This is a genomic window from Aeromonas sp. A600620, assembly GCF_029479985.1.
GTDB lineage: Bacteria > Pseudomonadota > Gammaproteobacteria > Enterobacterales > Aeromonadaceae > Aeromonas > Aeromonas veronii_A.
This window is the reverse complement of the sequence record NZ_JAAKXB010000020.1, coordinates 1-57,671: the sequence shown is the minus strand read 5'-3', so window position 1 is coordinate 57,671 and position 57,671 is coordinate 1. Positions and strand designations below refer to the sequence as shown.

Genomic DNA, 57,671 nt, shown 5'->3' with positions numbered 1-57,671 from the left:
GCAGGACAACCTGCTGCCCAGCATGGCGGAAGGGATGGCGACGCCGACCAATATGCGGCAGGCGATCCTCGATGTGCTGAGCAACTTCTTCAACGATCCCAAGGCCAACCCGGAGCAGACGGCGCTGCATCTGGAGCGGGCGATGCGATCGACCCGCTGATCCGGGCACATAGCCAAACGGCAGAAATGACAAAGGCGGAATTGCTCCGCCTTTGTTGTTGAATCGTCATCCGATTCAGGATTGATCGTTCTCGTCCTCATCCTCGTCATAGTAATCGCTGAGCTCGATCCAGAGCCCCAACCCGACCATCACCATGGAGCCGAACCAGGTACCGGTATTCCCGATCGGGCTGCCCATCACTATCATGGCGAAGGACAAGAACCCCATGCCTGCATAGGCTTGTAATCTGCCGTAGGAGACCTGCATATTCACCTCCTTGTTGAATATGGTTCAATTTTTATATTACTCGTCCGGCGCAAGCTGGATAGGGTCGAATAACATTTCGGTTACATATGCTGGTTGATGGGGCGTTTGTTTGATTATTTTTTAGCCCTGAGTATCATTGGCAGCCGAATAGGTTGAAGGTTGATAATAGATGAGTGATTTATTCTGCGATGCGACCCACGAGTTGGACGCAATCGGGCTTCGTTGCCCGGAACCCGTTATGATGGTTCGCAAGAAAGTGCGGCTGATGGCGGATGGCGAGACCCTGCTGGTCAGCGCCGACGATCCTTCAACCACCCGCGACATCCCCAGTTTCTGCCGCTTTATGGATCACACCCTGGTCGCCAGCGAGACAGAGCAGGCCCCCTACCGCTATCTGATCCGCAAGGGTCACTAAGCCCCCGTACCGGAGCACTCCATGACAACCATTACCCGAATCGGCACCACCCAGCGTTGGTCAGACGTCGTCATCCACAATGGCACCCTCTACGTGGTGGAAGTGCCCGTCAGCGAAGAAGCCGACATCCACCAGCAGACCCGCGAAGTGCTGGCGAGCCTGCAACGCCTGCTGGAAGCCAACGGCTCCGGCGTCGACAAGATCCTGATGGCCAATATCTATCTCAAAGACATTCAGGACATCGCTGCCTTCAACGAGCAGTGGGATGCCTGGATCCCGGCTGGCACCGCACCCGTGCGCGCCTGCGTACAAGCCCGCCTCGCCCACGAAGGCTACAAGGTGGAAGTGCAGCTGACAGCGGCGGTCTAAGAGGCGCTTATCCCCCTCATCCCCGTCCCTTCTCCCACGAGGTGAGAAGGGAGCAAACAACAAGGCGCCATTGCTCGCAACTGCGCCAATAGAAAGGCCCCGCCATCACTGGCGGGGCCTTTTCGTTACCGAAACCTGAACGACTTAGGCGGTCGGGGTCAGGGTAATGGTCACGCGGCGGTTCTGGGCTTTGCCAGCGGCGGTGCTGTTGGTAGCAACCGGCTGATCCGGGCCCACGCCAGTGGTGGAGATGCGGCTACCTGCTACGCCCTGACCAATCAGCTGGGCGGCAACGGCATCGGCACGATCGCGGGAGAGCTTCATGTTCAGATCGCGGGAACCGGTGCTGTCGGTGTGACCGACCACGTTCAGGCGGGTCTTGTCGAACTCGGCAACGACCATGGCCACGCCGGAGAGGGTGTTGGCACCGGCCGCTTTCAGCTGGGAGCTGGAGCTGTCGAAGGTGACGTTGTTCGGCATGTTGAGGATCAGCTCATTGCCATTGCGGGTCACGCTGACGCCAGTGCCTTGCAGCTTCTCGCGCAGCTTGGCTTCCTGCACGTCCATGTAGTAGCCGATACCGCCGCCCAGCGCCGCGCCGGCAGCAACGCCGGTCAGGATGCCCTTCTTGCGGTCACCCTTGCTGGAGGAGAGCGCACCTACGGCCGCACCGGCAGCGGCGCCAGCCAGCGCGCCCCAGGCACCTTTGGAGGTCTGGGATTCACCTGTGTAGGGGTTGGTGGTACAGCCGCTCAGGGCAACGGTCAGTGCCAGAGCAGGCACCAGGATCTTGGCTCGCATGAAAAAACCTCTGTGAAAACAATCCGGCACCATGCCGGGGGCCGGATTGTAACGCGCTGGCACGCCATTGTCTGACGCAAGCCTGAACAGATGGCGAGAGTGGTGTTTTTTTGGCCAATCGGCGGGCTGTCAGCGCGGTAACTGACACTCGGCATGGCAAGGGCAGCTGACCAGATGATCGTTCACCATGCCCACCGCCTGCATGAAGGCGTAGCAGATAGTGCTGCCGACGAAGGTGAAGCCGCGCTTCTTGAGCGCCTTGGACATGGCATCCGACTCCGGTGAGGTCGCCGGAATGTCGCCGTTGCCCTGGCGCTGGTGGACGATGGGGGCGCCGCCGACAAAGCCCCACAGATAATCGACGAAGTCGATGCCCTCGGCCTCCAGCGCCAGATAGGCGCGGGCGTTTTTGATGATCGACTGCACCTTGAGCCGGTTGCGGATGATGCCGCTGTCCTGCATCAGCCGCTCCACATCCTGCTCGTCGAACTGCACGATACGCTGTGGATCAAAGTCGGCATAGGCGCGGTAATAGCTCTCGGTGCGCTTGAGGATGGTGATCCACGACAGCCCCGCCTGCTGGCCGTCTAGGCAGAGCTTGGCAAACAGCTCGCGGGCGTCATAGACCGGCCTGCCCCACTGTTTGTCATGGTATTCAATGTATTCCGGGTCTTTGGTCACCCAGGCGCAGCGCAGTTCCATTTCCTCTCCCTCGTTATTTCAGCGGTTTCCCCGACCCTGCCCACTCTACAGGCGGCACTGCTCACATCATATACCGGACAACCCGCCCGACCAGCCAGAGCGCAGCACCATCCCGCGAATCCGCTGCAATTTCGCCTATTATCCGACCATGCCAGACGGTATACTCCCTCGGTTCACATTCAGCAAATCTTGCTCTGATTTTCATTTCGCGCGAAAAAAATTATGCAAAAATTCGATGTCAAAACCTTTCAGGGCCTGATCCTGCAGCTGCAGGACTATTGGTCCCGCCAGGGCTGTACCATCATTCAGCCGCTGGATATGGAAGTGGGTGCCGGTACTTCCCACCCCATGACCTGTCTGCGTGCCCTGGGCCCGGAGCCCATCGCCTGCGCTTACGTGCAACCGTCCCGCCGTCCGACTGACGGCCGCTACGGTGAAAACCCGAACCGCCTGCAGCACTACTACCAGTTCCAGGTGATCATCAAGCCTTCCCCCGACAACATTCAGGAACTCTATCTGGGCTCTCTGAAAGAGCTGGGTATGGATCCTGAGATCCACGACATCCGCTTCGTGGAAGACAACTGGGAAAACCCGACTCTGGGTGCCTGGGGTCTGGGTTGGGAAGTGTGGCTGAACGGCATGGAAGTGACCCAGTTCACCTACTTCCAGCAAGTTGGCGGCCTCGAGTGCAAGCCGGTCACCGGCGAGATCACCTACGGTCTCGAGCGTCTGGCCATGTACATTCAGGGCGTCGACAGCGTCTACGATCTGGTCTGGTCTGACGGCCCGCTGGGCAAGACCACCTACGGCGACGTGTTCCACCAGAACGAAGTGGAGCAATCCACCTACAACTTCGAGCACGCCGACGTGGAGTTCCTGTTCCACTGCTTCGAGCAGTACGAGAAGGAAGCCCAGAATCTGCTGGCACTGGAAAAACCGCTGCCGCTGCCTGCCTACGAGCGCATCCTCAAAGCCGCTCACTCCTTCAACCTGCTGGATGCCCGCAAGGCCATCTCGGTCACCGAGCGTCAGCGCTACATCCTGCGCATTCGCACCCTGACCAAGGCCGTGGCAGAGGCATACTACGCCTCCCGCGAAGCGCTGGGCTTCCCTATGTGTCAGCGCAGTGAGAACAAGCAAGGTTAAGGAACGGACATGGCACAACATACATTTCTGGTAGAGATCGGTACTGCTGAGCTGCCGCCCAAAGCCCTGCGCTCCCTGGCCGAAGCCTTTGCCGACAACTTCAAAGCCGAACTGACCAAGGCCGATCTGGCCTTCGGCGACGTCGAGTGGTTTGCCTCACCGCGCCGTCTGGCGCTGAAAGTGAGCGAGCTGGCCGGCGAACAGCCGAGCAAGAGCGTCGAGAAGCGCGGCCCGGCCGTGGCTCAGGCGTTCGATGCCGAAGGCAAACCGACCAAGGCTGCCGAAGGCTGGGCCCGTGGCAACGGCATCACCGTTGAGCAGGCCGAGCGTCTGGTCACCGACAAGGGCGAGTGGCTGGTTCACACCGCCAAGGTCGAAGGCCGTCCGGCCAAAGAGTTGCTGGGCGAACTGGTTGCCTCCGCACTGGCCAAACTGCCGATCCCGAAAATGATGCGCTGGGGCGACAAGACCATCCAGTTTGTGCGTCCGGTCTTCACCGTGACCCTGCTGCTGGATGGCGAGCTGGTTCCTGCTCACATTCTGGGTATCGACTCTGCCCGCACCATCCGCGGTCACCGCTTTATGGGCGAGAGCGAATTCACCATCGACAACGCCAGCCAGTACCCGCAGATCCTGCAGGAGCGCGGCATGGTGATTGCCGACTTTATGGCGCGCAAGGCCAAGATTAAGGCTGACGTCGAAGCGGCCGCTGCCGCCTTCGGTGGCGTGGCCGATCTGGACGACGCCCTGCTGGAAGAAGTGACCGCACTGGTCGAGTGGCCGGTGGTGCTGACCGCCAACTTCGAAGAGAAGTTCCTGGCCGTTCCGGCCGAGGCACTGGTTCACACCATGAAGGGTGACCAGAAGTACTTCCCGGTCTACAACAAGAACGGCAAGCTGCTGCCGAAGTTCATCTTCGTCACCAACATCGAGTCCAAAGACCCGAGCCAGATCATCAGCGGCAACGAGAAGGTGGTTCGCCCCCGTCTCTCTGACGCCGAGTTCTTCTTCAAGACCGACCTCAAGCAGACTCTGGCCTCCCGCCTGCCGCGCCTTGAAACCGTGCTGTTCCAGCAACAGCTGGGCACCGTCAAGGCCAAGGTCGAGCGCATTGAGACCGTTGCCGGCTTTATCGCCGAGCGTATCGGCGCCGACGTGGCTCAGGCCAAGCGTGCCGGTCTGCTCTCCAAGTGTGACCTGATGACCAACATGGTCGGCGAGTTCACCGACACCCAGGGTGTCATGGGGATGCACTACGCCCGTCACGATGGCGAAGACGAAGCGGTGGCCGTGGCCCTCAACGAGCAGTACATGCCGCGCTTTGCCGGTGATGCCCTGCCGTCCGGTCTGGTTGCCTGCGCCGTCGCGCTGGCCGACAAGTTCGACACCCTGGCCGGTATCTTCGGCATCGGCATGCTGCCGAAGGGTGACAAGGACCCGTTCGCCCTGCGTCGCGCTGCCATCGGTGCCCTGCGCATCATGACCGAGAAGCAGCTGGATCTGGATCTGGTTGAACTGGTTGAAGAAGCGGTACGCGTCTACGGCGACAAGCTGACCAACAAAACCGTCGTTACCGACGTGGTCGACTTTATGCTGGGCCGCTTCCGCGCCGCCTATCAGGACGAAGGCATCGGTGCCGACGTGGTGCTGGCCGTACTGGCCCGCCGCCCGACCCGTCCGCTCGACTTCGATCGCCGCGTCAAGGCCGTCAGCCACTTCCGCACGCTGGATGCCGCACTGGCACTGGCTGCCGCCAACAAGCGCGTGAGCAACATTCTGGCCAAGGTCGAAGGCGAACTGCCGACTGCCGTCAAACCGGAACTGCTGGTCGATGCCGCCGAGAAGGCGCTGGCCACCCAGGTTGCCGAACTGCAAGCCGAACTGGCCCCGCTGTTCGCTGCCGGTGACTATCAGGCTGCCCTCACCCGTCTGGCCGCCCTGCGCGAGCCGGTCGATACCTTCTTTAACGAAGTGATGGTGATGGCCGACGACGAAGCCCTCAAGGCCAACCGTCTGGCACTGCTGAACAACCTGCGCAACCTGTTCCTGCAAGTCGCGGATATCTCCCTGCTGCAGTGATTCTGGTTGAGTCAGTGATATTAAAAACGGCGCCGCGAGGCGCCGTTTTTTATAAAAATAACTTTTAAATAGAAGATGAATAATCTTTAAAATTATTACCTACGAGGACATTCTCTAATACAATAAAATCAACATGATCATTAATTAATGGCGCATTGAGCAATCCAACTACATTCAACCAACAAATTAACGCTGAATACTTGCCTTCATAAAAACCAACAAGCTCATGATCACCATCACTATTTTTATATATAGATAACAAATGGCCATAGCTATTTAACTCAACGTTTATTAATGAGGCACTTTGTTGTAAAAAGCCAGATATAAAACCATCTGGTACATTTGAGTCAGGCACATTAAACGTTTTGTTATACTTCTTGCTCAGTGATAACGTACCCAACGCTGCCAATATGCTAATAAAGCTACCTTCTATATAAGCTTTCATTTTGGGGTCAAGCTCATTTAGTTCTATATATTGATGAGGGTATAACTGTGGACTAGTATAAATTAACACATCTAATCGTTCAGAATGCCTAGAAAGCAAACTAAGAATTTCTTCTAATTTCATTGTGGCTTTCTGTACATCTAATTGCTTCTTTTGATAGTAAACTGCAAACGCAGCGCCAAGGAATGTCAAAAAAGAAAAAATAGTTCCTATTGTGCCGCCAATAAAACTACCAAAATTCGACCACGCTTGATCAGATGTAGATAATGAATAATGTGAGATTGGTGCAAATATATAGATGTAGAGAAGTAACGGAGCACTAACCAAAACCAACACACAAAACATCACAATAATAAAATTTCGCTTTCCCATAGACTTCGCTCCATATTTTAGCAATGCTAATAATAAAGCTACAGGCTTAATTAGCGAAGAATTATCACCTCGGTAGGTTCGATTAGCCGTCAGGCGTAATCGGACGTTCGCGTAAATAGGCTCTCCCGCCATAACCGCCAGCCGAATTTCCAACTCCGGCTGGCCGCCCCGGCTTCACGGCAACAACCGCAACCAAAGCCTCTCGTTCGTCCGATTACGCTGCGCTAATCGAACCTACAGGGGGCAATGAGCTGTTATCATTTGAGACAGTGCCCAGCGCCGCCACGGCCAATCAGAGGAACGTCATGAACATACCTGCCGCCCCCGCCCCGTCAATCTGCCAGCAGTGTCAGGAGCAGGTGGATCTAGACTTCGACTTCACCATGGCTTTTCAGCCCATCGTCGATTGCAGCAAGCGCACTATTTTCGGCTACGAGGCGCTGGTGCGAGGGCTCAACAACGAGCCGGCGCAGAGCGTGATTGCCCGGGTCAACGACGACAACCGCTACCGCTTCGATCAACTGTGCCGCATCAAGGCCATCGCGCTGGCCGCCCGGCTCGATATGCGGGGCATGCTGAGCATCAACTTTCTGCCCAATGCGGTCTACCGTCCGGAACGCTGCATCCGCACCACCCTGCAGGCAGCCCGCGAGCACCTCTTCCCCATCGAGCAGATCATGTTCGAGCTGACCGAGGTGGAGCAGGTGCAGGATAGCCAGCATCTTCGCGGCATCGTCGATCACTATCAGGCGCTCGGCTTCAAAACGGCGATCGATGACTTTGGCGCCGGTTACTCGGGCCTCAACCTGCTGGCCGATTTTCACCCCAACATCGTCAAGCTCGATATGCACCTGCTGCGCGGCATCGACCATGACCCGACCCGGCAAGCCATAGTGCGCCACTGTCTGGCACTGTTTGCGGAGCTGAAGATCACCCCGCTGGCGGAGGGGATCGAGACCCGCGAAGAGATGGCCTGCCTGCGGGAGATGGGCATCAGCCTGATGCAGGGCTATCTGTTTGCCCGCCCCGGCTTTGAAACCCTGCCCGAGATGGATTTCGCCAGCCTGTAAGCCAGTCGGTCTGCACTGCCTCCCCCTCAGCCCACTCCCACCCGAATAAGAAAACGGACACCCGAGGGTGTCCATGTGCATACCCTGTGACCTTGCGCCATGGTTACACAGTCACCCTCCCCGGTTAATGGGTCAGCTGTGGCAACAGTTGCAACAGGTGAGCCCGTATCGCCAGCGGCGTCTGGCTGACCCAGATCTCCAGCAGGCCATACGCGAGCAACGGCAGCACCAGCAGCAACAGGCAGAGCAGCCCCAGCAAACGGCTCGGTGCAAGCCGCTTCACCTTGCTGCCAAGGTGCAGGGCCTCGACCCGCTTGGGGCAGGCGGCCACGCAGCTCAGGCAGCCGGTGCACTCCAGGTTGCGTACCGCAATAAGCTGGTGCACCGCAATGCGCGATGGACAGGCCCGGCTGCACTTGTCGCAGTCATGACCCTGGCTTCGCAGGCAGCGGGCCGAGTCACGGCGAATGCGCAGCGGCGTCAGTAGCCCCAGCAGGGCGAGCCAGGCGCCATAGGGGCAAAGGTAGCGGCAGAATCCCTGACGAAAGGTCGCGGTAAGCAGCAACACCCAGCCGAGGCACAGACCCGAGATCAGGGTCAGGTTGAAGAAGAAAGCACCCATCTTCATATCCGCCGCCTGATGGTAGGGGCTGGTGAAGTAGCCGGGCAGGGCAGCAGCCGGCACCGCCAGCAGAATGATGAAGAGCAGAAAGCCGAGCACCAGAAACTTCTGGGTGCGCAGGGCAAGATCCAACCAGCGCGGCGGGCTCCACTCCCCCGGCAGCAACCGGTGGCGCAGGCCATGCAGCCATTCCCCCACCAGCCCGAGCGGACAGAACCAGGCACAGAACGCCCGCCCCAGCAGCAGGGCCGACAGGGAGAGTACCAGTACGGTGACGGTGGCCGCCGGATGGTGGGGATCCACCAACCCCTGCGCGAACCAGGCCCGCAGCCCGAGGCCACCGGCGATGGGCAGGAAGGCATCCACCACGTCCGGGCGCACCAGCCAGGGGCTCATCCCCTGTCCCAACTGCCAGATATGCAGGCTGTATTGCACTGTGACCAGCCCCCAGCAGAGCAGCAGCAGATGGCGAGTGCCTGCCCGCAACTGCTGACTGTCGATCGCCCCGAACACGGGCAGCGGCCGCCTCTGATGCCGGAGGGCAAGCACGGCGGTGACCGTCCCCAATGCGAGCCAGAGCAGGCTGTCGGCCGCCAGCAACCAGACCAGCCCCAGCAGGCCGAGCGCAAGACGCCCCGGCCAGCCGGTGCGCACCTGCCACGCCAACAACACCAGATAAACCATACCGGCCACCATGGTTATCGCTTCAATCACGCTCATGCATCCCCCACTGCCTACATCCGGATCCGGCAGCAAGGATAACTAACATTTGAGTTGATTATTTTGATCTGCATGGGCCGAGGGAGGAGTTATGGCCAATGCCTCCCTCGCAGGCTCTCCCCTCTTTCAACGACACGCTGCCTCATCAGCCAGGCACTAACCGCGGGCACGGTGGAGGTGGTAGTCAACGTGATAGTCGTTGGCATTACGGAACATGATGGAGTAGTTGAGGAACTCTCCGCTCTCGCTGTATGAGAGTGAGGTGAGCCGCAGGATAGGGGCCCCCTGCTCGATATGGAGCAGCTCGGCAGTAGCCCGATCCGCCAGCACGGCACTGAAGCACTCATAGTTGCCCGCAATCGCGATGCCGCACTCCCGTTCGATGTAGTCGAATTTGGACCCTTCCAGATGGGCGACCGACAGATTGCGAAACAGTCTGACCGGCATATAGCTCTCTTCCAGCAGCAGAGCCCGACCATCCACCGAGCGGATCCGGCTGGAGTAATAGACGGGTTCATTCACCTTCACCCTCAGCTGACTGGCGATGGCCGGTGGCGCAGGCATGGTGCGAAATTCCAACACCTGGCTGGTCAAAGTGCGCCCCTGCTCGCGCATCAGTTCGGTAAACCCGCTCAGCCCTTTGGTCTCATGCTGGACATCCTTTTTTGTCACATAGGTGCCGCTGCCGTGGCGCCGCTCGACCAATCCCCACTCGATCAACATGTCTACCGCTTTGCGAATGGTCATGCGGGAGACGCCATACTGTTCTGCCAGCGCTTTTTCGCCGGGCAACACATCTCCCACCCGGCACTCGGCACCGTTTACCCTGATCCTGAGTCGATCAGCCACCGATTTATAGATCACTGCTAGACATCTCCTGTGGTCACAACGCCAACCATCTTATTCTTAATCAAGTGACTAAATTGCTTAAAAACAATAACTTAACTTTCAACTAAAGCTGCAAGAACATCACGAAACCAAGAGGTACAACAATATCGCAAAAGTTAGACATCTTTGTCTAAATAACTGCATGCGTCAGATCACATTATTCCAAGATATTTCATGAGGTCTCTTTTTATCGTTGCTAATTTGCATCTGGCAACACCGGCAAGGATTCGATTAGCTATTTCAACCAAGGGACAATATATGCTCAGTCAAATTCAACGTTTTGGCGGAGCAATGTTCACTCCTGTACTGCTTTTTCCTTTTGCAGGTATGGTAGTAGGCATTGCAATTATGCTGAAAAACCCGATGTTTGTCGGTGAATCACTGGCAAACCCACAAGGATTATTCTTCCAGATCATCCATATTATTGAAGAAGGTGGCTGGACAGTATTCAGGAATATGCCGCTTATATTTGCGATTGGCCTGCCAATCGGTCTGGCAAATAAGGCACAAGCCAGAGCCTGTCTGGCTGTATTGGTCAGTTTCATGACCTGGAACTATTTTATCAACGCCATGGGCATGACCTGGGGCAGTTATTTCGGGGTCGACTTCAGTCAGGATGTAGGGGGTGAAAGTGGCCTCGCCATGGTAGCGGGGATCAAGACCCTGGATACCAGCATCATAGGGGCCATCGTCATCTCCGGCATCGTGACGGCACTGCACAACCGCCTGTTTGATCGCCAACTGCCGGTCTTTCTCGGCATATTTCAGGGCAGCTCCTTTGTCACCATTGTCGCCTTCTTCGTGATGATCCCCTGTGCCTGGCTGACCCTGCTTGGCTGGCCAAAAGTACAGATGGGCATCGCCTCCCTGCAGAATTTCATGCTGATCTCGGGTCCGGTCGGGGTGTGGGTATACACCTTCCTCGAGCGGATTTTGATCCCGACCGGCCTGCATCACTTTATCTACGGCCCCTTCATCTTCGGCCCAGCGGCAGTAGAGGGGGGCATTCAACTCTACTGGGCGCAGCACATGCTGGAGTTCAGCCAGAGCACTCGCCCGCTGATTGAACAGTTCCCTCAGGGTGGCTTTGCCCTGCATGGCAACTCGAAGATTTTCGGTGCCATGGGGATTGCCCTGGCCATCTATGCCACGGCAGCCAAAGAGAACAAGGCCAAGGTTGCAGGCCTGCTGATCCCGGCCACCCTGACCGCCATTCTGGTCGGCATCACCGAGCCGCTGGAGTTCACCTTCCTCTTCATCTCGCCGCTGCTGTTTGCCATCCACGCCCTGCTGGCAGCCACCATGTCGACTGTGATGTACCTGTTTGGTGTGGTCGGCAACATGGGTGGAGGTCTGCTCGACCAGTTCCTGCCGCAGAACTGGATACCCATGTTCCACAACCATGCGGGAATGATGTTCACCCAGATCGCTATCGGATTGGTCTTTACCGGCATCTGGTTCCTGATATTCCGCGCGCTGATTATCAGGCTCAATCTTAAAACACCGGGCCGGGAAGACAGTGAAATAAAGCTTTATTCCAAGTCAGATTATCAGGCAGCCAAAAACCAGCGTAGCAGTGATAGTGCAACACAAATTATCGAAGCGCTTGGTGGAGTCAAAAATATACGCAGTCTGAATAATTGTGCCACGCGCTTAAGAATATCGCTGGTTAACAGCAAGCTAGCAGATGCAGATGAGGAGTTTATTAAATTGGGAGCCCATGGTGTCGTCCGCCATGGCGATAGTATCCAGGTAATTATCGGTCTGCATGTACCTCAGGTACGTGAAAATATGGAATCGATTATGAACAACAGTCATCAACAATCGTCTTTAGTAATGGAGTCATGATCATGAAAAAATTCTCTGTAGTCATTGCCGGTGGTGGTAGCACTTTTACTCCAGGTATCGTTCTGATGTTGCTGGAAAATCAGCATCGCTTCCCGCTCAAGGAGATCAAATTCTACGACAACGATGGTGCCCGTCAGGAGATCATCGCCGAAGCCTGCAAAATCTTGCTGAAAGAGAAGGCTCCCGAGATCGCCTTCAGCTATGGCACCGACCCCAAAGCAGCGTTTAGCGATGTAGATTTCGTCATGGCCCATATCCGGGTTGGCAAATATCCGATGCGCGAGCTGGACGAGAAGATCCCGCTGCGTCATGGCGTGGTCGGCCAGGAGACCTGCGGCCCGGGCGGTATCGCCTATGGCATGCGCTCCATCGGCGGAGTGCTGGAGCTGGTCGACTATATGGAGCAGTACTCACCCAATGCCTGGATGCTCAACTACTCCAACCCGGCCGCCATTGTGGCCGAAGCGACCCGTCGCCTGCGTCCCAACGCCAAAATCCTCAACATCTGCGACATGCCGATCGGGATCGAGGGGCGCATGGCCCAGATTGCCGGTCTCAAATCCCGCAAAGAGATGCGGGTACGCTACTACGGCCTCAACCACTTTGGCTGGTGGACCCGCATCGAGGATCTGGAAGGCAACGACCTGATGCCGAAGATCAAGGAGCACGTCGCCCGCCACGGCTATGTGCCCAATAGCGCCAGCCATGCCGAAGCAAGCTGGAACGATACCTTCGCCAAGGCAAAGGATGTATGGGCGCTCGACCCGGATACCCTGCCCAACACCTATCTGAAGTACTACCTCTACCCGGACTATGTGGTGGCCCACTCCAACCCGGAACACACACGCGCCAACGAGGTGATGGAGCACCGCGAGAAGCAGGTCTTCACCGCCTGTACCGACATCGTCAAGGCAGGTAATTCAGCAGCGGGCGAGCTGGAGATCGATGAGCACGCCTCCTATATCGTTGACCTGGCAACCGCCATCGCCTTCAATACCCAGGAGCGGATGCTGCTGATCGTTCCCAATCGCGGCGCCATCCCCAACTTTGACCCGGAAGCCATGGTCGAGATCCCCTGCCTGGTCGGCAGTAGCGGGCCAGAGCCGTTGCAGGTGGGCAGCATCCCGCTGTTCCAGCAGGGCATGATGGGCCAGCAGGTCGCGGTCGAGAAACTGGTGGTCGAAGCCTGGGTCGAGCACTCTTACCAGAAGCTGTGGCAAGCCATCACCCTCTCCAAGACAGTACCTAGCGCCTCGGTGGCCAAGTCCATTCTCGATGACTTGATAGAGGCCAACAAAGCCTACTGGCCGGAACTGAAATAAACCGCCCATAAACAAAAACCCCCTCGTGACAGAGGGGGTTTTTCGTTTTGGCAACGGGTGCGGATTAACGCAGCGGTTTGACCGAGCGACGGACGATCAGCTCGGGCTGTACCGTCATCGACTCCACTTCCAGCTCCTTGTTGCGGATCCGGCTGACCAGATGCTTCACCGCCAGCTGGCCCAGTTCGGCCTTCGGGTGGCGGATGGTGGTCAGCGGCGGGCTGGAGAAGCGCGCCATCTCCACATCGTCGTAGCCGATGATGGAGATATCGTCCGGCACCTTGACTCCCGCTTCCCAGGCTGCGCAAATCGCGCCGATCGCCATGGGATCGTCGAAGGCAAAGACCGCAGTCGGGCGAGGCTGCAGGGCCAGGATGCGCTGCATGGCATCGAAGCCGCTCTGGCTCTCGTAGTCCCCTTCAAAGACCTGTTCATCTTTAAGGGTCAGACCGTGCTCGCCCAGCGCATCACGCACCCCGTCCAGTCGCTGCTGGGTGGTCGGCTTGGAGAGCTGGCCAGTGATGCAGACGATGTCACGGTGCCCCAGCTCCAGCAGATGGCGTACGGCCATGCGGGCGCCGATGCGGGCGTTGTCGTTGATGACGTTGGCGAAATCGCACTCCGTGCCCCAATCCAGTACCACCTGCGGCACGTTCTTGTGGATGCGCAGCATGTCGCGCAACGGGGTGTCGATATCGGTCCCCAATACCAGCAGACCATCCACCCGTTTTTCCATCAGCATTCTCAGGTAATGCTGTTGGCGAGGCGGCTGGTTTTCGGTGTTGCAGAGGATCAGGCTGTAGCCCTGTTCGAAGCAGTACGCTTCAACCCCTTGCACCACTTCCGCGAAGAAGGGGTTTACGCTGGTGGTGACCAGCATGCCAATGGTCTTGGTCGAATTTATCTTAAGACTGCGCGCTACCGAGTTGGGCGCGTAGTTGAGTTCTGCCACCGCCTCAATCACTTTCTGGGTCGCGTCTTCGCTGACCCGCCGAGTGTGGTTGAGCACATGTGAGACGGTGGAGATGGATACGCCTGCGCGCGAGGCGACATCCTTGATAGTGGCCATCTCTGTCTCCTGACTGTCAAAGGCGGAACATTAGCAGATTTCCCGAATAAAGGCTTGGTTTTAACGGGCTCTGCCACGGAATTGTCAATGCCGGCTAATTTAGGCGCTCATTTCTGTTTGCGCAAACGATTAATGGTCAAAATGGGAGCACCATCAGAGTAAAATATCACCAGACTAATCCTCTGTGCTTCATCATAATCACCTCTGGTTACCAAGATGTTAAGGCGAAGAATCGATACTAAATTCCAATTAAAAACAAATGACAGGTCATTTATTTCAAAATAAGCCCACCCCACCCCCTCTGGTTAGTATCTTTAACAGCTTGTTATTGCCCCGTGAGGAATGATAGAACCATACCTATAGCCGGATGCACGGGATGTCGATCCGGAATGGCACTCGTAAATGAAACAATCCACTGATTAAGGGACGAATCAATGCATAAGTTGAGCAAAATTACAGTAAGCGCAGCGGTTTCTTTGGCTCTGTTTGGATCGATCTCCATCGCACACGCGGCAGACACCATCAAGATAGGTATCGCAGGCCCGCTCACCGGCCCGGTTGCCCAGTACGGGGACATGCAGTTCACCGGCGGCAAGATGGCGGTCGAGCAGATCAACAAGGCTGGCGGCATCAATGGCAAGCAGATCGAAGCCGTCATCTATGACGATGCCTGTGATCCCAAGCAGGCGGTAGCCATCGCCAACAAGGTGGTGAATGATGGCGTCAAGTTCGTGGTCGGCCACCTCTGCTCCGACAATACCCTGCCCGCCTCCGACATCTATGAAGACGAGGGGATCCTGATGGTCACCCCCGCCTCCACCAACCCCAAGATCACCGAGCGCGGTTACCAGCTGACTCTGCGCACCATCGGTCTGGATAGCGATCAGGGCCCGACTGCCGCCAAGTACATCATCGAGCAGGTCAAACCCCAGCGCGTCGCCGTTATCCACGACAAGAAGCAGTACGGTGAAGGGATCGCCTCCAGCGTCAAAGCAGCACTGGACAAGGCTGGCGTGAAGGTGGTGGCCTATGAAGGGATCACCGCCGGTGACAAGGACTTCTCCGCCCTGATCGCCAAGCTGCAGAAAGAGAACGTCGATTTCGTCTACTACGGCGGCTATCACCCTGAGCTGGGCCTGATCCTGCGTCAGGCTGGCGAGAAGGGGCTGAAAGCCAAGTTCATGGGCCCGGAAGGGGTCGGTAACAAGGATATCTCCGCCATCGGCGGCCCGGCTTCCGAAGGCCTGCTGGTGACCCTGCCGAACAAATACGATCTGGTGCCTGCCAACGCCCCGCTGGTGGCGGCGTTCAAGGCCAAGGGTCAGGACTCCTCCGGCCCGTTCGTCTGGACCACCTATGCCGCGGTGCAGAGCCTGGCTGCCGGTATCGCCAAGGCGGGTGAAGATGACCCGGCCGCCGTTGCCGCCGCCATCAAGGCCGCACCGATCGATACCGTGATGGGCCCCCTGACCTGGGCACCTAACGGTGACCTGAAAGGCTTCGAATTTGGTGTGTTCCAGTGGCACGCTGACGGTACTTCCAGCCAAGTCAAATAATCTGCCGATCGGGGGTGAGTACGCTCACCCCCTCCTCTCTTTGCGGGCAAGTACAGGGAACGCAGTATGTCCGAACACCTCCTTTATCTCGTTCAGCAACTGCTGAACGGATTAACCATAGGCAGCACCTATGCGTTGATCGCCATTGGCTACACCATGGTCTATGGCATCATCGGCATGATCAACTTCGCCCACGGCGAGGTTTACATGATCGGCTCCTATGTCGCTTTCATGGTGATGGCGGGGCTCATGATGATGGGCATCGACAGCACCTTTCTACTGCTGGGAGGCGCCTTCCTGGTCAGTATCATCATCACCGGCACCTATGGCTGGAGCATCGAGCGAGTCGCCTACCGGCCACTGCGCGGTGGCAACCGGCTGATCCCCCTCATCTCCGCCATCGGCATGTCGATCTTCTTGCAGAACATGATGCGCATGGCTCAGGGCTCGCGGGATATCGCCATGCCCAGCCTGATCTCAGGTGGCTGGACCCTGGGGGGTGAGGATGGTTTTCAGGCCAGCCTCTCCTATATGCAGCTGATCATTTTCGTGGTGACTTTCATCACCATGCTGGCGCTGACCCAGTTCATCGGCCGCTCCCGCATGGGCCGCGCCTGCCGCGCCTGTTCGGAAGATATCAAGATGGCCAATCTGCTGGGCATCGACACCCACGTGGTCATCTCCATCACCTTCGTGCTGGGGGCTGCACTGGCCGCCGTGGCCGGGGTGCTGCTCGGCATGTATTACGGCGTCATCAACCCCTACCTCGGCTTTATGGCCGGTCTGAAGGCCTTCACTGCCGCAGTATTGGGCGGTATCGGCAGCATTCCGGGCGCCGTACTGGGCGGCCTGCTGCTGGGGGTGGTTGAAGCGCTCACCGCCGGTTATCTCAGCACCGAGTACAAAGATGTGATGGCGTTTGCCCTGCTCATCTTTGTGCTGCTCTTTATGCCTACTGGCATCTTGGGTCGTCCGGAAGTGGAGAAAGTGTGATGAAACATCAATTGATCCACGCCAGTATCGCCAGCCTGGTGCTGCTGGTGCTCTCCTTCTGGCTGCTCGGCTTCAAGCTGGAGACCGATGGCTCCAGCCTGCAGGTAGTGAGCCGCCTCGATGTGTCGCTGGCCTGGCTACTGGGGGGCGCCACCATTGTTTTCTGGTTCCAGATGCTGCGCGGCCAGATTGCCAAGCTGTTTCAGGCCTCCATCAGCGGCTTCTCGGTCGGCTTCACCAAGCTGGTGCTGCCGAGCCCGGAAGAGGCGCCCAAGCTCTATAACCTCACCGCCGTGCTGGTGCTGCTGTTTGCGGTGAGCTGGCCCTTTATGGCTTCTCGCGGCGCCATCGATCTCGCCACCCTCACCCTGATTTACATCATGCTGGGGCTGGGGCTGAACGTGGTGGTCGGCCTCGCCGGTCTGCTCGATCTCGGCTATGTCGGCTTCTACGCGGTCGGTGCCTACAGCTATGCCCTACTCAACACCTACTTCGGACTGAGCTTCTGGGAGTGCCTGCCCATCGCCGGGCTGATGGCCGCTACCTTCGGCTTCCTGCTCGGTTTCCCGGTGCTGCGGCTCCGGGGGGACTATCTGGCCATCGTCACCCTGGGTTTTGGCGAGATCATCCGCATCCTGCTCAACAACATGACTACCCTGACCGGCGGCCCGAACGGGATCTCCGGCATCCCCAAGCCGACGCTGGGGGGTCTGGAGTTCAACCGCACCGTCAAGGATGGGGGCTTTGATACCTTCCACAACTTCTTCGGCATTACCTACAACGCCAACCACAAGGTGATCTTCCTCTACCTGATGGCGCTGGTGTTGGTGGTGGTGACCCTGTTTGTCATCAACCGCCTGCTGCGCATGCCCCTTGGCCGAGCCTGGGAAGCGCTGCGGGAAGACGAGATCGCCTGCAAATCGCTGGGGCTCAACCCCACCATCATCAAGCTGACCGCCTTCACCATAGGCGCCACCTTCGCGGGCTTTGCCGGCAGCTTCTTTGCCTCCCGGCAGGGCTTTATCAGCCCGGAATCCTTCGTCTTTATCGAGTCGGCCATCGTGCTCGCCATTGTGGTGCTGGGGGGCATGGGCTCCCAGATCGGGGTGGTGCTGGCTGCCATCGTGATGACGGTGCTGCCGGAGCTGGCCCGCGAATTCAACGAGTACCGCATGCTGATGTTCGGCCTCTTGATGGTGTTCATGATGATCTGGCGGCCACAAGGATTGTTGCCGATGACCCGTCCGCATCTGGAGTTGAAGAAATGAGTACTCATCAGAAGTTAATGGAAGTCTCTGATCTGTCGATGCGCTTCGGGGGCCTGCTGGCCGTCAACGGGGTAAAACTGGATATCGACAAGGGCGAGGTGATCTCCATCATCGGCCCCAACGGCGCGGGCAAGACCACCATCTTCAACTGCCTGACCGGTTTCTACTGCCCGAGCGGCGGCACCATCCGCTACAAGGGTGAGGAGATCCAGGGGCTGCCCGGCCACCTCATTGCCCGCAAGGGGATTGTGCGTACCTTCCAGCATGTGCGGCTGTTCAAGGAAATGACAGCGGTGGAGAACCTGCTTGTTGCCCAGCACCAGCACCTCAACACCAGCTTTATCGCCGGCCTGTTCAAGACCCCGGCCTTCCGCCGTGCCGAGCAGGAGGGGCTGGAGCGGGCCGCCTTCTGGCTGGATAAAGTGGGCCTCAAGGATCTCGCCAACCGCGCTGCCGGTAATCTGGCCTACGGTCAGCAGCGCCGCCTCGAGATCGCCCGCTGCATGGCGACCCGTCCCGAGCTGCTGATGCTGGATGAACCGGCTGCCGGCCTCAACCCGAAGGAGACCGACGAACTGGACGAGCTCATCATGAGCCTGCGGGACGAATTCGGTGTCTCGGTGCTGCTGATCGAACACGATATGAAGCTGGTGATGGGCATCTCCAACCGCATCTTCGTGGTCAGCCAGGGCACCCCGCTGGCCCACGGCAAGCCGGATGAAATCCGCAACAACCCGGCAGTGATCAAGGCCTATCTGGGCGAGTCGTAAGGACAAAAAGATGTTAGAACTTCGCAACGTATCGACCCACTACGGCAAAATTCAGGCACTGCACGATGTCAGCGTCGAGGTGAAAGAGGGGGAAATCGTCACCCTGATCGGCGCCAACGGCGCTGGCAAAACCACCCTGCTGATGACCCTCTGCGGTGAACCCAAGCCCAGCAGCGGCTCCATCTGGTTTGAGGGGGAACAGATCAGCACCCTCACCACCGCCCGCATCATGCGCAAGGATATCGCCGTGGTGCCGGAGGGACGCCGCATCTTCGCCCGCCTGACGGTGGAGGAGAACCTGCTGATGGGCGCCTTCTTCGTCGACAAGGCAGAGCAGCATGGCCTGCTGGATCAGGTGTTCACCCTGTTTCCGCGCCTGCACGAACGGCTGGAACAGCGGGCAGGCACCATGTCCGGCGGCGAGCAACAGATGCTGGCCATCGGCCGCGCCCTGATGAGCAAACCGCGTTTGCTGCTGCTGGATGAACCCTCGCTGGGGCTGGCCCCCATCGTCATCCAGCAGATCTTCGACACCATAGAGCAGTTGCGCCAGAAGGGGATGACCATCTTTCTGGTGGAGCAGAACGCCAACCAGGCGCTCAAGCTGGCCGACCGCGGCTATGTGCTGGAGAACGGCCACGTGGTGCTGCAAGACACGGGCGCCGCCCTGCTGGCCAACCCGGCAGTGCGGCAGGCCTATCTGGGCGGTTAACCCACTGACCCGCATGCCATATCAACAAGGGAGCCGCTGGCTCCCTTATCTTTTGTGGGGTTAGTTTGCGCCCAAGCTTGCGGTACACTGGCCCGTAATCAACCTATTCGCAGGACATCCCGATGGACCAGTTTGCCCATATCAATGCCCATGATGCCCACCAGAAACTGAGCGCGGGTGAAGCCCGTCTGGTGGATATTCGCGACCCGCAATCCTTTGAAGCGGCCCACGCGGTCGGCGCCTTCCACCTCACCAATGGCACCCTGGCGCGCTTTATGAATGAAGTGGATTTCGATACCCCGGTCATCGTGATGTGCTATCACGGCAACAGCAGTCAAGGGGCGGCCCAATACCTGCTGCAACAGGGTTATGACGAGGTCTACAGTCTGGATGGCGGCTTCGAGGCGTGGCGCAGGGAGTTTCCCATCGAGGCAGGCGAGGCATGATCCAGCTGCTGGTGCTCGACAACGCCCGCATGGCGCAGGCGCTGGTGGACTATCTGGCGACGCTAGGGATCTCCTGCGAGCTGACCCAGTCCGAGCTGGGGGTCACCATCTGGCTGGCGGACGAGCAACGCCTCGCTCAGGCCCAGCTGGAGGTGAAGCGCTTTCTGGCCGAGCCGGGCCACCCGCGCTATATGGAAGCCTCCTGGCAATCCGGCCGCGCCGATGCCCGCATCGACTACAGCAAGGGGATGACGGACCCCATCACCGATTTCCTCCATCAGGCGGGGCCACTGACGCTGGTGGTTATCATCGCCTGTCTCGCCATCTACGGGATCGAGGCCATCGGCCTGCCCATCTACGATGAACTGGCATTCCACCCGACGCTGGCCCAGTTCACCGACTGGCAGGCATGGCGTTATTTCACCCCCGCCCTGATCCACTTCTCGGTGCTCCATCTGGTGTTCAACTTGCTCTGGTGGTGGTATCTCGGCGGCCAGATCGAACAGCGCCTCGGCAGCGGCAAGCTGCTGATCCTGCTGCTGGTGGGCGCCGCCCTGCCCAATATCGCCGAGTTTTTTGCCAGCGGCCCGCTGTTTGGCGGCCTCTCCGGCGTGGTCTATGCCCTGCTCGGCTACTGCTGGCTGCGCAGCAAGCTGCAACCGGCCTGCGGCCTCACTCTGCCACCGGCGCTGATGGGCTTTATGCTGTTCTGGATGGTGCTCGGCTTCTTCGACATGCTCGGCACCAGCACCGCCAACATCGCCCACCTGACCGGCCTGCTGGTCGGCCTGCTGCAAGGCTGGCTGGATCGCAACCACCAGCCGGGCTGATTTTTCAGCAACTGCAGAAACGAGAACGCCGCCCCGAAGGGCGGCGTTTTTTTACGCGATAGGCAGTTACTGCTTGATCAGGGTGTCATCGGTTACCTTGACCGCCGCACCGCTACTCATAAAGAAGCTGGCGAACTGGGTCTGGATCTCGGTGGTGACCGCGCCAGCCGGATCGAAGTTCTCGTCAGGAGCCAGCAGCGAGCTATGGCCCCCTTTCAGGAAGCGCGCAGCATGGTGACCCGCCGGGAGCACGCCGGAACCCTTCAGCTCTTGCAAACCCAGCACCCGGAACAGCGGCTCGGTGCCACCCAACGGTGCAGAGGCGATGCTGTTGGGGATCACCTGATCCGGCAGATTGAGGGCGCCATCACCCACAATTTCGGTGGCGAACAGCGGGAAGCTCTTGGCGACGCCACTGCCCAGATTGATCGGGTCCGCAGAGTCCAGCACTGACTGGGCGGCAAAGGTATAGCTCTGCAAGGTGCTCGCCGCACCCGCCTGCGTGGCCGCATCCAGACTGGGCAGGAACTCGTTGACGAAGCAAGTGGCGGCAGCCGTTTTGCAATTCGGTGCATAGGCGGTAAAGCCCGCTTTCAGCGCCGGACTACCCGAGGTAAGCACGCTCATCTTGATGGTCGGCCCGAAGCTCGGCGAGTTGAGCAACAGCGGCGCGATGCCGCCACCCGGCATCGCCAGACCACCGGTATCGAACTTGAACAGGGCATCAGCCTGAGCACTGCCGGTGGTCTGGTTGGCGACAGCCAGCAGATTGGCCCCGGTAATGGCACCGAGTGAGTGACCGAGGAAATGCACCTTCAGACCGGCACCACCCAATTGGCCACCCAGCCCCTTGGCATTGGCCAGACCGACAGCCAGGCGAAGGCCAAGCAGATCGGCCACGCTCTGTTTCAGGTTGTCCCGCGCCACCGTCAGATAGCCCAGATTCAGATAGGGAGTCGGATTCTCGGAGGTGGTGACGGTATCCATGCTGCCGCTCAGGGCATAGCCACGCTCACCGTGCAGCGGATGATCGATCACTACCACAGCGACATTTTTGGCTGTTGGTGTGACTTGCAGACCAGCACCAATCTGGCCCAGCGCCAGCGCATAGGCGTTCTCCTTGATGGAGGTAACCCCGTGCTGATAGATGATCACATCAGTAATTGTATTGAGCGGTGCAGCAGCGAAGATCCGCAGCGGTACCGATTGTACTTCGGTCAGAGTCGGCAACGGGTTGAAACGACCGATATTGCGCTCGGTATCCAGCGGCTTGCCACCGGAGGTGAGGGTCACCCCGATCAGCTTGCTCGCCTCGGTCAGCAGTTCACTCTGACGGCTCGGGTCGGCGATCAGCTCACCCAGCAATGCCGGGTCCACGCCCGCTCCGACCAGTCCACCGATCACCTCGGTATCGCCCGCTTTCAGCGCGTTGGCGATGGCATAGAGGCTGGGAATGGCGCCGTGCCAGGATTGGGTCTTGGCCTTGTCCCAGGAGCCGGCTATCGCAGGAGTAGAGAGGAAGTAAGGGAGCTTGACGGTGCCGGTATAAACCTTGGTCAGCTGGGCAACCCCGTTAAGCGGCGTACCAACACCAAAGGCGGCAGTCAGTGCATCTTTCTGTTCCTGCGGCAAGAATGGCTCATTCGCCAGCTGGGTCAGAAAATCCACCCCGCCATTAAGACCGTTGATGGTATAGGTTGCTGGCAGGCTGGTGCTGCCCTTGGCATCCTGTTTCCACAGCGCCGCGGCGTCCAGGCTCGGGCTCTTCAGCACCGAAGCGGCGGCACTTTTCACTGCCAGCAGCACATCGGCACCAGATTGGGTGGCAAACCAGTCGGAGAAGATCACCCGATCGCTGGTGATCCCGGTGGCCGCTTTGAACAGACCTTCCTGCAGCGAGATCAGGCCGTTGATGGTCTGCTCCTGAGTAGTTGCGCCAGCTGTCGATTTGAAGCTGCTGTAATCGCCTCCCGCCTTGAGCGGCGTACCACGACTGTCCTTGAGGGAGTCGGTCGCCACGATCATGTAGTAAGAAGAGGGATTGAGCGGCTTGAGCGGAACCAGATTGAGCTTGCCGTCCCCGCCAGTGACCACAAAGTCGGTCCCATAAACCAGTGGCTTGCCGCCCTTGACTCCGTTGGGTTGCAGAGTGACCGGATCCAGCGTGAGCTCGAGCAGGTAGAGGGGCGCAACGGCAGAAGCATACTCGCTGGCTGCCGGTGCCGGCACTGAGACACCGGTCACGGTCGCCGGTACCAGCTGGACGGGTTGGGTGGTTGACCAGCCATCCAGGGTGGAGAGGGCAGATACCGGGTTCGACAGATCAGCAGTTTCTGTCGAAAACTTCAGGGTACCGTCGCTGGCACGGGGGGCCAGCACGCTCGGGCGAAGTCCATTGGCTCCACTCAGGGCATAGTCCAGGGAGCTGGTAGTATCTCCCTTGTTGTCATCTCCACCACATCCGCTCAGCAGAGCGCTGACAACAGCTGCATAAATTAGCTTCTTCTTCATTTTTTATTCTCTTTTTATAGGGTTGTTATCCATCACCAGCCAACGAGGCCATCACGACCGCGACTGCAAGACGTTAACATAAAACCAACAACCAACGAGACTCATGTTGGTCATCTTCTGCTCAGGTTTGTGGCGAGAATCAAGGTTTTACGTCAACAAAGGGGCGCAAGGGTAACAACAGTGAGTGATTAACCAGACCCGACCAGCCAGCGGGCACCATCACGACTAAAAAGCCGCCGCGATCTCGGCAAAGTGAGGGAATTGTCGGTAGAATGTCCGCCAACGCTTAAGGAGGACATCATGATCGACCCGAAGAAACTGGAAGAGATCGCCAAGCAGGTGCACAACTCCCTGCCACCCGGCATTCGCAGCATGGGTGAAGAGGCCGAGAAGAAGATGCGTCAGGTACTGCAAGCGCAGCTGGGCAAGCTGGATCTGGTCAGCCGTGAAGAGTTCGACGTGCAGACCAAGGTGCTGCTGCGTACCCGGGAAAAACTGGCCGCCCTCGAAAGCAAGCTGGCTCAGCTCGAGCAGCAGCTCGGCGCCAAAGGCGAATAACGAAAACCCCAGCTCAGCTGGGGTTTTTGCTTTGTATTGAACCTGTAAAAAGCATCACACCTGAAGCAGATACCAGGCCCGCTTGCCGCGCGCCTTGGCCTCGTACATGGCCCGGTCGGCCACCTCCAATGCCTGTCGGAAGCTCAATGGTTGCTCCTCCCACAGGGCGATGCCGATACTCAGCCCCACCCGCTGCGGGCAACCGGGTTTGGGCACGTAACCATGCATCCGGCAGATCAGGGCATCGGCCAGATGAGCCAGAGCATGGTTTGATACATCACGATGCAGATAAACCACAAACTCGTCACCGCCGTAACGGCCGCACAGGGCAGAGCCCGGCATAATGAGACGCAACCACTCCGCCATCTGCTGCAGTACCTGATCACCACAAGCGTGGCCCAACTGGTCATTGATCCCCTTGAAGTCATCCAGATCGATAAAGAGCAGTGCCCCCGTCCCTTGTGGCGGCTGTAGAGCGAACGCCTTGCCAAATCCCTGCCGGTTGAGCAGGCCGGTGAGCGCATCGCAGTTGGCACGCTCTGCCAGCCGCTGCTCATAAGCCTTGCGCTGGGTGATATCGATATGGGAGCCCATGATCCGCAATGGCCTGCCCTCATCATCCCACTCCACTACGCGACCACGATCCCACAGCCAGGTGATCTCCCCGGCCGGGCTGATGGTGCGGTATTCAGCTTCGTAGAAGGGCGTTTTCCTCTCAAGGTGGGCAAAGTAGCTGCCCATGGCATGGGCGCGATCGTCGGGATGGAGCTTGGCGCTCCACTGATCGAAATGAGGGGCCATATCGCCAGCCTGAAAGTTCTGCAGATTGAAGACCCGCAGTTCGCCGGTGGGAATGGTGCCCTGCCAGAGACAGATGCCGGTGCCATCGAGGGCGGCATTGAGCTTCTCCTGCAACAGGCCGTTTTCATGCTGCAAAGCGGCGATCTCTGCCTGCAAACGGGCAAACGCATCACCACCGGAGGAGGGTTCCGGCATGGCGGCCAGCTCAGTCGCGCAGGGTGCCTCCCGATCATACCCGGGTTGCCCCCTTGCCTCTTTGCTTAACACTGCGCCTCCTTGTGCTTGCTCTATGGATACTCTTGTCAATCCAAACAAAGATGCCACCAGCCAAGCCAGATTAGTAGCCATTCATAGCCAATATATTGAAAAATAATGGGATAACGCCGCGATAATCCAACCATTCGGTACGATCAGGTACTGCGGCAGCCACAAAAACAAAAGCCCCCGGCAAAACCGGGGGCTGCGTCATCCAAGCGGGGATCCCGTCAGATAAATTCGTAGGCGTCACCGAAGATGCGCTCCGGCTCGGCGCCGAGGATCTTGAACTCCTCACGCGCGGCCCCCGCCATCTCGAAGCGACCGGCGACATAGATGTCGTAGTCGTGGAGGCTGACGAAGTCATCCATGATCGCCTTGTGCACCAGTCCGCTCTTGCCGGTCCAGTCAGCATCCGGCTCCTGCACCACCGGGATAAAGGTGAGCGGCGCATAGTCACGCTCCCACTGCTGCATCTGCTCCAGTTCGTAGAGCCAGTGAGCCTGACGCACCCCCCAGTAGAAGAACACCGGGCGCTTGCTGCCTGTGTCGATCAGATATTCCAGAATGGAGCGGGCGTAAGAGAAGCCGGTGCCGCCCGCCATCAGGATCAGCGGACGGGGAGACTCATCGCGCAGGAACGCCTTGCCAGCCGGCAATTCGACCTCGATCTCCCCCTGCTCGCGCATGCGGGCCAGCACCTGACCGGCATAGGCGTTCTCGGGAGTGGCACCAATTTGCAGCTCCAGCACGCCCGGGCGGGTCGGCGAGTTGGCGATGGAGAAGGGGCGCTTGTCCGAATCGCTCATCACCACCAGCAGATACTGGCCCGGCTTGAAGCTGATCGCTTGCTGCGGCGTCAGAGCCACATGCCAGATGGTGTCGACATATTCGCGCAGTTCCTCTACGCGGCATTTGATACGTTGCATTCTTGTCCTTGTGGCGGGCTCGCTCGGCCCGCTTCGCTCATTGTTTCACTATGGAGTGACGACCAGCAGCCCTGGCCCCGCCAGTCGAGAATACTCAAATCAATGCGGATCGCATCACTTTTTGCAGCAAAGCTGTCATGTTTGCCTCATCCGAGGATATTGAGCTCATCCCAGATGGCATCGACCTTCTGCTTCACCGCCTCATCCTGAACTATGGGCTGACCCCACTCCCGATTGGTCTCGCCCGGCCACTTGTTGGTGGCATCCAGCCCCATTTTGGAGCCGAGGCCGGAGACCGGCGAGGCGAAGTCCAGATAGTCGATCGGCGTATGCTCGATCAAGGTGGTGTCCCGTGCCGGGTCCATCCGGGTGGTGATGGCCCAGATCACATCCTTCCAGTCGCGGGCGTTGACGTCATCGTCACACACCACCACGAACTTGGTGTACATAAACTGGCGCAGGAAGGACCAGACTCCCAGCATCACCCTCTTGGCGTGGCCCGGGTAACGCTTCTTGATGGTCACCACCGCCATCCGGTAGGAGCACCCCTCCGGCGGCAGATAGAAGTCCACAATCTCGGGGAACTGCTTCTGCAGCAGCGGCACGAACACCTCGTTCAGCGCCAGACCCAGTACCGCCGGTTCATCGGGCGGACGGCCGGTGTAGGTGCTGTGATAGATGGCATCGCGCCGCTTGGTGATGTGGGTGATGGTAAAGACCGGGAACTCGTCCACCTCGTTGTAGTAACCGGTGTGGTCGCCATAGGGCCCTTCCGGCGCCATCTCACCCGGCTCCAGATAGCCTTCCAGCACGATCTCGGCGCTGGCGGGCACCTCCAGATCGCAGCTGATGGCCTTGATCACCTCGGTACGGCTGCCGCGCAGCAGACCGGCAAAGGCATATTCGGAGAGAGTATCCGGCACCGGCGTCACCGCGCCGAGAATGGTCGCCGGATCGGCACCGAGTGCCACCACCACCGGGAATCGCTCGCCCGGGTGGGCCTCCTGCCACTCGCGAAAATCGATGGCACCGCCACGATGATCCAGCCAGCGCATGATCAGCTTGTTTTTGGCGATCTTCTGCTGGCGATAGATGCCGAGGTTCTGGCGCTTCTTGTAGGGGCCGCGGGTGATGGTGAGGCCCCAGGTGACCAGCGGCGCCACATCGCCGGGCCAGCAGTGCTGGATCGGGATCTGGTCGAGATCGACCGCATCTCCCTCCTGCACCACCTGCTGGCAGGGGGCGGAAGAGAGGCGCTTGGTCGGCATGTTGAGCACCTGCTTGAAGATCGGCAGCTTCTCCATCAGCTCCTTGAATCCCTTGGGCGGCTCGGGCTCCTTGAGATAGGAGAGCCAGACCCCGACCTGACGCAGAGCGCCCACATCGGGCTGCCCCATGCCCATGGCAACCCGATCCGGGGTGCCGAACAAATTGGTCAGCACCGGCATGGTGTAGCCTTTGGGATTTTCGAACAGCAGAGCCGGGCCACCCGCACGCAGGGTGCGATCGCTGATCTCGGTCATCTCCAGATAGGGGTCTATCTCGCGGGTGATGCGCTTGAGTTGTCCGTTTTGTTCCAGCTGCGCGATGAAATCACGCAAATCCTTGTATTTCATGCAAGTTCCCAACCGGGTTCAGGAGGTCACGCATTATAACCCTGGCTGCCCATCGGGTGTACCCGAATCAGGCAGCAGACTCGGTGCTGCGGGGGGGAGATCACGCTGGCCGAGGCGTCTGGCAAGGCCGGAGAGCAACTGGGGTTCATCCACCTCCATCAATAGACCGGCCACCAGCGCCCCGTATTGGCGGTTGGAGAGCTCGGCCAGCAGGTATTTCTGGGCTTGTGGCGGCAAAGGAGAGAGGGCGCTCAGCTGGCGCAGGGCCGGCTCTCTCAAACCGGGATTGCCGCTGGCGGCAATCAGCAGGGAGCTGGCCGTATTGCCATGATGGAAGCGGTTGATGGTGGCGAGTGCGCGCAGCGCATCCTGATCTGCCGGCCGCCGCCACAACATGCCATAGAGCGCCGGTTCACCTGTGCGCAGCAGCAGATGGAGCAACAGCTGATTGTCGGGCAGATAGATATTCCGGCTGGCCAGCGCTTGCGCCTCCCGCATCCAGATCGATTGCGGCAAGGCGTCGAGGGCCAGCAACAGAGCTTGCTGCTGCATGGCAATATCGGGGTTACTGCTGTAGTAGATGGACTTTAGCTGGAAGTTGCCCTGGGCAAGTTGCTGCTGATAACGCTGCACCAATGAGTGCAGTTGCCATTCGCCCAGCAACTGACGGGCCTGCGCGGCAAAATCGTAGACAGGTTGCTGCACCAGAAAACCGTCTACCTGCTGCTCCTGCAGCCACTCTGGAGCCTTGTCGGCCTGTGCCTCGACCCAGCGTTGCAACGCGGGGGACGCAGGAGCGGTAACCGGAATATCCCGCAGCAGCTGCAACAGCAGGAACTCCCGCTGCTCGCGGCTCAGGGTCGCCAGCAGAGAGTCGATGGCGGCAAATTGTCCTTGCTGCAGACGGCTCGCCAGATAGTGCCGATGCGTCTGCAGCGTCTCGGCTGTCACCGTAGCCGGAGCACTCTGCGCACAGACTGGCATTGCACTCAGCAATCCCAGCAATAACCAGACAACAGGCTTCATGACGTCTCCATCCATGCGACATCGGGATCTCATACTACTAGGGCAACCGGAAAACAGATAAACAAAAACCGCGACCAGGGCCGCGGTTTCGTCATTTTCTGACCGGACTTACTTCTGCTGGCGCCGCATGGCGTCGAAGAACTCGTCGTTGGTCTTGGTCATCGCCAGCTTGTCGATGAGGAACTCGATACCGTCGATCTCGCCCATCGGGTGGACAATCTTGCGCAGGATCCACATCTTCTGCAGCTCGTCACCAGTGGTCAGCAGCTCTTCCTTGCGGGTGCCGGAGCGGGTGATGTCGATGGCCGGGTAGACACGCTTCTCGGCAATCTTGCGCGAGAGGTGCAGTTCCATGTTGCCGGTACCCTTGAACTCTTCGTAGATGACTTCATCCATCTTGGAGCCGGTATCGATCAGCGCGGTGGCGATGATGGTCAGGCTGCCGCCCTCTTCAACATTACGCGCGGCGCCGAAGAAGCGCTTGGGACGGTGCAGGGCGTTGGCGTCCACACCACCGGTCAGTACCTTGCCGGATGACGGGATAACGGTGTTGTAGGCGCGAGCCAGACGGGTGATGGAGTCCAGCAGGATCACCACATCTTTCTTGTGCTCGACCAGACGCTTGGCCTTCTCGATCACCATTTCGGCAACCTGAACGTGACGGGAAGCAGGCTCGTCAAAGGTGGAAGCGATCACTTCACCTTTCACCATCCGCTGCATCTCGGTCACCTCTTCCGGACGCTCGTCGATCAGCAGAACGATCAGTTCACAGTCCGGGTGGTTGTAGGCGATGCTCTGGGCGATGTTCTGCAGCAGCATGGTCTTACCGGCCTTGGGCGGCGCCACGATCAGGCCACGCTGGCCTTTACCGATGGGGGAAGCCAGGTCCAGTACACGGGCGGTGATATCTTCGGTAGAGCCATTACCCCGTTCCATGCGCAGACGTTCGTTGGCATGCAGGGGGGTAAGGTTTTCAAACAGGATCTTGTTGCGGGAGTTTTCCGGACGGTCGTAGTTGACCTCATTGACCTTGAGCAGTGCGAAGTAGCGTTCGCCCTCTTTCGGTGGCCGGATCTTGCCGGAGATGGTATCGCCGGTACGCAGGTTGAAGCGGCGGATCTGGCTCGGGGAGACGTAGATATCGTCAGGGCCTGCCAGATAGGAGCCGTCTGCACTGCGCAGGAAGCCGAAACCATCGGTCAGGATTTCCAGCACACCGTCGCCAAAGATATCTTCACCACCCTTGGCGTGCGCCTTGAGGATTGCAAAAATAATATCTTTCTTGTGCGCCCGAGCCAGATTTTCCAACCCCATGGATTCGCCAAGCTTGACCAGCTCGGACACAGGAGTGTTCTTTAATTCAGTCAGATTCATAGTGGTGAAAGTCTGTAAGCAAGGATTGAAATGAGGAGACAGTCTGCTGGATTGATGCTGATCGGATTTGATTGCCAGGCTGTGGTTAGCAAAGAGTCAGGCAAAAAGGTTAGCAAACGAGCGATAAACTAGCACCAATCGGGATGAGCGTCTAGGTGATAAAACACAAGGAGCGCATTATTGCAATGCGCTCCTCTTTAATTATTACAGGTTGCCGTCCAGGAACTCTTTCAGCTGAGTCTTGGACAGTGCACCGACCTTGGTCGCTGCCACTTCGCCATTCTTGAACAGCAAGAGGGTCGGGATACCACGAATGCCGTACTTGGGCGGAGTATCAGAGTTATGGTCGATGTTCAGTTTGGCTACGGTCACGCGACCTTCGTACTCTTGGGCAACTTCTTCCAGGATCGGGGCAATCATCTTGCACGGACCACACCACTCGGCCCAGAAGTCGACCAGAACGGCGCCATCGGCTTTGATTACATCTGCCTCGAAGCTGGCATCGCTCAGCTGAACAATCTTGTCACTCATCTCCAACTCCAGTCAGTAAATAAGGCTTTATTGACTCGTCAATAAAGGCAATAGTTGCCCTATTTGAAATGATCCTGTTTATTATTGCAAGCCTAACCTGATAACCTACCGCCATGAGCAAAACACACTTAACGACCGACAAATTCGCCCAAATGGGCCTCGAACCCGAAGTTCTGGCTGGTCTGGAATCAAAGGGATTTCACTATTGCACCCCCATCCAGGCACTCTCCCTGCCACTGCTGGTAGAGGGCCATGACCTCGCCGGTCAGGCCCAGACAGGAACCGGCAAGACCATTGCCTTCCTGGCCGCGACATTCAACTATTTGCTGACTCACCCGCTGACCAAGCCCCGTCTGGTTAACCAACCCAGAGCCATCATCATGGCACCCACCCGGGAACTGGCAGTACAGATCTATAACGATGCCGACAGCATCGCCGCTTCTACCGGCCTGAAACTCGGCCTCGCCTACGGCGGCGAAGGTTACGACAAGCAGCTGGCCGTGCTGGAGCAGGGCGTCGACATCCTGATCGGCACCACAGGCCGCATCATCGACTACTTCAAGTCCAAGGTCATCGATCTGAGCAACATTCAGGTCGTGGTACTGGACGAAGCAGATCGCATGTTCGATCTGGGCTTCATCAAGGACATCCGCTTCCTGTTCCGCCGCATGCCGCCCGCGACCGAGCGTCTGAGCATGCTGTTCTCCGCCACCCTCTCCCTGCGTGTGCAGGAGTTGGCATACGAACACATGAACCACCCGGAACATGTGCAGGTCGAGCCGGAGCAGATGACCGGCGTGCGGATCAAGGAGGAGCTGTTCTACCCCTCCAATGAAGACAAGATGTTGCTGCTGCTCTCCCTGATGGAAGAGGAGTGGCCGGAAAAAGCCATCGTCTTCGCCAACACCAAGCATGTCTGTGAAGACGTCCATGCCTGGCTGGAGAATGACGGCCACCGCGTCGGTCTGCTGACCGGTGATGTGCCGCAGAAGAAACGGATGAAGATCCTCGAGGATTTCACCAAGGGTGCGCTCGATATTCTGGTCGCCACCGACGTGGCCGCCCGTGGTCTGCACATCCCTGACGTGACCCACGTCTTCAACTATGACCTGCCCGACGACGCTGAAGACTATGTACACCGCATCGGTCGTACCGGTCGTGCCGGCAAGAGCGGTCACTCAATCAGCCTGGCCTGTGAAGACTATGCCTTCAACCTGCCGGCCATCGAGGAGTACATCCACCACGCAATTCCGGTCAGCAAATATGATCGCGAAGCGCTGCTGGATGACGTGACCCCGCCGAAACGGGTGTTCCGCAACCGTCAGCCGGTGAACCGCAACATGCGGGATCGTCAGGGCGGTGGCAACAGCAACAACCGTCGTCGTCCGCCGCGCAAGAGCTAAGGACAGGCCCGTTGCACAACTCGCCTCTCTATGCCGCCATCGACCTCGGCTCCAACAGCTTTCATATGCTGGTGGTGCGCGAGGTCGCCGGTGCCCTGCGCACCGTCGCCAAGGTAAAGCGCAAGGTTCGCCTCGCAGCAGGGCTTGATCCGGAATTTCGTCTCAGCCGTGCCGCCATGGAGCGGGGCTGGGACTGTTTGCGTCTCTTCTCCGAACAATTGCAGGACATTCCGGCCGACAATATCCGGGTGGTGGGCACCGCCACCCTGCGGCTGGCCACCAACGTCGACGAGTTCCTCAGCGAAGCGGAACGGGTGCTCAACCACAGCATCGAGATCATCTCGGGCGAGGAAGAGGCCAAGACCATCTATGAAGGGGTCTCCTGGACCTCTGCCGGGGAAGGCAACCGGCTGGTGATCGACATCGGCGGCGCCAGTACCGAACTGGTGATCGGCGAACATAGCGAAGCAAAACTGCTCAACAGCCTGCACATGGGCTGCGTCACCTGGCTCAACAATCACTTCGGTGATGGCGAGCTCTCCGAAGCCCGTTTCGAGCAGGCGATTGCCGCCGCCAAGACGGTGCTGGAGAAGGTGGCGGAAGATTACCGCGCCCTCGGCTGGCGCACCTGCGTCGGCGCCTCCGGCACGGTACAGGCGCTGCAAGAGATCATGCTGGCGCAAGGGAAGAGCGAGCGGGTCACCCTGCCGAAGTTGCAGGAGCTGATGGGTCAGGCCATCGCCTGCGGCAAGCTCGACCGGCTGCAACTGGAAGGGCTGGCGGCCGAACGGCTGACCGTGTTCCCCTCCGGCCTTGCCATCCTGATCGCCATCTTCGAAACCCTCGATATCGAGAGCATGACGCTGGCGGGTGGCGCCCTGCGCGAAGGACTGATCTACGGTCTGCTTGGCAACAATCACGACTGTGATGCCCGGGATCGCACCGCCGACAGCCTGATCAGCCGCTATCAGCTGGATAAAGAGCACGCCGAACGGGTGCGCGATACCGCCGTCGAGGCGTTCAACCAGCTGCAACCGGCCTGGCGACTCTCCAAACGCTACGGTCGCCCGATTTTGCGTTATGCCGCCCTGCTGCATGAGATCGGCCTCTGTATCGAATACAAGAAGGCGCCGCAACACGCCGCCTACATCATCGACAACATCGACATGCCGGGCTTTACTCCCGCGCAAAAGAAGCTGTTGTCGGCCCTGCTGTTCAACCAGCGGGACGAATTCAAGCTGGAACCACTGGAGAAACAGGGTGCCGTCACCGGTCGTCAGGCGATCCGGCTGGCCCGTATCCTGCGCATCGCGCTGATCCTCTGCATGCGCCGTACCCAGGGCACAGTGCCCAGCTTCACCCTGCAGGCAGAAGAGGAGTCACTGACCCTGACCCTGCCCAAGGGGTGGCTGGACGAGCACTACCTGCGCGCCAGCGAGCTGCGCCTCGAGGTAGAGCGCCAGCAGAAGATGGGCTGGCCCACCCGCCTGCTGGAAGCCTGATTGGGCCACGCCCAATCAGTGCCCCGGCGTTCCGAAAATCTCTTTCGCTGCCAACACTGGTGCTACTCAGGCCTGCACCTTGATGTTATTGGGCTGACGGGCAGATCCCGCCCTTGCGTCTGGGCCCAGCCTCCCCTTCATGACCAACGTTCGACTAGAGTTGGGGTGTCTTCATAACCAACCGGAATGGACGCCATGAAATCCTTGACTCTGATCGGACTGACCACCCTGCTCACCGCCTGCGGCGGTGGTGGCGACAGCAATAGCCAACCACAACCAGCCCAGCTCTCGCTGGCCTTCTCCGACGCCCCGGTGGATGCGGTCAGCAAGGTCTGCATCGCCGTCGCCAACATCAGCATCCACCCCGTCGCCGGCAACGAACAGATCTGGACCACCGCCAGTTTTCTCACCTCGGCCCAGGACGATGGCTGCACCCCGAGCGGCGAGACGATACCGCTCGACAGTGCAGACCGGCCGCAGTTCACCTACATCGACCTGCTGAGTTATCAAGGATCCGCCAGTCGCCCCCTGCTGTCCGGTCAGAGCGTGATGCCCGGTGACTACAGCCAGATGAGGTTGCGGATACTGGATGGACGGGAGGTCAGCAACCAATTTCTGAATGGCACCCCCTACTCCTACGTCAAACGGGATGATGGGGGGATCAAGCCGCTGGAAGTGCCAAGCAGCGAGCTCAAGCTGGATGCCTTCACCATCGCAGCAAACGGCCTCAGCGCCTTCACCACCGAGTTCGACCTGCGCCAGGCCATGGTGCTGCCCGGCCACGAGCAGTACTACAAGCTCAAGCCCAGAGGGGTGCGGCTGGTGAATAACACCCAGGTCACCATCGTCAGGGGCACGGTAGCAGCTGGCTTGTGTGGCGGCCTGCTGACCGACAAGGCTTTCGTCTACTTCTACCAACCCAGAAGTGACGATAACTACCCCGACATGGCGGACAGCGACAACGGTTTCTATGCCAGCGCGCCCGTGTTGCCGCAAAGCGGTGGCGGCTTTGGTTACGAGTTGGGATTTGTTAATCTCGGTAGCTACGATCTGGCGCTGGTCTGCAATGGCCACGAGGACGATCCGGCGCTGGCTGGCGACCCGCTGCAACTGGAACAGGTGCAGAAAGCCCAGGCGGTGGTGGCGCCCGCCACCATCATCAATTTCCAGTAACCGGCGACAAGAGGGCAACCCGCACATGAACACCTACCAACCCATCAGTTGCGATCTCTACGACTGGCTGGAGATCGCCGCCAGCTGGCAGTTGCCAGTCACCCTCACCGACCGGGATGGCCGCCAGTGGGCGGACAAGATCCGCACCATCGAGGCCAGAGAAGGGATCGAGTACCTGCTGCTGCACAGTGGCGAACGGCTCAGTCTGGCGGAGCTGGTCACCATGGTGCTCAGCTGGCAGGGGGAGGAAAAACTGATCCGCTTTACCCCGCCGGCCCCAGCCGACGGCCAATAGATGGCAAGAGGGCCAACCCCATCGGGTTGGCCCTCTTCTTTTACCCCTCGCGTGCGGCGTTATCCCGCCAGCGCCGCCATCACATAGACGTCAAAGCGGTTGCTCTTGGTCTCGATAGCCATGCTGGGTTTGTGCTCATTGAGCCAGCCAGCATAGTCCGGTCGCTTCACCACTACCCGCTTTTGTGCCATCTTCAGCGCCGCCGGCAGCAGGGCATCGGCATCAAGATCCGGTCCCACCAGCGACTGGAATACCCGCATCTCTTTTTTCACCAACGCCGACTTCTGCTTGTGAGGGAACATGGGGTCGAGGTAGATCACCTCGGGCCGCTCCGGCAGCGCCAGCAGATTGTCCACGGCAGGCCCGTGCAGCAGTTGCATCCGCTCGCGCACCCAGGGGCCAATCTCGGGATCTTGCGCCGCCCGTGCCAGCCCGTCCTGCAACAGAGCTGCCACCACAGGGCTGCGCTCGATCAGGGTCACCTTGCAACCGAGGGACGCGAGCACGAAGGCATCGCGCCCCAGACCGGCAGTGGCATCCACCACGGTCGGTGTGGCACCGGCCTTGAGCCCCACTGCCTTGGCGATGGACTGGCCACGACCTCCACCAAATTTGCGGCGATGCGCCACCGTCCCCGCCACGAAATCCACATAGACGGCACCCAGCTTGGGTTCATCCAGCTTGCGCAACTCCAGCCGCTCCGGAGTAAACACCAGAGCAAACAGGGGAAGGTCGATTTGGCCAAGCTGGCTGGCCAGCGCGTCTGCCTGCGCGGCCTTGGCGGGGTCTTCGAGGAGGATTTGCATGGTCTCTGGATGCGTTCTAAGTTCAGTGAAGCGAGTGTACCACAACCCCCTCATATCCCGGAGAATCCCATGCAGCTGCTGATAGCCCTGTTGCTTGCCGCCCAGAGCAGCACCAGTCTCAAGGTATGCGGTGTAGACTGGCCTCCCTTCTCCTACGCCGAACAAGGCAAACTGATGGAAGGGATATCAGTGGAGATCCATCAGGAAGCAACCAGACGCCTCGATATGACCCTCACCCTGCTCGAACTGCCCTGGGGACGCTGCGAACAGTATGTCAGCACCCAGCTGGCGGATGGCATTCTCGACAATGCCCCCCTGCCCGGCTGCTACCACTCTGACCTTGCCACAGCCTTCTACCCGCTGGCCGCCTATGTGCGTACCGACAGTCCGTTACAGACCTTCTCGTGGGAGATGGCCAAGGGGCTGAAAGTAGGGATGGTCAGGGGCTATGACTATACCGACAAGATCAGGAACTTCACCGGATGGGACCCCATCAAGGCCCATTCAGACAAGCAGTTGCTGCTGTTGCTAGAGAAGAGCCGGGTTGACCTCATCATCCTCGACTACTTCTCGGCCCCCATCCTCTCCAGGGAGCAGGACGTAAAGATCCGCCCCCTCACCCCCTTTATCGACTCGACACCGCTCTACCTCTGTTTTGGCAAGCAGAAAGCAGACCTGTTGCCTGCCTACAACAAGGCATTGCAACAGATGCTGGACGAGGGAGTCCTGGATCGCATCTACCTGCGCTATCTCGGCGAGGATTACCGGACACTGCAAGCAAAGCAGGAACAGATGACATCGAAGGAGTAAGCACACCTAACTGATCTGCAGAAACATCCCCTTGTCATTGAGCTGCAGATATTCGGTGAGATCGTCATAGGCCAGCGGGCGGCTGAGCAGATAACCCTGGGTGAAGGCACATCCCTTCTGGCAGAGGAAATTGAGCTGCTCGCGGGTCTCTACCCCCTCAATCACCACCTGCATACCGAGGTTGTGCACTATGTTGATGATGCCGTCCAGCAGCATCCGATCCTGCTCGTTGAAGGGGATATGGCGCACAAAAGAGCGGTCGATCTTGACCAGATCCACTGGGAAAGAGCGCAGATAGTTGAGGGCAGAGTAGCCGGTACCGAAATCATCGATAGCCAGCTTGCAACCCGCCTCGCGCAGGGCATCGATCCGCACCCGGTGCTGATCACTGCTCTCCATCAGCAGAGATTCGGTGATTTCGATGACGATGTCGGCAGGATCGAGCCCGAAGTGCTGGATCACCTTGAGCCACTCGCTCGCCTCAGGGTCGATAGTCTGGAACTCCATGGTGGAGCGGTTAATCGACATCTGCAGATCAGGGAAGCCGGACTGCTGCAACCGAGCCAGATCCCGGCATGATTGCCACAACACCAGCGCACCCAGCCCCTGAATCAACCCCGCCTCTTCCGCCAGCGGGATAAACTCGGCTGGCGATACCTGTCCCCACTGGGGGTGATACCAGCGCACCAGCGCCTCAAGCTTGGCGACCCGACCGCTGCGGTTGTCCCAGATCGGCTGGTAGGCCATGGTTAACTGCTCCAGCTTGATCGCCTCCGCCAGATCCTGTTGCATCTGGTGGCGCTGACGCACCTCTTCCCGCATTGAGGAGCAGTAGGTACCGATCAACCGCCCCTGCCGCTTGGCGGCAAACAACGCTTGTTCGGCGTTTCGCAGCAGCTCGTCACTCTCGCTACCATCGACGGGGCAGAGGGTCATCCCCACGGTTGCCGTAACATAGAGATGCTGGTTGGCCAGCATAAAGGGACGGGTAAAGCTACCGATAACCTGCTTGGCAAACACCTCGGCCTGACGACGGGTGACGATGCCTGGCACCAGAAAGGCGAACTCGTCACCACCGATGCGAGCCACCAGGTCCTCGGTGCGCACCCGGCTCACCAGCCGGTCCGACACCTCCCGCAACAGGGCGTCACCGGCATGGTGATCCATGCTGTTGTTGACCGCCTTGAAGTTGTTGAGGTCGAGCACCATCAGGGCGAAGCGCTCGCCCCGCTCGCAGAAGCGGCTGAGACAGCGACTGAACAGCCAGCGGTTGGGCAGGCTGGTGAGGTTGTCATAGTTGGCCTGTGCGGCGATCTTCTGCTCGGCCAGTTTGGTTTGGGAGAGGTCGCTGAAGATGGCGATGTACTGGCTGATCCTGCCCCCTTCCCGCAGGGTGCTAATCATCAACTGCTGTGGATAGAGCTTGCCATTCTTGCGCTTGTTCCACACCTCACCACGCCATACCCCCACCCGCTCCAGCGCGTGGTACATGTCGGCATAGAAGGTCTGATCGTGCAGCCCCGACTTGAGCAGGCTGGGGCGCTGGCCTCGCACCTCGTCACTGCTGTAGCCGGTGATCTGCTCGAAGGCCGGATTGACCGAGATGATGCGGCTATCGGCATCACAGACCAGGATCGCCTCGGAGAGATTGTCATAGACCCGGTGGGAGAGCTTGAGCTGCTCCGCATGGCGCTTGAGAGGATCGATATTCTCCAGCAGCACCATCAGGTAGTCCGGCTGCTGCTGCTTGTCACGGATCAGGGTGACGGTTACCCGCCCCCACAGGATCTGCCCCCCCTTGCAGAAGTAGCGCTTCTCCCGGGTGAAACTGCTGCGCTCGCCACGGCGGATCTCTTCGTAGCAAACGAGGCTGCCCTGCCAATCCTCGGGATGGTTGATGTCGGAGATGGATCGCTGCAGCAACTCGTCGAGGGGATAGCCAAGCATCTGCTCGATGGCCGGGTTGGCCCAGAGGATACGGCCAGCCAGATCCAGCTTACCGATCCCCACCGGAGCCTGGAACAGCATGCTCTGCAATGCATGGGACGGTTCAGGCAGAGGGGGGGGCAGCTGTCGTTGCAGCATCAGCGCCAGCTCACGACCCGCCAACGGAGCCAGCAACCGGAGTAACCCCATCACCTTGCTCATATTGGCCTGCGGCTGACGATAAAGCAGGGCGCAGATACCTATGGTCTCGCCATCTGCATTCCTGAGGACAATCCCGGCATAGGCCTGAGGTTGCCACTCCTCTGCAAGGGGAACGTTGGCAAAGAGCTGAAGCAGACGATCGCTGAACCAGGCTTCCCCCTCCTGCCAGGTAATGGCATCGGGAGAGTCAGTCAGTGGCAGCGTCAGGGCATCGGTGTCAAGGGAGGAGGGATAGGCGGTCTGAACCGTCAGGTGGGTAGCATTTGATTCCCTGCTGGCGATCAGGACGACATCAGCCATCACAGCAGCGGCGATTTCACTCACAAAGGTATCGAAATATCCCTGGCCGCTCGAATGAGCCAGACTGGAGATGATTTGATAGACGGAATCGAGTGCTCGCCTCATGGCAAGTGGCTTTCTCTCCTTGAAGGTTAGAACACGACTCTACTGAAGAGCCGTGGGCAGTGCAAATATGCAATCAGCAAGATATTAAAAAGCCTTGAAAAAAGGGACCAAAAGGTCCCTTTTTGTCGCAGAAATCACGACTCGATCCCACTATGCCGCAAAACAGTGTACCTGCTTGAAGCTCACACAGGCGGCGGGTCAGGAATCTCAGGCAGCGATCCCGCTGTGTCGCAGCAGTGCATCCACCTTGGGCTCACGACCACGGAAGGCTCGGAACAGCTCCATAGGCTCCTTCGAGCCCCCCTTCTCCAGAATATTCTTCAGGAAAGATTGTCCGGTGGCCGGGTTGAAGATGCCCTCCTCCTCGAAGCGGGAAAAGGCATCGGCAGAGAGCACCTCGGCCCACTTGTAGCTGTAGTAGCCCGCCGCATAGCCGCCCGCGAAGATGTGGGAGAAGCTGTGCTGGAAGCGGTTAAAGACCGGTGGTGTCATCACCGCCACCTGGCTGCGCACCTCGTCCAGCAGCCCCGGGAGCTGATCCGCTCTGGCCGGGTCAAACTCCTGGTGCAGACGGAAGTCAAACAGGGCGAACTCCAGCTGGCGCAACATCTGCATCGCAGCCTGGAAGTTGCGGGCGGTCAGCATCTTCTCCAGCAGATCGGCTGGCAGCGGTTCGCCGGTCTCGTAGTGGCCGGAGATAAAGGCCAGTGCTTCGGACTCCCAGCACCAGTTCTCGAGGAACTGGCTCGGCAGCTCTACCGCATCCCAGGCCACGCCGTTGATGCCGGCCACGCCGGCCACATCGACCCGGGTCAGCATGTGGTGAATGCCGTGGCCGAACTCGTGGAACAGGGTAACTACTTCGTTGTGGGTGAACAGCGCAGGTTTGCCATCCACCGGACCGTTGAAGTTGCAGGTCAGGTAGGCCACCGGCTTTTGCAGCGAGCCATCCTGACGGTAGCGACGACCCAAACAAACATCCATCCAGGCCCCGCCCTGCTTGTGCTCGCGGGCATAGAGGTCGAGATAGAAGCTACCGCGCAGCTCGTCGTCGGCATCGAAGATGTCGTAGAAGCGCACGTCAGGGTGCCAGGTGTCGATGCCGAGGCGCTCGCGAACCTTCATGCCGAACACCCGCTTGACCACTTCGAACAACCCTTTCACCACCTTGTTGGCAGGGAAATAGGGGCGCAGCTGCTCATCGGAGATGGAGAACTTGTGCTGTTTGAGCTTCTCGGCGTAGTAGGCGAGATCCCAGGCGGCCAGCTCGCTCTGACCATGCTGCTCGGCGGCGAAGGCGCGGATCTCCTCCAGCTCGGCCTTGCCTTGCGGCAGGGATTTGGCCGCCAGATCGGTGAGGAAGCTCACCACCTGTTCGGTCTTGTCCGCCATCTTGGTGGCCAGGGAGAGCTCGGCATAGTTGGCAAAGCCCAGCAGTTGGGCCAGTTCGCGGCGCAGGGTGAGCAGCTCGCTCATGATGGCGGAGTTGTCCCACTTGCCCGCATTGGGGCCCTGATCGGAGGCGCGGGTGGTGAAGGCCTCATACATCTCGGCGCGCAGTTCGCGGTTGTCCGCGTACATCATCACCGGCAGGTAGGAAGGGATATCCAGCGTGAACAGCCACCCCTCTTTGCCTTTAAGTTCAGCCATCTGACGGGCAGCGGCACGCACGCTCTCGGGCAGACCAGCCAGTTCGGCTTCATCAGCCACCAGCTTGTGCCAGCCCTGGGTCGCATCCAGCACGTTGTTGCTGAAACGGGAGGCCAGCTCGGAGAGGCGGGCCTGAATTTCGCCGTAGCGCTGCTGCGCCTCGGCAGGCAGACCGATGCCGGAGAGGCGGAAGTCACGCAGGGTATTCTGGATCTCCTTGCGCTGGGCGCCGCTGAGCAGCGGGAAATCATCGCTCTGGGAGAGGGCCAGATAGGCCTGATAGAGCCCTTCATGTTGACCGACATAGGTCTGGAATTCGGAGAGCAGCGGCAGGCAGGCGTCATGGGCCTCGCGCAGCGCTTCGCTGTTGAGTACGGAGTTGAGGTGGCTGACCGGTGACCAGATCCGTGACAGGCGGTCATTTACCTCTTCCAGCGGGGCAATCAGGCTATCCCAGGTATGGGGATCACGCTGGGCCAGCACATCGCTGATCTTCTGCTTGCAGTCAGCAATCGCCTGAATCACGGCAGGCTGAACCTGCTCCGGCTTGATCTGGCTGAAAGGGGGCAGTGAATCCATTGTCAGCAAAGGGTTATTCATCCCGGTTACCTCTTGTTTGGTCTTGAACAGACCGCTTTAGCAACTCTGTATGGCTTTCTAACATGTGGCCAAGCCACGCAATAATCAAGCGGGAATCCGCCGCAACCCTGTACTTTTCCAGCCATTGCGACCCGGATCTCTGCCGTTGCTGCAGTTTTGCCATCAACAGCCAGTAACAGGATGAATCTGTGGGCCTTTTTTGGCTCTTATCGCTACTTTCAAGGGGCAAAAAGCCGCCATTTACCGGCGCCACAGCTGCCAGCCAAGTGCCGTCATGCTCAATCATGGAAACGGACAAGATGTGGTAACTGTAACAAATTATCAATATTTTTCAGTCAATTAGAATCAAAACCAACTATTGATTAATTTATTTTCAAGCATCTATCATAGGTAACCTGCCATGCAGGTCACTTGATTCTCTGTGCTGCACAGAAATCGGGTGAAAAAGGCAAAGTGACCCGAAAGGGCGCGACGCAAAGCCACCGGTCTAAGGGAAAACACCTATGACAGCGGGGCTGCCCCCGGGGACGTCCGGTCACAACCGACGCCCCATTTGCACCGTACGGAGAGACGATGAACAAACTCAAATTATCCCTGCTTGGCTGCCTGCTCGGCATGGGCACCCCCATGGCATATGCCGCCAGTGCCGGTCAGGCGATGGTTAACCCCCAGTCCGGCGTAGTGGTCGGCTACTGGCACAACTGGTGTGACGGCTCGGGCTACAAGGGCGGTATCGCCCCCTGCGTCAAGCTCGATCAGGTCAACCCGCAATACAACGTGGTCGATGTCTCCTTCATGAAGGTCTATGGCAGCGATCCCATCCCCACCTTCAAACTCGACCCGGCCATCGGCATGAGCGAAAGCCAGTTTATCGAGCAGATCGCCGAGCTGAACCGTCAGGGCCGAGCCGTGCTGCTGGCGCTGGGCGGTGCCGATGCACACATCGAGCTGCGCAAGGGTCAGGAGCAGGCCTTTGCCGACGAGATCATCCGTCTGGTGGAGACCTACGGCTTCGACGGGCTGGATATCGACCTGGAACAGGCCGCCATCACCGCCGCCGACAACCAGACCGTGATCCCGGCAGCCCTGCGTCTGGTCAAGGATCACTACCGCGCCCAGGGGAAAAACTTCCTCATCACCATGGCGCCGGAGTTCCCCTATCTGACCCAGACTGGCGCCTACATCCCCTATATCCGCAATCTGGAAGGCTACTACGACTGGATCAACCCCCAGTTCTACAACCAGGGTGGCGACGGTATCTACATCGATGGCATCGGCTGGATTGCCCAGAACAACGATGCCCTGAAAGAAGAGTTCATCTACTACATGGCGGATTCGCTGAGCAACGGTACCCGCGGCTTCTACAAGATCCCCCATGACAAGCTGGTGTTCGGCATTCCGACCAACATCGACGCCGCCGCCACCGGCTATGTGCAGGATCCGCAGAAGCTCTACAACGCCTTCAACCGCCTCAAGAGCGAGGGGCAACCGCTGCGCGGCGTGATGACCTGGTCCATCAACTGGGACATGGGCCGCAACGCCGCCGGTCAGTCCTACAACGAATCCTTCATCAAGAGCTACGGCCCATTCATACACGATCAGGAGATCACGCCCCCGGACGACAACGGCAAGCCGGTCTTCAGCGGCCTGAGTGATACCCGCATCAAGCAGGGCACCGCCTTTGATCCGCTGGCCGGTGTCAGCGCCAACGACAAGGAAGATGGCGACCTGACTGGCCAGATCCAGGTGGAAGGTTCGGTAGATAGCCAGCGCATCGGCCTCTACCCCCTCACCTACAAGGTGAGCGATCGCGACAACAACGTCACCGAACAGGTACGAACCATCGAGGTCTACAGCATGAAGCCGGTATTCAGCGGTGTCACCGACACCACGCTGGAACTGGGTACCCCCTTCGATCCGATGGCTGGCGTCAGCGCCCATGATGAAGAAGATGGCGACCTGACCACCCAAATCAAGGTCAGCGGCAGCGTCGACAGCAGCAAGGTCGGCCGCTACACCCTCACCTATCAGGTGAGCGACAGCGCCGGTCAGCAGGTAACCCAGCAGCGCAACGTGACCGTCAGGGAGCAGGGCGCCGTCTGTGAAAACAGCTGGGATGCCAAGAAGGTCTACGTGGGCGGCGACATCGTCAGCCACAACGGCAAGAACTGGCTGGCTGGCTGGTGGACCCAGAACGAAGAGCCGGGCACCACGGGTGACTGGGGCGTCTGGCGCGTACAGGGCGACAGCGACTGCGGCGGCACAACGCCCCCCGCCGAAGGCAGCAGCGACTTCACCGTCAGCGCCATGGGCTCCGACTACACCATTGTCAACGGTCAGGTCAGCATCCGTTTCAACCTGACCACCGCCAACCCGGTGCAGATCTCTGCCACGCTGGAACAGAACGGCCGCAGCTATGGCAACACCACCAGTCTGGTTAACGGCACCAGCTCGCTGGTTTTGCAGGGCAGCAATGTCACCGATGGCAGTTACGAAGTAGTCATCACCGGTCTGGCTGACGGCCAGCAGCCGGTGGTGCAGCGCTTCCCGGTTGCGCTGACCGAAGAGAGCAGCAGCGGTGGCGAGGGTGACTACCCGGCCTACGCCCCCAACACCGGCTATCAGGCCGGTGATCGGGTAAGTAATGCCGGTGGCAACTACGAGTGCAAACCCTGGCCCTACAGCGGCTGGTGTGGCGGCTCGACCAGCCACTATGCACCGGGTACCGGCTCTGCCTGGAGCGATGCCTGGATCAAACTCTGACCTTGCCCCAACCACTAACGGAGGCCGACAGGCCCCCGCCCATATCCTGCCCGTCGGCCACGCTGCCGATGGGCAGGATGCACTGACCCGGACGGGTTAGCCCCTCTCTTTTACATGCTTGCCAAGCACCAAAAAACGTCCAACAACAACCAAGATAAGGAAATCACCATGCCAAGAACCACCAAGCTTGCCGCCCTGCTCGGACTGCTGCTGTCGGCCCATGTCGTGGCCGATGAGCGCGAACAAGCCTATTTCAAACAAACCTATCAGGAGCACTACGAGCAGATGACGGCGCGTCTCGCCGCGCTGCATCAGAGTGCGGCTGACGAGCAGAACGTGATCATCAAGGATGGCAAGCGCCACCTTGCCATCAACGGCCTGCTCTACCCGCTGACAGCGGATAACCACATCCTGTTCGATCTGCCCAAACCCCACTTTTTCGACGAAACAGCCATTCGTAACGTCTTTGATTTCTTCGATGAGGAGTGGGAGCTGACCTGGTACGACGGTGGGGTCGTAGCGGTCAACAAGCGCTTTGGCAACTATGACTACGGCAACGGCTGTCTGCTGGAGTACTTCCCCCACGGCCAGATCCAGAATGGCGAACGCACCCGGGTGGTGATGGAGACCAGCTCCTGCAGCGTCAACTCATTTGCCACCTCGCTGCAATATCTGGACAAAGGCGAGGAGCTGACGGCCGACCAGCTGGGGCTGGACGCCAGCCTGATCACGGCGGTCGAGCGCTATCAGGATCGGCTCTATGTCAGCCAGAACGGCAATCCGGGCCATGTGGCCATTATCGATATCCCGAGCCGCCAGCAGATTGGCGAGATCCGCGGCACCGCAACCGGCAGTGCCACGGCCTACAACCAGGTCAGTGAACTGTTTGTCCGCAACAACCAGCTCTACGTGGTCTCGCGCTACTCGCACCGGGTCGATATCTTCGATCTGGCCGATGAACATCGCCATGTCACCACCCTGGGAACCGGTCGGGATTCCGGCAGCAACAGCCTGCACCGCGCCCAGGCCGTCTTTGCCAATCAGGATTACGTGCTGGTGGCCGATGCGCTGAGCGAGATCAAGGTCTACCGCCAGCAGGATGTGACGCCGGAGAACAGCCTCCAGACCCCCATCGCCGGTCGGCTCGCCTTTGAAGGAAAATACAGCCACCGTCTGGTGCAACTCCATCAGGTGGGTGACTATCTCCTGGCCCATACAGCCGGCAAAAACTACTACATCTATGACTTGCGCAAACTGGCTGATGCCATCGCCAGCAACATCCCGCTGGCGCCTGAGCAGGTGATCGCCGACAGCAATCTGCAAAAAATCGACATGGATGGCGATCGGCTGGTGGTGAACTTCAAGGACCGCATCGAATGGCATGATGCCGATACCCTGATCGCCAACGACTTTCAGTTCAAGAACCCGACCTTTACTGTCCGGGAGATCAACCAGCAGCCCGTGGCGGCGCTGAAAGATCTCCAGCTGGCGGGCTCGGCGCTTGTCACCGCCAACGAACGCGGCCTGGGTTTCAACCAGCTGCTGAGCAAGGAGATCAGCTTCACGGCCGACGAGCAGTTGCCGGCTCGCCCGCTGATCTTCGATCAGCTGATGCCGACCGCAGTCAGCTACATACTGCGCAATGACGAACCCTACGAGGTACTGATCGATCGCGCCCAGCGTTCGGTCAACATCAATTCTCTGGTCAAGACCGAGCTGCTTGATAACGACACGGTGCGCATCACCAACTATGCCGCCAGAGAGCTGTATGACATCAATATCGAGTCACGCCTGAACGGTATCAACAAGTGGCTGATCCTGGGCCAGCTCGATCGCCTGCCCGCCTATGCCCAAATCACCCTGCCACTGAGCGCCTTTGGCGAGCAGGGACGCTTCAACAGCGCCAGCCGCGATGGCGTGTTTGATCTCAACAACCTGCTCGACAACAGCATCAATCTGCCTGCCCAGTTCGAGCACAGGTTCAGCTCCAACTCGGATCCGTTTGCCCAGAAGCTGGCACGCCTCAAGCCAAGCTGGAACGTGCGCTTCGCCACCAACACCAGCGGCTCCTGGCGCCCCATCAATGCCCTCTACGCCCGCGAATGGCTAATCATCGCCACCAACCTGGCCTACATGGTCTCGACCGAGGAGTTCAAACACGTCTGGTACAACTTCAAGGCGGTAAACGGCTACGAGATGTTCGGCAATGGCGGCAACAGCTATGTGCCAAACGGCATCTTTACGGCCGCCGATTATGACTACTACTACCACAGCCTGATGAAGCGCCCCTACCTCAACCTGGGGATCACCGCCATGGGGGGCGGGCTGGGGAGTGGTGGCATCACCGGGGTCGATACCTTTAACTTTGTGAGCCACTACTACGGCGGCTGGGGCATCATTGCCCACGAATTTGGCCACGGCTTCGATGGGAAGTCCTACAGCCATGAGAGCGCGTTTGCCCGTGGCAGCCACGGCTGGCATCCCCTGATGACGGGCATGGCCAACTACCATATCCGCAAGGGCGACCTGCCCTATGTGGACGATGATCTCAACGGTTTCCACAAGCCGGAAAACGACATCTATCGCTACAACTCGGTCAGCCAGGGGGCTCGCAAGCACCGCGCTGACAGCCACATGTACTATACCGACCACTACTTCATGCAATTCTCCACCATGCCGCAAGGCTGGGTAGCCAACGGCAGCGACTTCAGTGCCGGGCAGCTGGCGGCCCTGAACAATCAGGAGCGACTGCTGATGGGCTGGATCCCCAAGGAGTCGGAGAAAGGCAATCTCTGCCGGTTCACCTTCCAAGATGGCGAGCAGTACTACGGCTACGTCGAACAGCAGGCTGATGGTCTGCTCTGTGATGCCGGATCCCTGATCCGTTATCGACAGCCCGATGGCCAGTTTGTGCCGCTGGTCTCGGCCATCAACCAGTTTGACTGGCTGTCACTCCACCACAAGGGCAAGCTGGATCAGCCAGTGCTGCACCAGAATGGTCGCCAGCTCTGCTACAAGAATGTGGCGGGCTTTTACGGTATCGGCTTCGTCAATGACAACAAACAGTGCACCCAGTTGCCCAGCGTCTATCAGACCAATGGCAAGCACTGGCTGACCAGCTCCGGCTGGACCGGTCTCACCTACCTGAGCGGGGACTTCATCCTGCCCACGACCGGTAGCAGCAGTGACTTCACCGTCACCGATCTGGCGGCCGAATACTTCATCGTCAACGGCGCGCTCGACTTCAGCCTGACACTGACCACCACCAACCCGGTGACCGTCACCGCGACCCTGTTGCAGGATGGCAATCCGGTCGCTACCGGCAGCGCTCTGATCGATGATCAGGGTTCCCTGCAGCTGACGCAGTCGGGCCTTGCGGCCGGCAGTTACGAGCTGTTGCTGGCGGGCATGGCTGAGGGGAGCAAACAGGGCTTCGAGCGCCGCTTCACCCTGGCATTGGTGGAACAGGCACCGGGTGGTGACAGTGACGGTGGTAACGGCAGCTACCCGACCTATGTTGCGGGCACCGCTTATCAGAGTGGCGAACGGGTCAGCAATGCCGGTGGCGACTACGAGTGCAAACCCTGGCCCTACAGCGGCTGGTGTGGCGGCTCGACCGGCCACTATGCACCGGGTACCGGCAGCCACTGGAGCGATGCCTGGATCAAGCTGTAATCATCCGCTCGTGACCAAAAGAGAGCCATAACGACAGAGGGGGAGCCATCGGCTCCCCCTCTCGTTTATCTCTTCAACCCGGCTTAACGGGCATCTTCCTTCAGCCACTGCGCCACGCGCTTGGCGAAGTAGGTGAGGATGCCATCGGCCCCGGCCCGCTTGAAGCAGAGTAGAGACTCCATGATGGTCTCCTTCTCTTTCAGCCAGCCGTTCTGGATCGCCGCCATGTGCATGGCGTACTCGCCGCTGACCTGATAGGCGAAAGTCGGCACGCCGAACTGATCCTTCACCTGACGAACCACGTCCAGATAGGGCATGCCCGGCTTGACCATCACGCTGTCGGCCCCTTCCTGAATATCCAGCGCCACTTCGTGCAGGGCTTCGTTACTGTTGGCCGGATCCATCTGATAGGTGGCCTTGTTGCTCTTGCCGAGGTTGCCGGCAGAGCCAACCGCATCGCGGAATGGGCCGTAGTAGCAGGAAGCGTACTTGGCGGAGTAGGCCATGATCTGGGTGTTGATGAAGCCATTCTCTTCCAGCGCAGCGCGGATGGCGCCGATGCGGCCATCCATCATGTCGGACGGCGCGACTATATCGACCCCGGCTTCGGCGTGGGAGAGCGCCTGCTTGATCAGGATCTCGGTGGTGATGTCGTTCAGCACATAGCCTTCGTCATCGATGATGCCGTCCTGACCGTGGGTGGTGAACGGATCGAGCGCCACGTCGGTGATCACCCCGAGCTCCGGGAAGCGAGCCTTGAGGGCGCGCACGGTGCGCTGGGCCAGCCCGTTCGGGTTGTAGGCCTCTTCCGCCATCAGGCTCTTGCTCTCCAGCGGAGTGACCGGGAACAGGGCGATGGCAGGCACGCCCAGCTCCACCAGCTCGGCGGCTTCCTCCAGCAGCAGATCGATGGAGAGACGCTCCACCCCCGGCATGGAGGGAACGGCTTCCCGGCGGTTCTCCCCCTCCAGCACGAACACCGGATAGATGAGATCGTTGACGGTCAGTACGTTCTCGCGCACCAGACGACGGCTGAAATCATGTTTGCGCAGACGGCGCAGGCGGCGGCACGGAAAGGCGCCCGGAAGAGTTGTAGCCATGAATCACTCCTGGAGAGGAAGTTGGAAGAACGCGGCGGAGGTGGCCCGGGTATGGGCCAGCAAGGCCTCGGGCGCTTCACCACGACAGGCCGCCACCACCTGGGCGATGTGCGGCAAAAAAGCGGGTTCGTTGCGTTTCGGGCGCGGTTTCAGATCTCGCGGCACCAGATAGGGGGCATCGGTCTCGATCATCAGCCGACCGGCCGGAATACGCGCTACCTGTTCGCGCAGCAGCTGACCACGGCGCTCATCGCAGAGCCAGCCGGTCACCCCGATATGCAGCCCCAGCGCCAGACACTCGTCCAGCTCCTCGTCGGAACCGGTGAAGCAGTGCAGCACGGCTCCCGGCAGTTTCGGCAGCCAGGGACGGAGGATCTCGATAAAACGGGCGTGGGCATCGCGGCAGTGGAGAAACACCGGCATCCGGAGCTCAGCAGCCAGTGCCAGCTGGGCGTCGAATACCGCATCCTGCACCGGGCGGGGGGAGAAGTCGCGGTTGTAGTCGAGACCGCACTCGCCAATAGCCACCACCTGCGGCAAGGCTGCCAGCTCGCGCAAGGCGGGCAGGGTCGCCTCATCGACACTCTTGGCATCGTGAGGGTGTACCCCGGCGGTGGAGAAGCAGTAGCCCGGCCAGCGGGCGGCCAACTCGGCGCTCTCGCGGCTGCCAGCCAGATCGGTACCGGTGAGGATAAGCGCTTCCACCCCGGCGGCACGGGCACGGGCCACCAGCTCAGCCTGCTCGCCGGCGAACTGGCTGCTGGTCAGGTTTAAACCGATATCGATCATGGGATGAGACGTTCCGAACAAAAGGAATACATATCAGGTATTTGAAAACCATCTACCGAATGGGGTCTTACCATACGCCTCGAACGGGAGCATGAAAAGAGGAAGGGAGCCTCAGCTCCCCTCGTTCTGCTATTCCTGCGGACGTCGTCATCCTCTCGCCGTCCGGCAAACAGGTGACGAACAGAGCCTCAGCTCTCCACATCCGGTTGTTCCTGTTGCTCTTCATCCTCTTTCTTCACGTAGAAGCGGGCGAAGAACAGACCAATCTCCCACAGCGCCCACATCGGGATGGCGAGCAGGGTCTGGGAGAAGACATCAGGCGGCGTCAGCAGCATGCCGACCACAAACACCCCGACAACGACGTAGGGACGTTTCTCCTTCAGGTTTTGCGGTGTGGTCACGCCGGTCCAGCAGAGCAGTATGGTGGCCACCGGAATTTCGAACGCCACCCCGAATGCGAAGAACAGGGTCAGTACGAAGTCCAGATAGCTGGCGATGTCGGTCGCCACCGTCACCCCGGCGGGTGCGGTACTGGTGAAAAAACCGAACACCAGCGGGAACACCACGTAGTAGGCGAACGCCATACCCGCATAGAACAGCAGGGCACTGGAGACCACCAGCGGCATGATCAGCCGCCGCTCATGCTGGTACAGACCGGGGGCGATAAAGGCCCAGGCCTGATAGAGCAGATAGGGGATCGCCACGAAGAAGGAGACCACCAGGGTCAGCTTGATCGGCGTCAGGAAGGGGGTCGCCACATCCGTCGCGATCATGCTGGTCCCTTCCGGCAGCTGGCTGAGCAGCGGCTGGGCCACGAAGTCGTAGATATTGTTGGAGAAGTAGATCAGCGCCAGAAACACCACGAGGATGGCGGTAATGGAGCGCAGCAAGCGGGTTCTCAGCTCAACCAGATGGCTGATCAGGGGTTGTTCGGCCTGACTCATGACTTCACCTCCCCTTTTACTGCGGAGTCGCTGACCGGCACCAGCTCGCTCTCCCGCTGGCTGTTGACCGGCGGCACGTCGTGGCTCAGCTGCACCGCAGGCTCAACCGGCGTGGCAGGCTCAGCCTGGGCGACCGGCTCGGGGCGCGGCGGACGGATCTCGTTCTCCACCTGATAGGGGCGATTGACCGACTGGGCCGCCGCTTTGAGCTGTTCGATGGACTCCTGCAGCTCGGGGCTCAGGTTGCTCATCTGCAACTGTTCGGCCTTCTTGAGGTCGTTATGCAGCTCTTGCAACTTGAGCTCCTGCTCCAGCTCGGACTTGACCGAGTTCGCGGTCGAACGAATGAGGCGGATCCAGTGGGTAGCCGTGCGGATGGCAACCGGCAGCCGCTCGGGCCCCAGTACCACCAGTGCTACCACACCGATAACGACCAGCTCCCAAAAACCGATATCGAACATGGCTTAGGCCTGGTCTTTGTCTTTCTGCTTGGCGGTCTCACTGCTCTGAGTGGCCGCTTCGTTCAGCTGTTTCGGGGGAAACTCGGCATCTTTCTGCTCGGCCTTGGCATCAGCCGGCTCGTCGGAGAGGGCTTTCTTGAACCCTTTGACCGCCGCGCCCAGATCACCGCCAATGCCGCGCAGTTTCTTGGTACCGAACAGCAGCACGACGATGACTGCAATGATCAACAATTGCCAAATACTGATACCACCCATGATTTTCTCTCCAGAACAGGCGCCTGACGGCGCGGTTGTTGATTAATGGGAACGGGTTCGCAACCAGCCGACCAGCCAGCAGAGGGCTGCACCGGCGAGACTGGCTTGTCCCCACTCAATGTGTTGTTTTTGGGTCAGCAAGAATACACCCGCCAATAGCAGGCTGGCTCCAACCCCTAAGAGGTAGCGGGCCTGCCCCTGCCGACGGCTGTGACGGCGGAACTCGGCAAACATCTGGTCGAAATGACGCTGCTGATGACGGGTCTGACGCAGGGTCTCATAGACCAGCTCCGGCAGCTCCGGCAGCTTCTCCGCCCAGAATGGCGCCTTCTCCTTGATAGCGTTCAATACCGACTTGGGCCCGACCTGTTCGTGCATCCAGTTTTCGAGGAACGGCTTGGCGGTCTGCCACAAATCGAGTTGCGGGTAGAGCTGACGCCCCAACCCTTCCACATAGAGCAGGGTCTTTTGCAGTAGCACCAGCTGCGGCTGCACCGTCATATGGAAGCGGCGCGCGGTGTTGAACAGGTTGAGCAGCACGTGACCGAACGAAATTTCGGAGAGCGGCTTCTCGAAGATGGGCTCCAGCACGGTGCGGATGGCGAACTCGAACTCATCCACCTTGGTGTCTGCCGGTACCCAGCCCGACTCCACATGCAGCTCCGCCACCCGACGATAGTCACGGTTGAAGAAGGCGAGGAAGTTCTCCGCCAGATAGCGTTTATCTTCCCGATTGAGGGTACCGACGATGCCGCAGTCGATGCCGATCCAGAGCGGGTTTTCCGGATGTTCGTAAGAGACGAAGATGTTGCCCGGGTGCATGTCGGCGTGGAAGAAGCTGTCGCGGAACACCTGGGTGAAGAAGACCTCGACCCCGCGCTCGGCCAGCAGCTTCATATTAGTGCCGTTGGCTTCCAGCGCCGGTATATCGGAGACCGGAATACCGTAGATGCGCTCCATCACCAGCACCTGCTCGCGGCAGAGGTCGGTAATGATTTCAGGCACATAGAGCGCCTCGGAGCCGGTGAAATTGCGGCGTAGCTGGATGGCATTGGCCGCTTCACGCATCAGATTCAGCTCGTCGAGGATGGTCTTGCGATACTCCTCCACCACCTCGATGGGGCGCAGTCGCGCGCTCTGGGGCACGAAGCGGGCCACCAGACGGGCCAGCGCCTGCATCAACCGCAGGTCAGCCTCGATGACCGGCTCGATGTCGGGACGGATCACCTTGATGACGATCTCGCGGCCACTCTCCTTCAGGCGGGCGGTATGCACCTGCGCGATGGAGGCCGACGCCAGAGGCGTCTCGTCGAAGTCGTCAAACAGGGTTTCGATGGGACAACCCAGGCTCAGCTCGATCTGCTGGCGCGCCGCCTGACCACAGAAGGGGGGCACCCTGTCCTGCAGCAGGGCCAGCTCTTCGGCGATATCCGGCGGCAACAGGTCGCGGCGGGTCGAGAGCATCTGGCCAAACTTGATGAAGATGGGGCCGAGAGCCTCGAAAGCGAGGCGGATGCGGGCACCGCGGCTGAGATCCGGTTGTTTGTTCTTGAGCCAGAACAGGGAGCGACGGGCCAGACGACCCGGCCAGGGTTGATAGCGGGCGGGCACCAGTTCGTCGATGCCCTGCTCCAGCAGGATGGTGATGATGCGATAGAGGCGTTTGAACTCCTTCGGGGTCATCAGGTCACCTGCTGTTCGAAGCGGGCCAGCCGCAGTTCGACGGCCTTGAGCTGCTGGGCCAGCACCTCGACGTCATCGTTGAAACTCGCCACTTCCAGCGGGCTGGGGGCGAGGCGGGCCTCTTCGGTCAGATATTCCGCCAGCTGGCTGCGGGTGCGGCACAGCTCGCGGCCGAAAAGACGACGCGCCTGACGGGCACCGCTGAACAGGGTGTGGGCAACGACATCGCCGGTATAGCGCGACAGCTCCTCTTCCCAGTCGATATCCAGCTCGCCCAGCAGCACGCTGAATGCCTGTACCAGCTGGGGATCACCGCTCAGATCCAGCTTCTCCTCGCGGATATAGCGGGTCAGGGCGGAAGGGTCTTTCAGCAGACCGAGGGCGGTCAGGGAGAGACTGAGCACCGCATCGGCCTCCCCTTCATGCTGGGCCAGCACATCCAGCCGACGCTCGGAGAAGACAAACCAGAGCGGCTTGAGTTCACGCAGCTCCAGCTTGAGCACCTTGCCCACCAGTTTGCGCAGCCGCTCCGGGCTCTGTTTGTCCAGCGCCAGCAACTGGTTGAGGCTGGTTTCGATCACCGCGGTGACCATGGCATCCATCGGCATAGGCAACCTTAAAACTTGTAACCGCGGTGCAGGGCGACCACACCCTGAGTCAGATTGAAGTACTCCACCTGCTCGAAACCGACATTTTCCATCATGCCAGCCAGAGTCTGCTGATCCGGGTGCATGCGGATGGACTCTGCCAGATATTTGTAGCTTTCACTGTCGTTCGCGACAATTTCGCCCATTTTCGGCAGCAATTTGAAGGAGTAGAGATCATAGAGCTTGGCGATCACTTCACTGACCGGCTTGGAGAACTCCAGCACCAGCAGACGGCCACCCGGCTTGAGCACCCGGAACATGGAGGCGAGCGCCTTGTCCTTGTCGGTGACGTTGCGCAGGCCGAAACCGATGGTAATCACATCGAAGTGGTTATCCGGGAAGGGGAGCGCCTCGGCATTGGCCTGCACGTAGGAGACGTTGTTGGCGACCCCCAGATTGCGCAGCTTGTCGCGGCCCACTTTCAGCATGGAATCGTTGATATCCGCCAGCACCACCTGACCAGTCTCGCCGACGATGCGGGAGAACTTGGCGGTCAAGTCACCGGTACCTCCGGCCAGATCCAGCACCTTCTGGCCCTTGCGCACACCGGAACAGTCGATGGTGAAGCGCTTCCACAGGCGGTGGATGCCGAACGACATCAGATCGTTCATCAGATCATACTTGGCTGCCACCGAATGGAAGACACCTGCTACCAGAGTTTCCTTCTCGGTCGCGGCCACGGTTTTAAAGCCAAAATGCGTTGTCGTTGCTTGTTCTGACATCCCTTAAACACCCATAGAGCAAAGAATGGCCGCCAGTTTACCAGAGCCACTGGCGTCCGGACACCTTAAACCCGGCTCGCAACCAACTGCATGCCCAGCACCACCATGGCCAGACAGAGGAAGAGATTGAGACCGATATTGAGCAGCGCTTTCAGATAGGCCCCATGTTGAGCCAGCACCACCGTATCGAGGGCAAAGGAAGAGAAAGTAGTCAGGGCACCGAGGATCCCCACCATCAGCAGCGGCTTCATCGGGTGTTCTACCACATGACCATGACTAATGAGGGCGAATGCCACCCCCATGATGAAAGAGCCCACCACGTTGACCACCAGAGTCCCGTAAGGAAAGTGGCGCCCCAGCAGCAAGGCCATCAGTTCGGCAATCCCAAAACGAAGGCAGGCGCCGATGGCGCCCCCTGCAGCAACATAGAACCAGGTTTGCATGGTGTCACTCCCTCAGGGTCAGACCGCCATTATGTCGCAATGGCGGCCCTTGTGCCCAGAGGCGGAACTAATCGACATCCAGCCTGATTGAAATCTCAGCGGCGAAAATCGATGGGCTCTGGCTCACCCAGCACGATTTCGGTCTGGGCCGGGCGGGTCTGGGCAATCACCTTGCCGTGGCGGATCGAGTAACGCACCGGCACCTGACGGCGCACCGCATCGAAGCCGTTGTCGGCAGGCAGGATCAACAGGTTGGCCGGTTTGCCCACCTCTATGCCATAACGATCCTGCACGTTCAGGGTGCGGGCGCTGTGGCTGCTGATCAGCTTCAGACCGTCGTTGATCTGCTCGTAGCCCATGATCTGGCAGACATGCAGCCCCATGTGCAACACCTGCAACATGTTGGCGGTGCCCATGGGGTACCAGGGATCGAACACATCGTCGTGACCGAAGCAGACGTTGATGTTCGCCTCCAGCATCTCCTTCACCCGGGTAATGCCGCGGCGTTTGGGATAGGTATCGAACCGTCCCTGCAGGTGAATGTTCACCAGCGGATTGGCCACGAAGTTGATGTCCGCCATCTTCAGCAGCCGGAACAGGCGGGAAGCATAAGCGCCGTTGTAGGAGTGCATGGCGGTGGTGTGACTGGCGGTGACTCTATGACCGATACCCCGCTCGTAGGCCAGGGTCGCCAGCGTCTCGATAAAACGGGACTGCTCGTCATCGATCTCGTCACAGTGCACATCGACCAAAACCTGATACTTCTCGGCAAGATCGAAGATGTAGTGCAGACTTTCGACCCCATATTCCCGGGTAAACTCGAAGTGGGGGATCGCACCAATCACGTCGGCACCCAGCTTGAGCGCCTCCTCCAGCAGTGCCTTGCCATTCGGGTAGGAGAGGATCCCCTCCTGCGGGAAGGCGACGATCTGCAGCTCCACCCACTCCTTCATCTCTTCCCGCACCTCCAGCATCGCCTTGAGCGCGACCAGATTGGGATCGGAGACATCGACGTGAGTACGGACAAACTGGATGCCGTTGGCGATCTGCCACTTCAGCGTCTGGATGGCGCGCTGTTTCACATCCTCATGGGTCAGCAGCGCCTTGCGCTCGGCCCAGCGCTCGATCCCCTCGAACAGGGTGCCGGAGAGGTTCCAGCTCGGCTCGCCCGCTGTCTGGGTGGTATCGAGGTGAATGTGGGGTTCGATAAAGGGAGCGATCGCCAGACCGCCCTCCCCGTCCAGCACCCGACCGGCGACGGCATGTTCGTCATGGGGTTCGATGGCTGTGATGACCCCATCCTGACAACGGATCTGCCACAACCCTTCCCGATCGGCCAAACGAATATGTTGAATCAGCATTTGTTAGCTTCCTGTACCAGAACCGGCCGCTGGGTGAGGCGAACCAGAATGAAATAGGTGAAGGCGGCGCCCAATACCGCGTTGAGTGGCACTATGCCCGGCAGCCACTTGCCGACAGCCACCCCGACTGCCGTGGCGACCAGCGCCTGCCAGCGCACCGTCTCGAACTGCTGATCGGCAAACTTACGGTAACGCTCACGATTGAGCAGGAAATCCATGATGATAATGCCACCAATCGGGGGAATTGCCGTACTCAAAAAGGCCAGCCAGCCGACAAAGTTGTTGTAAAGCCAGAGGGCGCAAGCGGTACCGATGAGGCCGTTGATCACGCTGAGCGGCTTGCTCTTGAGGCCGGTAATGTTGGCAAATCCGAGACCGGAGGCGTAGAGAGCGTTGTCGTTGGTGGTCCAGATATTGAGACCCAGCACCAGAATGGCGGGGATCAGTAAACCCTGCATCAACATCACTTCCGATATATCGGCCTGCCCGGTCACCGCCGCACCGGCAGCACCGAAGACGAACATTAGCGTGTTGCCCAAAAAAAACGCCACCATGGTAATCATGACGGCGCCCCAGGGTTTGCGACCAAATCGGACAAAGTCGGCGGTCAGAGTTCCTGCACTGATAAAGGAACCGACCACCATGGTCAGCGCCGTGGTGAACTCGATAGGATTGGTCGGTTGTACCTGCTGCAGCGCCGCCATGCCACCGGTCGAGGTCACCGCCAGCCAGACCGAGTAACCGCCGAGCAGCGCAATGGCCGGCACGGCCACAAAGCTCAGCACCATCAGGGCGGAGATCCCGAAGTAGACGGTCACCGTCATCAACATGCCCGAAATGGCGATCAGCCAGTTCACATCGATCCCAGTCGCCTTCTGTACCGGCAGGGCAAACATCGCCACGCCCACGCCAAACCAGCCGACCTGAGTGCCACCCAGCAGCAGGGATGGCAGCCAGGAACCTTTCACCCCAAACGAGTAGCGCGCCAACAGATGGGTAGAGAGACCGGTTGAGGCACCGATATAACCGAGACAAGCGGTGTAGATACCCAGCAGCAAGTTGCCGATCAGTACCGCCTTGATGAAGTCATCGAACACCAGCCCAGCGCCCAGCGCACCACCGGTCCACATGCTGGCAGAGAAGAAGGTCAGGCCGAGCATCACCAGCATCAACGACAGCACACCTTTGCGCCCTTTGGCGGGTACCGCCCCCAAACAGTATTCGTTATCCTGCGCCATGCTCTTTCTCCACGTAATAGGCAAAACGCGCCGGATTTTACATGTAAAACGTTTTACGTCAATCAATCATGGTTAAATCTCTGGATAAAACCATCAATAACAGTCAAATGAGTAACACACCGGGACTCAAATCAGCAGATAAACAGTGTCGGCTGCAAGCAGAGGGGGTTGTGGGAATAGGGAATGTAAGGGGATATCACAAAAATGACAGATGCAAAAAAGCCTCCCTTTTCAGGGAGGCTTTCTATTTAATGGTGCTGATACCCAGAATCGAACTGGGGACCTCATCCTTACCAAGGATGCGCTCTACCGACTGAGCCATATCAG

The 57,671-nt window shown here is 59.2% G+C and carries 51 protein-coding genes and 1 riboswitch (1 of these 52 running past the window's edge); of the genes, 23 read left to right on the top strand and 28 right to left on the bottom strand.

Annotation, left to right across the window (positions count from 1 at the left end; translation table 11 throughout):
• Positions 1–160, top strand: partial view of an ABC transporter substrate-binding protein gene (locus tag G5533_RS19360; protein ID WP_337073722.1) — the 3' end only. It extends 1,079 nt beyond the left edge of the window; only the last 160 of its 1,239 coding nucleotides appear in the window; its start codon lies off the left edge, out of view; it ends in the stop codon at positions 158–160.
• Between the two features lie 75 nt (positions 161–235).
• Here G5533_RS19360 and G5533_RS19355 read toward each other — a convergent pair whose 3' ends face one another.
• On the bottom strand, positions 236–427 hold the full coding sequence (locus tag G5533_RS19355) for a hypothetical protein (protein WP_005339471.1): 192 nt from the start codon (positions 425–427) through the stop codon (positions 236–238).
• 169 nt (positions 428–596) lie between these two features.
• On the opposite strand from G5533_RS19355, the gene tusA reads away from it, so the two are divergent.
• Both tusA and G5533_RS19345 read left to right on the top strand, forming a co-directional pair.
• Positions 597–842 (top strand): sulfurtransferase TusA, encoded by a 246-nt coding sequence (gene tusA / locus G5533_RS19350; RefSeq protein WP_216979834.1) that lies wholly within the window; start codon positions 597–599, stop codon positions 840–842.
• Between the two features lie 21 nt (positions 843–863).
• Positions 864–1,211 (top strand): RidA family protein, encoded by a 348-nt coding sequence (locus G5533_RS19345; RefSeq protein ID WP_005355943.1) that lies wholly within the window; start codon positions 864–866, stop codon positions 1,209–1,211.
• 144 nt (positions 1,212–1,355) lie between these two features.
• Here the strand turns inward: G5533_RS19345 and G5533_RS19340 are convergent, their stop codons facing one another.
• Complete coding sequence (locus tag G5533_RS19340; protein WP_005339468.1) at positions 1,356–2,012, bottom strand: OmpA family lipoprotein; 657 nt, start codon at positions 2,010–2,012, stop codon at positions 1,356–1,358.
• A 129-nt stretch (positions 2,013–2,141) separates the two neighbouring features.
• Entirely contained in the window at positions 2,142–2,714 is a 573-nt protein-coding gene (locus tag G5533_RS19335) for a DNA-3-methyladenine glycosylase I (protein ID WP_421255775.1), read from the bottom strand.
• A 222-nt stretch (positions 2,715–2,936) separates the two neighbouring features.
• On the opposite strand from G5533_RS19335, the gene glyQ reads away from it, so the two are divergent.
• Both glyQ and glyS read left to right on the top strand, forming a co-directional pair.
• Positions 2,937–3,860 (top strand): glycine--tRNA ligase subunit alpha, encoded by a 924-nt coding sequence (gene glyQ / locus G5533_RS19330; protein WP_005339464.1) that lies wholly within the window; start codon positions 2,937–2,939, stop codon positions 3,858–3,860.
• 9 nt (positions 3,861–3,869) lie between these two features.
• Positions 3,870–5,939 carry a glycine--tRNA ligase subunit beta gene (glyS, locus tag G5533_RS19325; protein WP_441255226.1) on the top strand — a complete coding sequence of 690 codons (2,070 nt, stop codon included), beginning with the start codon at positions 3,870–3,872 and terminating at the stop codon, positions 5,937–5,939.
• Between the two features lie 64 nt (positions 5,940–6,003).
• Here glyS and G5533_RS19320 read toward each other — a convergent pair whose 3' ends face one another.
• Positions 6,004–6,756: a hypothetical protein gene (locus tag G5533_RS19320; RefSeq protein WP_441255225.1), complete on the bottom strand. Its 753-nt coding sequence runs from the start codon at positions 6,754–6,756 to the stop codon at positions 6,004–6,006.
• A gap of 305 nt (positions 6,757–7,061) precedes the next feature.
• Between G5533_RS19320 and G5533_RS19315 the strand changes: the two genes are divergently transcribed.
• Positions 7,062–7,826, top strand: coding sequence for an EAL domain-containing protein (locus G5533_RS19315; protein WP_421173137.1), 765 nt, complete (start codon positions 7,062–7,064; stop codon positions 7,824–7,826).
• A gap of 124 nt (positions 7,827–7,950) precedes the next feature.
• Here the strand turns inward: G5533_RS19315 and G5533_RS19310 are convergent, their stop codons facing one another.
• Complete coding sequence (locus G5533_RS19310; RefSeq protein WP_421255774.1) at positions 7,951–9,168, bottom strand: 4Fe-4S binding protein; 1,218 nt, start codon at positions 9,166–9,168, stop codon at positions 7,951–7,953.
• Between the two features lie 156 nt (positions 9,169–9,324).
• Positions 9,325–10,032, bottom strand: a complete 708-nt coding sequence (locus G5533_RS19305) for a GntR family transcriptional regulator (RefSeq protein ID WP_227341655.1) — start codon at positions 10,030–10,032, stop codon at positions 9,325–9,327.
• 282 nt (positions 10,033–10,314) lie between these two features.
• Here G5533_RS19305 and G5533_RS19300 point away from each other — a divergent pair, with 282 nt between their 5' ends.
• Positions 10,315–11,904 carry an alpha-glucoside-specific PTS transporter subunit IIBC gene (locus G5533_RS19300; protein ID WP_421255778.1) on the top strand — a complete coding sequence of 530 codons (1,590 nt, stop codon included), beginning with the start codon at positions 10,315–10,317 and terminating at the stop codon, positions 11,902–11,904.
• Positions 11,901–13,226 (top strand): 6-phospho-alpha-glucosidase, encoded by a 1,326-nt coding sequence (locus G5533_RS19295; protein ID WP_206692012.1) that lies wholly within the window; start codon positions 11,901–11,903, stop codon positions 13,224–13,226. Before G5533_RS19300 ends, G5533_RS19295 begins: the two co-directional genes overlap by 4 nt.
• A gap of 64 nt (positions 13,227–13,290) precedes the next feature.
• On the opposite strand, the gene G5533_RS19290 is transcribed toward G5533_RS19295, so the two are convergent.
• The gene (locus G5533_RS19290; protein ID WP_005355925.1) at positions 13,291–14,295 is read right to left on the bottom strand and encodes a substrate-binding domain-containing protein; all 1,005 of its coding nucleotides are present in this window, start codon (positions 14,293–14,295) and stop codon (positions 13,291–13,293) included.
• A 434-nt stretch (positions 14,296–14,729) separates the two neighbouring features.
• On the opposite strand from G5533_RS19290, the gene G5533_RS19285 reads away from it, so the two are divergent.
• The 7 genes from G5533_RS19285 (at position 14,730) to glpG (ending at position 20,870) form a co-directional block, all read left to right on the top strand.
• Positions 14,730–15,851 carry a branched-chain amino acid ABC transporter substrate-binding protein gene (locus G5533_RS19285; RefSeq protein ID WP_005342436.1) on the top strand — a complete coding sequence of 374 codons (1,122 nt, stop codon included), beginning with the start codon at positions 14,730–14,732 and terminating at the stop codon, positions 15,849–15,851.
• 66 nt (positions 15,852–15,917) lie between these two features.
• Positions 15,918–16,844, top strand: coding sequence for a high-affinity branched-chain amino acid ABC transporter permease LivH (livH, locus tag G5533_RS19280; protein ID WP_005339439.1), 927 nt, complete (start codon positions 15,918–15,920; stop codon positions 16,842–16,844).
• Complete coding sequence (locus G5533_RS19275) at positions 16,844–18,112, top strand: high-affinity branched-chain amino acid ABC transporter permease LivM (protein ID WP_421255773.1); 1,269 nt, start codon at positions 16,844–16,846, stop codon at positions 18,110–18,112. The genes livH and G5533_RS19275 overlap by 1 nt, the downstream gene beginning before the upstream one ends.
• Positions 18,109–18,882: a high-affinity branched-chain amino acid ABC transporter ATP-binding protein LivG gene (gene livG, locus G5533_RS19270; protein WP_005339435.1), complete on the top strand. Its 774-nt coding sequence runs from the start codon at positions 18,109–18,111 to the stop codon at positions 18,880–18,882. Before G5533_RS19275 ends, livG begins: the two co-directional genes overlap by 4 nt.
• A gap of 10 nt (positions 18,883–18,892) precedes the next feature.
• On the top strand, positions 18,893–19,594 hold the full coding sequence (locus tag G5533_RS19265; protein ID WP_266135508.1) for an ABC transporter ATP-binding protein: 702 nt from the start codon (positions 18,893–18,895) through the stop codon (positions 19,592–19,594).
• A 122-nt stretch (positions 19,595–19,716) separates the two neighbouring features.
• Positions 19,717–20,040 carry a thiosulfate sulfurtransferase GlpE gene (glpE, locus tag G5533_RS19260; protein WP_421255772.1) on the top strand — a complete coding sequence of 108 codons (324 nt, stop codon included), beginning with the start codon at positions 19,717–19,719 and terminating at the stop codon, positions 20,038–20,040.
• Entirely contained in the window at positions 20,037–20,870 is an 834-nt protein-coding gene (gene glpG, locus G5533_RS19255; protein WP_005342430.1) for a rhomboid family intramembrane serine protease GlpG, read from the top strand. The genes glpE and glpG overlap by 4 nt, the downstream gene beginning before the upstream one ends.
• Before the next feature lie 66 nt (positions 20,871–20,936).
• Here glpG and G5533_RS19250 read toward each other — a convergent pair whose 3' ends face one another.
• Positions 20,937–23,381, bottom strand: a complete 2,445-nt coding sequence (locus G5533_RS19250; RefSeq protein WP_421255771.1) for a VolA/Pla-1 family phospholipase — start codon at positions 23,379–23,381, stop codon at positions 20,937–20,939.
• A 300-nt stretch (positions 23,382–23,681) separates the two neighbouring features.
• On the opposite strand from G5533_RS19250, the gene ubiK reads away from it, so the two are divergent.
• Positions 23,682–23,939: a ubiquinone biosynthesis accessory factor UbiK gene (ubiK, locus tag G5533_RS19245; RefSeq protein WP_005339429.1), complete on the top strand. Its 258-nt coding sequence runs from the start codon at positions 23,682–23,684 to the stop codon at positions 23,937–23,939.
• 54 nt (positions 23,940–23,993) lie between these two features.
• Here ubiK and G5533_RS19240 read toward each other — a convergent pair whose 3' ends face one another.
• The 6 genes from G5533_RS19240 to trxA form a co-directional block, all read right to left on the bottom strand.
• Positions 23,994–25,007 carry a sensor domain-containing diguanylate cyclase gene (locus G5533_RS19240; protein WP_227341660.1) on the bottom strand — a complete coding sequence of 338 codons (1,014 nt, stop codon included), beginning with the start codon at positions 25,005–25,007 and terminating at the stop codon, positions 23,994–23,996.
• A 218-nt stretch (positions 25,008–25,225) separates the two neighbouring features.
• Entirely contained in the window at positions 25,226–25,924 is a 699-nt protein-coding gene (gene fre, locus G5533_RS19235) for an NAD(P)H-flavin reductase (protein WP_042054686.1), read from the bottom strand.
• Between the two features lie 146 nt (positions 25,925–26,070).
• Positions 26,071–27,540: a 4-hydroxy-3-polyprenylbenzoate decarboxylase gene (ubiD, locus tag G5533_RS19230; protein WP_005339421.1), complete on the bottom strand. Its 1,470-nt coding sequence runs from the start codon at positions 27,538–27,540 to the stop codon at positions 26,071–26,073.
• A 33-nt stretch (positions 27,541–27,573) separates the two neighbouring features.
• Positions 27,574–28,566: a hypothetical protein gene (locus G5533_RS19225; RefSeq protein WP_421207186.1), complete on the bottom strand. Its 993-nt coding sequence runs from the start codon at positions 28,564–28,566 to the stop codon at positions 27,574–27,576.
• A 108-nt stretch (positions 28,567–28,674) separates the two neighbouring features.
• Positions 28,675–29,940 (bottom strand): transcription termination factor Rho, encoded by a 1,266-nt coding sequence (gene rho / locus G5533_RS19220; RefSeq protein ID WP_005342418.1) that lies wholly within the window; start codon positions 29,938–29,940, stop codon positions 28,675–28,677.
• Positions 29,941–30,144: 204 nt separating this feature from the next.
• Positions 30,145–30,471 carry a thioredoxin TrxA gene (gene trxA, locus G5533_RS19215; RefSeq protein ID WP_005339416.1) on the bottom strand — a complete coding sequence of 109 codons (327 nt, stop codon included), beginning with the start codon at positions 30,469–30,471 and terminating at the stop codon, positions 30,145–30,147.
• A gap of 113 nt (positions 30,472–30,584) precedes the next feature.
• Here trxA and rhlB point away from each other — a divergent pair, with 113 nt between their 5' ends.
• From rhlB to G5533_RS19195, 4 genes are all read left to right on the top strand, one after another.
• Positions 30,585–31,874, top strand: coding sequence for an ATP-dependent RNA helicase RhlB (rhlB, locus tag G5533_RS19210; RefSeq protein WP_005339414.1), 1,290 nt, complete (start codon positions 30,585–30,587; stop codon positions 31,872–31,874).
• 11 nt (positions 31,875–31,885) lie between these two features.
• Positions 31,886–33,376 (top strand): guanosine-5'-triphosphate,3'-diphosphate diphosphatase, encoded by a 1,491-nt coding sequence (gene gppA / locus G5533_RS19205; RefSeq protein ID WP_227341662.1) that lies wholly within the window; start codon positions 31,886–31,888, stop codon positions 33,374–33,376.
• Positions 33,377–33,571: 195 nt separating this feature from the next.
• Entirely contained in the window at positions 33,572–34,549 is a 978-nt protein-coding gene (locus G5533_RS19200) for a DUF4382 domain-containing protein (protein ID WP_266135501.1), read from the top strand.
• Between the two features lie 25 nt (positions 34,550–34,574).
• A complete protein-coding gene (locus G5533_RS19195) occupies positions 34,575–34,844 on the top strand; it encodes a Rho-binding antiterminator (protein ID WP_323913210.1) in 270 nt (89 codons plus the stop codon).
• A 59-nt stretch (positions 34,845–34,903) separates the two neighbouring features.
• Here the strand turns inward: G5533_RS19195 and G5533_RS19190 are convergent, their stop codons facing one another.
• The gene (locus tag G5533_RS19190) at positions 34,904–35,650 is read right to left on the bottom strand and encodes a class I SAM-dependent methyltransferase (RefSeq protein WP_421231681.1); all 747 of its coding nucleotides are present in this window, start codon (positions 35,648–35,650) and stop codon (positions 34,904–34,906) included.
• 69 nt (positions 35,651–35,719) lie between these two features.
• Here G5533_RS19190 and G5533_RS19185 point away from each other — a divergent pair, with 69 nt between their 5' ends.
• On the top strand, positions 35,720–36,460 hold the full coding sequence (locus G5533_RS19185; RefSeq protein WP_005342407.1) for a substrate-binding periplasmic protein: 741 nt from the start codon (positions 35,720–35,722) through the stop codon (positions 36,458–36,460).
• A gap of 6 nt (positions 36,461–36,466) precedes the next feature.
• On the opposite strand, the gene G5533_RS19180 is transcribed toward G5533_RS19185, so the two are convergent.
• Entirely contained in the window at positions 36,467–39,013 is a 2,547-nt protein-coding gene (locus tag G5533_RS19180) for a putative bifunctional diguanylate cyclase/phosphodiesterase (protein WP_441255224.1), read from the bottom strand.
• A 207-nt stretch (positions 39,014–39,220) separates the two neighbouring features.
• On the bottom strand, positions 39,221–41,263 hold the full coding sequence (gene prlC, locus G5533_RS19175; RefSeq protein WP_441255223.1) for an oligopeptidase A: 2,043 nt from the start codon (positions 41,261–41,263) through the stop codon (positions 39,221–39,223).
• Positions 41,264–41,700: 437 nt separating this feature from the next.
• Positions 41,701–41,786: riboswitch (cyclic di-GMP riboswitch) on the top strand.
• 50 nt (positions 41,787–41,836) lie between these two features.
• Between prlC and G5533_RS19170 the strand changes: the two genes are divergently transcribed.
• Both G5533_RS19170 and G5533_RS19165 read left to right on the top strand, forming a co-directional pair.
• Positions 41,837–44,026, top strand: a complete 2,190-nt coding sequence (locus G5533_RS19170; RefSeq protein ID WP_441255222.1) for an immunoglobulin-like domain-containing protein — start codon at positions 41,837–41,839, stop codon at positions 44,024–44,026.
• Positions 44,027–44,194: 168 nt separating this feature from the next.
• Positions 44,195–47,701: a hypothetical protein gene (locus G5533_RS19165; protein WP_441255221.1), complete on the top strand. Its 3,507-nt coding sequence runs from the start codon at positions 44,195–44,197 to the stop codon at positions 47,699–47,701.
• 83 nt (positions 47,702–47,784) lie between these two features.
• Here G5533_RS19165 and hemB read toward each other — a convergent pair whose 3' ends face one another.
• The 11 genes from hemB to codB form a co-directional block, all read right to left on the bottom strand.
• Positions 47,785–48,801: a porphobilinogen synthase gene (gene hemB / locus G5533_RS19160; protein ID WP_279465538.1), complete on the bottom strand. Its 1,017-nt coding sequence runs from the start codon at positions 48,799–48,801 to the stop codon at positions 47,785–47,787.
• Positions 48,802–48,804: 3 nt separating this feature from the next.
• Positions 48,805–49,590: a TatD family hydrolase gene (locus G5533_RS19155; protein ID WP_227341666.1), complete on the bottom strand. Its 786-nt coding sequence runs from the start codon at positions 49,588–49,590 to the stop codon at positions 48,805–48,807.
• A 188-nt stretch (positions 49,591–49,778) separates the two neighbouring features.
• Entirely contained in the window at positions 49,779–50,534 is a 756-nt protein-coding gene (gene tatC, locus G5533_RS19150; RefSeq protein ID WP_005342401.1) for a twin-arginine translocase subunit TatC, read from the bottom strand.
• Complete coding sequence (gene tatB / locus G5533_RS19145) at positions 50,531–50,995, bottom strand: Sec-independent protein translocase protein TatB (RefSeq protein ID WP_110304509.1); 465 nt, start codon at positions 50,993–50,995, stop codon at positions 50,531–50,533. Before tatB ends, tatC begins: the two co-directional genes overlap by 4 nt.
• A 3-nt stretch (positions 50,996–50,998) precedes the next feature.
• Entirely contained in the window at positions 50,999–51,250 is a 252-nt protein-coding gene (gene tatA / locus G5533_RS19140) for a Sec-independent protein translocase subunit TatA (RefSeq protein WP_005339385.1), read from the bottom strand.
• A gap of 42 nt (positions 51,251–51,292) precedes the next feature.
• Entirely contained in the window at positions 51,293–52,933 is a 1,641-nt protein-coding gene (ubiB, locus tag G5533_RS19135) for a ubiquinone biosynthesis regulatory protein kinase UbiB (protein WP_005339383.1), read from the bottom strand.
• On the bottom strand, positions 52,933–53,541 hold the full coding sequence (locus tag G5533_RS19130; RefSeq protein ID WP_227341667.1) for a ubiquinone biosynthesis accessory factor UbiJ: 609 nt from the start codon (positions 53,539–53,541) through the stop codon (positions 52,933–52,935). The genes ubiB and G5533_RS19130 overlap by 1 nt, the downstream gene beginning before the upstream one ends.
• A gap of 8 nt (positions 53,542–53,549) precedes the next feature.
• A complete protein-coding gene (gene ubiE, locus G5533_RS19125) occupies positions 53,550–54,302 on the bottom strand; it encodes a bifunctional demethylmenaquinone methyltransferase/2-methoxy-6-polyprenyl-1,4-benzoquinol methylase UbiE (RefSeq protein ID WP_005342396.1) in 753 nt (250 codons plus the stop codon).
• A gap of 65 nt (positions 54,303–54,367) precedes the next feature.
• Positions 54,368–54,745, bottom strand: a complete 378-nt coding sequence (gene crcB / locus G5533_RS19120; RefSeq protein ID WP_005339378.1) for a fluoride efflux transporter CrcB — start codon at positions 54,743–54,745, stop codon at positions 54,368–54,370.
• Positions 54,746–54,840: 95 nt separating this feature from the next.
• Positions 54,841–56,106: a cytosine deaminase gene (locus tag G5533_RS19115; protein ID WP_106844567.1), complete on the bottom strand. Its 1,266-nt coding sequence runs from the start codon at positions 56,104–56,106 to the stop codon at positions 54,841–54,843.
• Positions 56,100–57,344 carry a cytosine permease gene (gene codB, locus G5533_RS19110; protein WP_421309977.1) on the bottom strand — a complete coding sequence of 415 codons (1,245 nt, stop codon included), beginning with the start codon at positions 57,342–57,344 and terminating at the stop codon, positions 56,100–56,102. The genes G5533_RS19115 and codB overlap by 7 nt, the downstream gene beginning before the upstream one ends.
• Positions 57,345–57,671: the final 327 nt, after the last annotated feature.

Bases quoted from the DNA above. Each gene is read 5' to 3' on its own strand.
- G5533_RS19335 (WP_421255775.1), bottom strand. From the start codon at position 2,714: ATGGAACTGCGCTGCGCCTGGGTGACCAAAGACCCGGAATACATTGAA.
- G5533_RS19190 (WP_421231681.1), bottom strand. From the start codon at position 35,650: ATGCAAATCCTCCTCGAAGACCCCGCCAAGGCCGCGCAGGCAGACGCG.
- ubiE (WP_005342396.1), bottom strand. From the start codon at position 54,302: ATGTCAGAACAAGCAACGACAACGCATTTTGGCTTTAAAACCGTGGCC.
- G5533_RS19195 (WP_323913210.1), top strand. From the start codon at position 34,575: ATGAACACCTACCAACCCATCAGTTGCGATCTCTACGACTGGCTGGAG.
- tatC (WP_005342401.1), bottom strand. From the start codon at position 50,534: ATGAGTCAGGCCGAACAACCCCTGATCAGCCATCTGGTTGAGCTGAGA.
- ubiB (WP_005339383.1), bottom strand. From the start codon at position 52,933: ATGACCCCGAAGGAGTTCAAACGCCTCTATCGCATCATCACCATCCTG.
- prlC (WP_441255223.1), bottom strand. From the start codon at position 41,263: ATGAATAACCCTTTGCTGACAATGGATTCACTGCCCCCTTTCAGCCAG.
- ubiD (WP_005339421.1), bottom strand. From the start codon at position 27,540: ATGAAATACAAGGATTTGCGTGATTTCATCGCGCAGCTGGAACAAAAC.
- fre (WP_042054686.1), bottom strand. From the start codon at position 25,924: ATGCAACGTATCAAATGCCGCGTAGAGGAACTGCGCGAATATGTCGAC.
- glyQ (WP_005339464.1), top strand. From the start codon at position 2,937: ATGCAAAAATTCGATGTCAAAACCTTTCAGGGCCTGATCCTGCAGCTG.
- glpE (WP_421255772.1), top strand. From the start codon at position 19,717: ATGGACCAGTTTGCCCATATCAATGCCCATGATGCCCACCAGAAACTG.
- tusA (WP_216979834.1), top strand. From the start codon at position 597: ATGAGTGATTTATTCTGCGATGCGACCCACGAGTTGGACGCAATCGGG.
- G5533_RS19345 (WP_005355943.1), top strand. From the start codon at position 864: ATGACAACCATTACCCGAATCGGCACCACCCAGCGTTGGTCAGACGTC.
- G5533_RS19130 (WP_227341667.1), bottom strand. From the start codon at position 53,541: ATGCCGATGGATGCCATGGTCACCGCGGTGATCGAAACCAGCCTCAAC.
- G5533_RS19170 (WP_441255222.1), top strand. From the start codon at position 41,837: ATGAACAAACTCAAATTATCCCTGCTTGGCTGCCTGCTCGGCATGGGC.
- codB (WP_421309977.1), bottom strand. From the start codon at position 57,344: ATGGCGCAGGATAACGAATACTGTTTGGGGGCGGTACCCGCCAAAGGG.
- tatB (WP_110304509.1), bottom strand. From the start codon at position 50,995: ATGTTCGATATCGGTTTTTGGGAGCTGGTCGTTATCGGTGTGGTAGCA.
- G5533_RS19300 (WP_421255778.1), top strand. From the start codon at position 10,315: ATGCTCAGTCAAATTCAACGTTTTGGCGGAGCAATGTTCACTCCTGTA.
- G5533_RS19265 (WP_266135508.1), top strand. From the start codon at position 18,893: ATGTTAGAACTTCGCAACGTATCGACCCACTACGGCAAAATTCAGGCA.
- G5533_RS19185 (WP_005342407.1), top strand. From the start codon at position 35,720: ATGCAGCTGCTGATAGCCCTGTTGCTTGCCGCCCAGAGCAGCACCAGT.
- tatA (WP_005339385.1), bottom strand. From the start codon at position 51,250: ATGGGTGGTATCAGTATTTGGCAATTGTTGATCATTGCAGTCATCGTC.
- livG (WP_005339435.1), top strand. From the start codon at position 18,109: ATGAGTACTCATCAGAAGTTAATGGAAGTCTCTGATCTGTCGATGCGC.
- G5533_RS19115 (WP_106844567.1), bottom strand. From the start codon at position 56,106: ATGCTGATTCAACATATTCGTTTGGCCGATCGGGAAGGGTTGTGGCAG.
- G5533_RS19285 (WP_005342436.1), top strand. From the start codon at position 14,730: ATGCATAAGTTGAGCAAAATTACAGTAAGCGCAGCGGTTTCTTTGGCT.
- G5533_RS19200 (WP_266135501.1), top strand. From the start codon at position 33,572: ATGAAATCCTTGACTCTGATCGGACTGACCACCCTGCTCACCGCCTGC.
- G5533_RS19295 (WP_206692012.1), top strand. From the start codon at position 11,901: ATGATCATGAAAAAATTCTCTGTAGTCATTGCCGGTGGTGGTAGCACT.
- glyS (WP_441255226.1), top strand. From the start codon at position 3,870: ATGGCACAACATACATTTCTGGTAGAGATCGGTACTGCTGAGCTGCCG.
- G5533_RS19320 (WP_441255225.1), bottom strand. From the start codon at position 6,756: ATGGGAAAGCGAAATTTTATTATTGTGATGTTTTGTGTGTTGGTTTTG.
- G5533_RS19310 (WP_421255774.1), bottom strand. From the start codon at position 9,168: ATGAGCGTGATTGAAGCGATAACCATGGTGGCCGGTATGGTTTATCTG.
- rho (WP_005342418.1), bottom strand. From the start codon at position 29,940: ATGAATCTGACTGAATTAAAGAACACTCCTGTGTCCGAGCTGGTCAAG.
- glpG (WP_005342430.1), top strand. From the start codon at position 20,037: ATGATCCAGCTGCTGGTGCTCGACAACGCCCGCATGGCGCAGGCGCTG.
- rhlB (WP_005339414.1), top strand. From the start codon at position 30,585: ATGAGCAAAACACACTTAACGACCGACAAATTCGCCCAAATGGGCCTC.
- G5533_RS19355 (WP_005339471.1), bottom strand. From the start codon at position 427: ATGCAGGTCTCCTACGGCAGATTACAAGCCTATGCAGGCATGGGGTTC.
- livH (WP_005339439.1), top strand. From the start codon at position 15,918: ATGTCCGAACACCTCCTTTATCTCGTTCAGCAACTGCTGAACGGATTA.
- trxA (WP_005339416.1), bottom strand. From the start codon at position 30,471: ATGAGTGACAAGATTGTTCAGCTGAGCGATGCCAGCTTCGAGGCAGAT.
- ubiK (WP_005339429.1), top strand. From the start codon at position 23,682: ATGATCGACCCGAAGAAACTGGAAGAGATCGCCAAGCAGGTGCACAAC.
- G5533_RS19155 (WP_227341666.1), bottom strand. From the start codon at position 49,590: ATGATCGATATCGGTTTAAACCTGACCAGCAGCCAGTTCGCCGGCGAG.
- G5533_RS19180 (WP_441255224.1), bottom strand. From the start codon at position 39,013: ATGAGGCGAGCACTCGATTCCGTCTATCAAATCATCTCCAGTCTGGCT.
- G5533_RS19340 (WP_005339468.1), bottom strand. From the start codon at position 2,012: ATGCGAGCCAAGATCCTGGTGCCTGCTCTGGCACTGACCGTTGCCCTG.
- G5533_RS19315 (WP_421173137.1), top strand. From the start codon at position 7,062: ATGAACATACCTGCCGCCCCCGCCCCGTCAATCTGCCAGCAGTGTCAG.
- G5533_RS19275 (WP_421255773.1), top strand. From the start codon at position 16,844: ATGAAACATCAATTGATCCACGCCAGTATCGCCAGCCTGGTGCTGCTG.
- crcB (WP_005339378.1), bottom strand. From the start codon at position 54,745: ATGCAAACCTGGTTCTATGTTGCTGCAGGGGGCGCCATCGGCGCCTGC.
- G5533_RS19250 (WP_421255771.1), bottom strand. From the start codon at position 23,381: ATGAAGAAGAAGCTAATTTATGCAGCTGTTGTCAGCGCTCTGCTGAGC.
- G5533_RS19165 (WP_441255221.1), top strand. From the start codon at position 44,195: ATGCCAAGAACCACCAAGCTTGCCGCCCTGCTCGGACTGCTGCTGTCG.
- G5533_RS19225 (WP_421207186.1), bottom strand. From the start codon at position 28,566: ATGAAGCCTGTTGTCTGGTTATTGCTGGGATTGCTGAGTGCAATGCCA.
- hemB (WP_279465538.1), bottom strand. From the start codon at position 48,801: ATGGCTACAACTCTTCCGGGCGCCTTTCCGTGCCGCCGCCTGCGCCGT.
- G5533_RS19290 (WP_005355925.1), bottom strand. From the start codon at position 14,295: ATGGCCACTATCAAGGATGTCGCCTCGCGCGCAGGCGTATCCATCTCC.